The following is a 55,328-nucleotide window of genomic DNA, read 5'->3' on the forward strand; positions in this document are numbered from 1 at the left end:
CATTGGTCAGGGCTTCGGAGGTGAAGAAATAGGCGGCGGCGAGGACGGAGTCGTCGATAAGCGGAAGCGGGTGCGGCGCGCGGACCGTCACATGCGGACCGTACTGCGCGGCTGCTGTTTCGACTGCCTCGACCAGCCCGCGGTCGGTCAGCTCGCGCGGGTGGATGCCGCGCACGGTGCGGCGCAGGGCGTCGAGGCCGTTCTTGAGGTCGCGGGCGGCGGCGTCGAGAAGCGGCGAGTCTGTTTCAAGCTGTGCTTCGCCGAGCTTCATCGCCGCCGCCACGAAATATTGCTGCGCGCCGTCGTGGAGGTCGCGTTCGATGCGCAGCCGCTCGACTTCGTACGCCTCCGCGATCTTGCGCCGCGAGGCTGTCAGCTCGTGGATCGCCCGCGCGGCCTCGGCTTCGTGGTTCTTCTTCCGCCACATGATTGAGAGGGTAGCGGGGTAGTGCTGGCACTACCCGTATTCGGGAGCCCGCGCCATGGTGCCCGCGCGCGGCACGCGGTGAAATGGAACCATGCTTGAACTCAACGACATCACCAAATCATTCACCCAGCAGCGGGTCCTCGAAGGAATCAGCCTGAATATCGGCCCCGGCGAGTCCGTCGCCATCATGGGCCCGTCCGGCTCCGGCAAGTCGACGCTGCTCCACTGCATGTCGGGAGTGCTCGTCCCCGACCACGGCGAGGTCCGCTTCAACGGGCGCGACATCGCATCGCTTCACGACGCCGCCCGCTCCCAACTCCGCCTCGACCACTTCGGCTTCATCTTCCAGGACGGCCAGCTCATGCCCGAGTTGACCGCGAAGGAGAATGTGGCGCTGCCGCAGATCATGCGGGGTGAGTCCCGCTCGAAGGCCCACGCGGAGGCGACGGACATGCTCACCCGGCTCGGCCTCGGCGCCTTTGTGGACCGCTTCCCGGGCCAGCTCTCCGGCGGGCAGGGCCAACGCGTCGCCATCGCCCGCGCACTGGCGGGCCCGCCGTCCGTGGTCTTCGCCGACGAGCCCACCGCCGCACTCGACCAGGCCACCGGGCACGAGGTGATGCAGCAGATCACCGCCGTGGCCAAGAAATTCGGTGTGACGCTCGTCCTGGTCACCCACGACCCGAAGATCGCGCAGTGGTGCGACCGCCGGATCGAGATCCGCGACGGCCTCATCCACACCGAGGGCACCGCGAAGGGAGTCCCGGCATGAGCGCAGTGACCTTACTGAACGCCGCCCAGTCCTCCTCCAGCGAGGGCCGCGCGCAACGCCAGACTGGCGAACGCTGGGTCCGCGCCCTGTCGCTCGTGGCGTTCGCCGTGTCCACCTGGATCCTGTGCACGCTGGCCGCCGGCACGTGGATGTTCGCGCAGCGCCACTGGCACCCGCACGACCGCCTCATTGAAGTGCAGGAGAACGCAGGCGGACCTTTGTCCATGCCCTATATCTTCCTCGCCCTCTTCGCGTCATTGCTTGTGATTCCCACCCTGCTCGGCCTGCTCACCCAAGCCGCGCGTGCGAATCTCGGTGGCCGCGAAGAGCAGCTGGCCATCCTGCGCCTGATCGGCGCCACCCCCGGACAGGTGCGCGGCATGATGATTCTCGACGCCCTTCGCCAGGCCCTCGTCGGCCTTGGCATCGGCACCGTTTTGTACCTGGTCAGCGTGCCGGCATGGTCGCTGCTGTCGTTCCAGGAGAAGCGCATCGGCACCTGGGAAATGCTCACATGGTGGGTCGTGCCCGTCGCTTGGGTTGTTGTCCTCGCCCTTGCCGCCGCATCCGTGTGGCTGGCTCTGCGACGGGTCGCCGTCACCCCGCTGGGCGTGACCAAGAAGGTGCCGCCGAAGGGACAAAGCGTGATCACATTGGTCATTTCGCTTGTGGCCGCTATTTTCCTGTACCGCTACCTGAACACGCTGTCCATCGCACCGGAAGCCGATGCCACCGAGTTCTTCGTGATGCTCGTCGTTGTCGCCGGCGTGCTGATGGTCAATGCTCTCATCGCCGTCGGCGTGATCCAGTTGATCGCCCGCGTCAGTTACCTGCTCCCCGGTTCTGCCAACTACGTGGCCACCCGCCGCGTCGGCCGCGGGGTGAGGACCACTTGGAAGCGCGTCGCCGCGCTGTACTTCGTCGCGTTCATCGCGGGTGCTGGCAGCGGGTTCTCCGCTGTCCCGCAGATCGAGGATGATCCGGCCCTGAAGATGGTCACCGCCGACATTCCCTCCGGCGTGGCCATCACCGCTGTCTTCGGTGCCGTTCTGCTTATCGCATCCACGCTGCTTACCCAGGCGTTGGCTGTGGTGGAGCAAAAGCAGCTGACCAAGTCCCTCTACTTCATCGGCGCGCCCGCGAAGTTCCACACGTCCGTGGCCATCCGCGAGGTTGGAATCCCGATGGCTCTGGTGACCCTAATGGGCTTCGGCATGGGCAGCATGATGGGACTAGCGATGGTCATCGCATCTGTCGACGCACTCCTGCTGCAGCACGCCCTCTTCGCCGCGCTGATCGTGCTGGCGCTCGCCGGCTGCGTCGCCGCCGTCTCCGCCACCGGCAAGCTTCGCGAGCGGGTGCTTTCCGAGACCGGCCGGCTCAATGACTAGTGCTTCGCTACTGCGCATGGACTGATCTTCATGGACTAAACCGCATGGACTGTGTGAATTTTCGGCTGAATCAAAAGAGACTGCTCGGCCACACGGTTGATGCAGGTTAGTCCATGCGGGGGAGTTCATGGGGAGTCATGGCGCGATCACCGTATGATCCAGCGCCGTGACTTCGCGGGTAGAGGCTGCAGCCTTCTCATTCGTCCGTTCCGTGTGGTCCCTAAGCGTCTCGATCTAGCCGGGAAGCATCGGAACTACCTCGACGTCGAACTCGGACGGCGCGAGTCCAAACTGGTACGCCAGCGCCTCGACCACTTCATCTTCGGCGCGGTCCAATCGGCTCGTCTGCGAGACCACCCCGAGCTCTGTGCATTCCAGAACCCACACGCCGCTGGTGCCGCGCTCGGCGGTCACTGTGAACGTGTTCATCGCCACCATCCCTTTCCCAGCTCTGCGTCCTTTGCATTCTGATTAGCGCATGTTGATCCTAATTCAATTACGCGGCGAACGACTCAGTCCACTGACTATTGACGGAACTGCTTTAAGCCTGGACCAAGGGGCGGGTGCCGAGCTTTATTCGAGGAGCCGCGAATATTGGGGGCGGGCTTTCATGGAGTGGATGAGTAGCTCGTCACCGTCTGCTGCGACTACGACGACAGATTCTAGGAGCCGGGCATGGGTGTCGAAGCCAAGTCTCAACTCTCTCCACTGAGTCGTTTCATCGTCGAGTGGCTCGATCCATACGGGATTGGAAGCCGCCTGTATGCCATCAGATGTCGTGATGCCGTGTTTGGTGGCGGACTTCGCACATCTCATGCCGCGGTGAAAGCGTCTATCGCTTGGCGGATGAGTTCGGACCGGGTCACGTTCTTCTCAGTGGCGAGATCGTCGAGTGCTTTCAGTTCGTCGTCGGTGAGGCGGACAGCGACGACCTGCGCTGGAGTCGATCCGCGCCCCGGGCGCCCGCGGCCACGCTTCTTCAGGAGCTCTGGGTCGTAGCCGATCTCGGCTTCGGCGACCCAAGCGTCGATCTGCTCTTGGCTGGCGTTCACAGGCATGACAATACTGTATAACGAAAATATCTGCGCTGGCAATGCCCACTTGTGGGCTGACCCACGGTGGGGGTCACGGGCGCCTAGTAGGGTGAAACCGTGGCTTTGTACCGGAAGTATCGCCCAGCCTCGTTCGCCGAGATGATTGGGCAGGAGCAGGTGACGCGTCCGCTGTCCACAGCGCTGGACAACGGGCGGGTCAACCACGCTTATTTGTTCTCGGGGCCGAGGGGGACGGGCAAGACGTCGTCGGCACGCATTCTGGCGCGCTCGCTGAACTGTGTTCAGGGGCCGACGTCGACGCCGTGCGGGGTGTGCCCGTCGTGCGTCGCGCTCGCGCCGGGCGGGCCGGGCAACCTGGACGTCACTGAGATGGACGCCGCGTCGAACGGTGGCGTCGACGAGATGCGTGAGCTGCGCGAACGCGCGTATTTCGCGCCGGCGGAATCGCGGTACCGCGTGTTCATCATCGACGAGGCCCACATGATCACGGGCGCGGGCGCGAACGCCCTGCTGAAGATCGTCGAGGAGCCGCCGGAGCACCTCGTGTTCATTTTCGCGACGACGGAGCCGGAGAAAATCATCGGCACGATCCGCTCGCGCACCCACCACTACCCGTTCCGCCTGCTCACGCCGCAGGCGATGCGCCAGCTCGTCGAGCGCACGGTCGCGGCGGAAGGCGTCACGGTCGACGAGAACGTCTACCCGCTAGTCATCCGCGCCGGTGGCGGTTCCCCGCGCGACACGCTGTCCATCCTCGACCAGCTGCTCGCAGGAGCCGGCCCCGAAGGGTTGACGTACGAGCTCGCGTTGCCGCTTCTCGGGGTCACCGATCTTTCGCTTATCGACGCCACCGTGGACGCCCTTTCCTCCCGCGACGCCTCCGCCCTGTTCCAGGCCGTCGACGATGTGATTGAGGCCGGCCACGAGCCCCGCCGCTTCGCGATAGATCTGCTCGACCGCCTGCGCGATTTGATGATCATTCACGCCGTCCCGAACGCCTTCGGCCAGGGACTTGTGGATGCCCCCGCCGACCGCGCTGAGATTCTTACCTCCGAGGCCGACAAATTCCCCGGCAACCAGCTCGCGGCGCTTGCCGCCGAGGTCAACGAGCGCATCACCTCCCTGCGCGGCGCGACATCCCCCCGCCTGCTGCTCGAGATCATGATGGCGCACCTCCTCGGTGTTCTCACCGGGACACAGGCGCCTGCCGCCGTCGCCGGCTTGACGAAAATTCAGGACGCCTCCGCCGAGGCCTCCGGCATGGGCGACCAGCCCCGCGGTGCCGCCGCGGCGTTGGCTGCCGCTGCCGCCGTGCAGGCCACCGCCAACGTCACATCCCAGTCCACGCCCGCTCCGCGCGAGGCACCCAAGCCCGCCCGCGAGCAGCGTGAGCAGCGCGCGCCGCAGCCTGAACCGCAGCGTCAGAAGCCTGCGCCGCAGCGTGAGCAGGAGCCCGCAGAGCGGGCGCAACCCCAGCCGGCGCAACAACAGACAGCCCAGCAGCCACCCGCTGAGCAGCCCGCGGAACTCGCGCAGGAGCCAACACCGCAACCGGAACCGCCGGTTCAGGCCACGGCTGAACAAGAAAAGCCCGCAGTAGAGGCAACCCCGGCGGCGGAAACGGAGACTCCGGAACCTGCCAAGGAAGAGACCGGCCAGCCCGCCGAGGCTGCCGTTGACTCCGAGGAGCTCATGGAGCGGATCCGCAAGGAGTGGATCACGTTGCGGCAGTCGGTGGGTGAGCGCAACAAGGTCGCCGAAATCATGCTTACCGAGGCAAAGCCGCTCGGCATGGAGGGAAACACGCTGGTTGTCGGCCACAACACGGGTGCGCTGGCGAACAGCATCAACTCGAAGCACAACAACGACGACATCGCTGCGGTGTTGACGGAGAAGCTTGGCACCGAGGTCGCGGTGCGCTGTGTGGTGGGTACGGACCCAAAAGCCGCGGGCTTTGATGCCCCTGCTCGTGCGCCGCAGGCGTGGAGCCCGCCGCGCGCACAGGAACAAGCGACGGCATCGGAGCCCGAGCACAGCAGCCAGGGCCCTAAGTCCAGTGACACCACCGAGGAACCTCACGCCGCCGAAGGAGATGCCCCCGACGAGCCCACGCCGACGAGCGACGGCTCGGTGGGCGGCGAGAACGAGGCTGTGACTCCAGAACCGGAGGCAGCGCCAGTGCCGTACGACCCGTGGGGGTCCACACCAGCGAAGACCGTCAACTCGGAGGACAGCGGTGCTGAGACATCTGCTCCGTCCAAGGAACCAGCACCGCAGCCGGAAACGCCTGCGCCGGCGCCTGAAAGATCACCTTCCGGCCCAGCGGCGGCTGCGGCAGCGGCGGCCGCCGCGGCAGGTGCCGCCGGTGTCGTGAAAGGGGCGGCTCCCCGAGCTACGCCCGATCCGACGGCGGGGCCGGACACCGGTTTCGGGGAGTCGACGAGTTTCAGCAGCGGAGTGCCGTTGCCGCCGGAGCCGGAAGACGAACCGCCGATGGAGGAAGAGCCGGCGCCGTACACTCGCGAGGATGAAGAGCGCGACATGGTCGACCAGTCACAGGAAGCGGGCACATTCGACAGGAGGAGCCCGACAGAGGTGGCCATAGAGCTTCTCGCTGATGAACTAGGCGCACGGCCCCTGTAGGGGACTCGGTACACTAGTTCAAAGACGGAGCCGCAACGCGCCGGCTGCGTGAAAAGACATAGTTATAAGCGTCCAAGAAAGGTCAACGACCATGACTCAGCCTGATCAGAACGGTATGCCCGACATGCAGGAACTCATCCGCCAGGCGTCTGAGGTCCAGGCACAGATCCAGCAGGCGCAGGAAGAGATCCTCGCCGCGACTGTCGAGGGCTCCGCTGGAGGCGGTCTGGTGAACATCACCATGACCGGTGGCGCAGAGATCAAGGACCTGTCCATCAAGCCGGAGGCTGTGGACCCGAACGATGTTGAGACCCTCCAGGACCTCATCCTCGCCGCCTACCGCGATGCCCACACCAAGGCCGGCCAGCTGGCGCAGGAGAAAATCGGTCCGCTGACGCAGCAGGCCCCGGGCGAGGGCAATGACTTCACCCAGATGTTCGGCGGAAACTAAGCCGCTGTATGTTTGAAGGCCCTCTTCAGGACCTCATCGACGAGTTCTCCCGCCTTCCCGGAGTGGGACCGAAAAGTGCGCAGCGCATCGCGTTCCACCTGTTGAAAACAGACCCGGACGATATCGACCGTCTCCGCAGCGCCCTCGGTGCTGTGCGCGACGGCGTGACATTCTGCCGGATCTGCAACAACGTCTCCCGTGAAGAAGTGTGCCGCGTCTGCGCAGACAGCGGCCGCGATGCGGGATTGATTTGCGTCGTGGAGGATGCCAAAGACATCCAGGTCATCGAGCGCACAGGGGAGTACTCGGGGCGTTACCACGTTCTCGGCGGGGCACTGGACCCGCTGGCGAACGTGGGGCCGAAAGACCTGGCTATTTCCTCGCTTCTGCAGCGCATTGGCGGTGTGCTGCCGGACCGCGACGGTGAGGACGCCCCGGTTATTCACGAGGTCATTCTCGCGACCGACCCGGATACCGAGGGTGAGGCGACAGCGTCGTATCTGGCGCGTCTGCTGAAAGACTTCCCGGATCTGACCACGTCGCGCCTTGCGTCGGGCATGCCGCTTGGCGGCGACCTCGAATTCGTGGACGAGCTCACGCTGTCCCGCGCTCTGACGGGACGCCTGCAGCTCTAGCTTCAGCGCCAGTTCACCACACCGCAGCCCGCCCGACCTGCGGCAGAGGCAAGCACACCCGCTAGCGGCCCATGCGCTCGAGACGCAGGCGGTCGACCTCGGGAAGCTCGAGTGGCTCGAGTTCTTCGAGCGCGATGCCCATCGCCTCGGCGAGGATCAGGTCGGCGAGCTCGGGATTCCGGGCGAGTGCGGGGCCGTGCATGTAGGTGGCGATGACGCTGCCTTGCACGGCCCCTTCGCTACGGCTGCCCCCGCTGCCCTCGCCTTCCTCGCCGCCGTTGCCCTGGCCGTTCGTCACGGAGCCGAGCGGGGAGGCGTCGGCGCCGAGGATCGTGCCGCCCAAGTGGTTCTCAAACCCGGTCAGCGGCTGGGTGAGCGCGGACGTGATGCCGGACTGAGTCGGTGTCGAGACGACCTCGCCGATGGCGCGGGTGGGGAGGGGGGTAGTGGTGGCGTCGATAAGCTCTAAGCCCGCGACCTGCTTGCCGTGGGCGCGGAAGCTCTCGCCGAGGACCTGCAGGCCGGCACAGACGGCGAAAATGGGCCGTCCGTTCGCGGCGGCGCGCGACAGGCCCCCATCGGTGATGAGGTGCTCCGCGGCGAGAACCTGTGCGCTGTCTTCGCCTCCGCCGAGCGTGTACGCGGCGAAGTCGTCGGGCACAGCTTCGCCCAGCTTGATGGGCAGAATCTCGGCGTCGATGCCGCGCATGCGGGCGCGCCCGCGCAGGACGAGGGCGTTGCCGTCGTCGCCGTAGGTGCCCAGCACATCGGGGAGCACGAGGCCGATCGTCAACGAATCAGTCATGGGAAGCCTCCTTGGCCAGCGCCTTCTTCAGGTTGAGCAGGGCCGTGTAGTTCGCGAGCACCTCCACGCGTCCGGGCGGGCACGCGGCGATCGCGTCGAGGGGGTCGTGGATGAGCTCGTGCTCGATCTCCGCGTACAGAAGGCGAACGGCGAGGTCGGTGCCGCGCTCGCCGGACGCTTTCACCGCGATATCCTCGAATTCTTCGAAGCGGACGTCCCACAGCCAGGACAGGTCGGCGCCGTCGCCCTCCTGCCCGTTGACCGCGATGACCAGGCCGTTGGCGCTGCGGTCGACCATCGAGAGGGCCTCCTGCCAACCGGCGGGATTCTTCGCCAGCAGCAGGTGTACGTCGCGGCCGTTCCAGGAGTTCGTCGTGTAGCGGCCGGCGACATCATCAACGCTTTCAGCAGCCTTGATCGCAGCATGCTTATCGACGCCGAACGCCTCCACCGCCCCCGCGATCGCCTGCGCGGCGTTGCCCCGGTTCGCCCTGCCCGGCAGTGCGAGATCGAGCGGGTGCAGGGTGCCGTCGGGGTCGGTCAGTCCCTCGTCGGTGACGGTCCAGTCCGGGGTGGGGCGGCGGAATTCGCGGCCGTCGTCGAGCGGCTTTGTGGCGTACCAGTCGTCGTCGGTGCGGACGATGTAGCCGGCACCGCGCGGATTGGACACCGAATCGCCGGTCCAGCCCGGGCCGGCAGCCACCCACACGACATTGGGCGCGTCGAAGGCGACCGAGGTGACCAGCACGTCGTCGCAGTTCGCAATCACCGTCATCTCCGGGTGCGCCTCCACCGCGGAGCGGAGCTTGCGCTCGATGGAGTTGATCTCGCCGACGCGGTCCAGCTGGTCGCGGGTGAGGTTGAGCAGCACCAGCGCCGCTGGGTCGAGCTTGTCTGCGACAGCGGGGACGTGGAGCTCGTCGACCTCCAGCACTACGTGCGAGGCCTTTTCCCCGGCGAGCAGGGCGGAGATGATGCCGGCGTCCATGTTGTCGCCGCCTTCGTTGGTGGCCACGGTGTAGCGCGAGGCCACCGCGCCGGCGAGCATGCGCGTCGTGGTCGACTTGCCGTTCGTGCCGGTGACCAGCACTGCCGGGCGGCCGCCGCCGAGCTCCTCTAGGATGCCGGGGTCGATCGCGCCCGCGATGAGGCCGCCGATCATGCCGCCGGCGCCGCGGCCGGTCGCGCGCGAAGCCCTCGTGGCCAGTTTCGCCGCGGTAATGGCCGCTGTGCTGCGCAGACGCTTGAACGCGCCCGCCTTGCCCGCTCGGCCTTGTGAACCGGTTGTGCTCGAATTCATGGGCTAAACCCTAGTTGATTGCGAGCTTCAGGTGAGTCAGCGCGCTTTAGGATTGCCCAGCTTCCTCCGCGCGCGCCTGCCGGACCTCGCGCTCCGTCTCTACCGCTGCGAGGAAGTCCTCGTCGCTGACCAGCGGGATGCCCTTGCGGTGGGCATGCATCGCCTTGCCGCGCAGGTCGTCGGGGTCGCCGGTGGCGTTGGTGACCACCAACGAGGTTTCGCGGGTGAGCTTTTCGGCGTAGGTCATCTCCAGGTCCATGATGGCCTGGATCAGCTCGTCGTGCTCGGCGCGGATATCGTCGGAAACCACCACTTCCATGCCGGGACGCAGGCCGGATTTATGCGTGAACTGGCCGGGGTTGCCGTGCTGGGCGGATGCCTTTTCGGCGTCCACGCGCAGCTGCGTGCGCTGCAGCCCGAAACGGTCGGGGGCCAGTTCGTCAGTGGCGCGGGTGACCAGGGGGCCTGCTTCGGCGAGCGCCATGTACAGGCTGACCAGGGCCAGGGTGCGCCCGCGGGAGGTCTCCTCCTCCGGCTGGGCGGCGCGTTCGAGCGACGCCTGGGCAGGGGGAACAGCGACGCCGGACAGGGAGGCGACGGCTTCGAGGCGTTCGTCGATAAGCACTGCTCCTTGTTTGCGCGCGGACGCGAGCGTATCGACGATCCCCTCTGGCCTCGGCACATGCCCCACCCTCTGCCGACGGCGGCCGCCCCGGCGGTTGCGCGAACGGTTCGCACGCGCGGCCGCGTTCATCGCGCGGCGCGCCTCCGAGACGATGAATCCCCACACCAGCGGCGCGTCGTGGACGATAAGCGTGCGGTTGTCGATGAATTTGTCCAGCTTCTTCAAGTGCCGGGAGAATTTCGCGGCGCGCTCGAAATCGTTGCGCTTCACGCCGTGCGTGTGCATCGGGCCCGGGTCGCCGCCGACGTTGAACACCGCGTGGAACTCCTCGCCGACTACGCCGGCGGAGTCGAAAGCGACGCCGTCGAGCGTGACAAGGCGGCCGCTTGACGGGTGAATATTCGTCGTCTGCGCCGTGAACGCGGCGAACGGGAATTTCTCCGGCAGGGACAGTTCGTGCTGCTGGGTGTTACTGCCCTGCGTCGATGCAGGCGCGTTCGGGGTCGGGGTGTCGTTATTTACCATTGGAGCTCAAAAATCGGTCGTGGTTGGGGTGCGTTGTCGCCTCCACCGGGTTTGGGAGCGGGAACGGGCTGGTTGGCTTCCTCGCTACGGGATTCGTCCTGGGAGGTGGACGTCGTGGGCTCTTTCTGAGCGCCGCCGATGCCTCAGCGTCGAAAGCGCCGAGGATCTCGCCGTCCATGCGCGCGACGACATCGCCGGCCGGGTCGAAGCAGACCTCCACCACCGCAGGGGTCCCATCGGAGGAGGGGAAGGGGGTGGGGGAGGCGTCGATAAGCACTGTGCGTTGCGTGCCCACCGGAAGCCACACGCTGCTTGCATGCGGCGAAAGACCAGCGCGGCTGCCCGCAGCGTCGTGCTCGCTCATGCTGATCTCCTCTGGTTCAACGCACTATCCCCAGAGAAGATTAGTACTCGCCGCTGAAATCAATCCAGTGCGCGGTTCGCCGCGGACACCATCGCCTTGATCGACGCGCGCGTCGTCGAGCTCGCGACGCCCACGCCCCAGGCGGTGGTGCCGTTGACCTCGCTGTAAATGAAGCAGGCCGCGTCCGCGTCGCGCCCCGACGTGCGGGCCTGCTGGCGGTAGTCCTTCACCTCGTAGTTCAAGCCCAGCGAACGCAGAGCGTCCGCGAAAGCCGCGATCGGGCCGTTGCCCGCGCCCGTGATCTCGCGCTCGGTTCCCTCGAAGACGACCGTCGCCGCGACCTGCGCCTCGTCGTCGTCTGTCTCCGCGGCGTCGACGTGCAGGTTCGTCAGCTCGAGGTGGGTATCCAGGTCGAGGTACTCGCCGGAGAAGACATCCCACATATTCTTCGAATTGACCTCGCCGCCCTCCGAATCCGTTATCGCCTGGACGGTGGAGGAGAACTCCGCCTGCATCTCCTTCGGCAGGTTGATGCCGTGGTCCGTCTTCATGATGTAGGCGACGCCGCCCTTGCCCGACTGGGAGTTGACGCGGATGACTGCCTCGTAGTCGCGGCCCACGTCCTTCGGGTCGATCGGCAGGTAGGGGACCTCCCACACCGTTTCGCGCAGCTCCTCCCACGCGACGTCGGTGGAATTCGCGTCGGGGCGCACCTTCTGCGCCAGGGCGTCGAGGCCCTTGTTGATCGCGTCCTGGTGCGAACCGGAAAACGCGGTGAAGACGAGCTCGCCGCCGTACGGGTGGCGCTCCGGCACGCGCAGCTGGTTGCAGTACTCGACGGTCTCGCGGATGCCCGCAATATCCGAGAAATCGATCTGCGGGTCCACGCCCTGGGTGAGCATATTCAACCCGAGCGTGACCAGGTCCACGTTGCCGGTGCGCTCGCCGTTGCCGAACAGGCAGCCCTCGATGCGGTCCGCGCCAGCCAAATAGCCGAGCTCCGCAGCCGCAATGCCCTCGCCGCGGTCGTTGTGCGGGTGCAGCGACATGATGATGGAATCGCGTTTTTTGAAGTTGCGGTGCATCCACTCGATCGAATCGGCGTAGACATTCGGGGTGATCATCTCCACCGTGGCCGGCAGGTTGATGATCATCGGGTCCTCCGGAGTGGCTTCCATGATGTCCACGACCGCGTCGCACACGTCGACCGCGAAGTCCAGCTCCGTTCCGGTGAAGGATTCGGGCGAGTACTCCCAGCGCCAGTGCGTGTCCGGGTAGTCCTTCGCCACCGTCTTGATCAGCTCGGCAGCGTCGGTGGCCAGCTTCTTGATCGCCGCTCGGTCCTTGCGGAAGACCACCTCGCGCTGCAGCTTCGATGTCGAGTTGTAGAAGTGCACGATCACCCGCGGTGCTCCGGCGCACGCCTCGAAAGTGCGGCGGATCAGGTGCTCCCGCGCCTGCACCAGCACTTGGATGGTCACGTCCTCCGGGATCATGTCCTCTTCGATGATCTCGCGCACGAAATCGAAATCCGTCTGGGACGCCGACGGAAAGCCGACCTCGATCTCCTTGTAGCCCATTTCCACGAGCAGCTTGAACATGCGGCGCTTGCGCTCCGGGCTCATCGGGTCGACGAGTGCCTGGTTGCCGTCACGCAGGTCCACCGCGCACCACTGCGGGGCGACGGTGATCTTCTTGTCCGGCCACGTGCGGTCCGGCAGCGAGATGTCCTCTACCTCTTTAGCGAACGGCAGGTAGCGCTCGAACGGCATCGACGAGCCGCGCTGCATGTTCCACGCGGGCTGGTTCGGGTTGCGGGGGCCGTTCGGCGTGCGGGTTTCCGCGGGTGCGGCGATGTGTGCGTCGGAGGGGGTCATGGCTTCAAGTCCTTTTCTGCGGGGTCTTCAAAAGGGGGTGCACGGCCGGCATGCTGAACTCCGCGACGGGGCGCCAGCCGTGATGTGAGGCCTAGAACCCGCCGCGGCGCAGAAGTAGGGCAGCTCCCGGAAGAGCCCTGATCGCCGCGGTTGCCAATGACATGTTTCACATCCTAGCCATAGTGTGGCGGCGCGCAACCATCCGGTCAGAGGGATTTGCGCGACAAGAAGAAGGTGGCCACGAACATCGCCAGGACAGCCAGCGCCATCAGCACCCAGCCCCACACGGTGCTCACCGTGAATGTTTCGCCCAGCAGCGTCATGCCGAGCGAGTACGCGAGCAGCGGCTCGAAAATCTTCATCGCGGGCAGCGACTGCGACAAATTTCCGGCACTGAACGCGTACTGCTGCACGATTGTGCCGACTATAGCCGCGCCGAGCAGGGCGTACAGCGGCCACGTGGTCACCAGTTCGGGTACGCCGCCGCGCACGAACGCGTCAACCGTCGTCTTCGAGAACACCGCCAGGTAGCCGAAGATCGCGCCGCAGACCGCCCCCAGCAAAAACGCGCGCATGACGGATCTTTGCCGCCTCGCCGCTAGCACAGTCACGCCCATCACGACCACGCCCGCGCCCAGCGCGACAAGCCATTCGCTTATCGACGCCTCCCGCGCCCCCGGCTCCGGCCTGCCCAGCACCACCAGCACTCCCACCGCGACGGTGAGAATGGTGGCCCAGAACGTCTCGTCGATTTCCATTTTGCGCTGTTCCACGCGCGCCGACAGCACCAACGTCAGAAGCAGTGAAAGCACCAGGACCGGCTGCACCACCAACAGCGTTCCGAAGGCCAGCGCCACTGCCTGGAAGCCGTACGCCAGCCACGCCAGCGACAACGACAACCACCACGTCGGCCGCCTGATGGCCCCGATCGCCCCCGCCGAGCGCTGCCCGCCCGCTTCGTCCCGCTTCTCCCGCTTTTCCAGCTTTTCCTGCTGTTCAGCGTTGTAGCGCAGCACAATCTGGTGGCGCCACACGGTTCCGATCGCGATCGTCAGCGCAGAGGCGAACGCGAAGAAAACGGCGAGGGCATTGTTGTGCACCCGGTTCATCGTAGTAGCTGGGGTGCACCCCGTTCGGTGCCCCGGCCGCACCCGCACCGGCGTGTTAAAGCGAGTACATCTACGGTGAAGGTAGTGGTGAGAACGTGATCAAGAGAGGAAACCATGCACTCCATCAATGCTGAGCATTTTGTTTTGTCGATGTCTGCCGAACACGAGCCCAAGCTGGAGATCGGCAGCGGCGACGAAGTGACGGTGCAGACCATGGATTGCTTTTCGGGCACGATCGCGGATGAATCGCAGTTGTTCAGCTCGGTTGGCTGGGACAAAGTGAACCCGGCGACCGGCCCGATCGCCGTGTCCGGCGCGCGCCCCGGAGACACCCTCAAGGTCGAGGTGCTCAGCATCGAGGTGGGCGACCACGCCACCATGACCACGCACCCGGACTTCGGCGCCCTGCCCGGCACGGTTGAAGAGCGCACCCGCAAGATCCCGGTGCGCGACGGAAAGGCCTTCTTCAGCGACGAGATCGTGCTGCCTATCCGTCCGATGATCGGCGTGATCGGCACCGCCCCCGCCGGCGAAGACGTGCCCACCGGCGAGCCCCGTCAGCACGGCGGCAACATGGACACCAAAGAGATCGTGGCCGGCTCCACGCTCTACCTACCCGTCGAGGTCGACGGAGCGAACCTGAGTATGGGTGACGTCCACGCGGTGATGGGCGACGGCGAAGTCGCTGTCTGCGGCGCAGAAATTGCGGCGGAAGTGAGGGTCAAGGTCACTGTGCTTTCCGGGCGTCCGCTGCCGTTGCCGTTTCTGGTCTCTGGCGATTCCGTCTACGCCATCTCGTCGGAGGTCGAGCTCATCGACGCCGTCACCGAATCCACCCGCATGATGCGCGATTGGGTGGCTGCCGAGAGTAGCCTCGACCCGACTGATGCGCTCATGCTTCTCTCCTTGGCCGGCGACACACAGATCAGCCAGGTCGTCGACCCGCGCCTGACTGCCCGGTTCCGTCTACCGCTGAGCGTCCTGGAGCAGTGTGGCGTCGAGCTGCCGTAGAGCCCTCCCGCCGCAGCAGCGCGTGCCCCGGAATCCTGAGTTCCGCGCCGAATATAGTTCTATACAGAAGCGAGTCCGCTGACTTACGCTGTTAGGCGGTCCGCTCAGGCGGCTGATTCGGCGATTCTGGATGCTTCTGGCGCAGCCTGGGGCACGCCGTGCTGACAACCTCATAGAATTTTGCACGTACCTTAAGTTTTAGATTCATGGAAAGGCGGACCAGGGTGGCACTGATCGTCCAGAAATACGGGGGATCCTCGCTGGAGAGCGCCGAGCGCATTCGTGCCGTCGCCGAACGCGTGGTGGCCACACACAAGGCAGGCAACGATGTCGTGGTGGTCTGCTCCGCGATGGGCGACACCACTGACGAGTTGCTGGACCTGGCCGCGCAGGTCAACCCGACTCCGCCGCCGCGCGAGATGGATATGCTGCTCACCGCCGGCGAGCGCATCTCCAACTCCCTGGTGGCCATGGCGGTCGCAGGGCTCGGTGCGCCGGTGCAGTCCTTCACCGGTTCGCAGGCCGGAGTGATCACTACCGAGCGCTACGGCAACGCTCGCATTCTCGAGGTCACCCCGGGCCGCGTCCAGGACGCCATCGATGCTGGCAAGATCGCCATCGTCGCCGGTTTCCAGGGTGTGAACCGCGACACCCGCGACGTGACCACCCTGGGCCGCGGCGGATCCGACACTACCGCGGTGGCGCTCGCCGCCGCCCTCGGTGCCGACGAATGCGAGATCTACTCGGACGTCGACGGCATCTACAGCGCCGACCCGCGCATCGTCCCCGACGCGAAGAAGCTTGACAACCTCTGCTTCGAGGAGATGCTCGAGCTCGCCGCGTCCGGCTCGAAGATTCTGGTGCTGCGCAGCGTCGAATACGCCCGCGCATTCAATGTTCCCATGCGAGTACGCTCGTCTTACAGCAACGACACGGGCACGCTGGTGTCCGGAGCGATGGAGGATATCCCCGTGGAAGAAGCAGTCCTGGTCGGTGTCGCCACCGACGATTCCGAAGCAAAGATCACCGTGTTCGGCATCCCCGACGTCCCCGGCGAGGCCGCGAAGGTCTTCCGCGCGCTCGCCGACGCCGAGATCAACATCGACATGGTGCTGCAGAACACCTCCACGCAGGGCAATAACGTCACCGACATCACGTTCACCCTCCCGATCGCGGACGGCCCGCGCGGCATGGAGCTGCTCACCGACCTGGTCAAGAATGAGGGCTGGGAGGACGTCACCTACAACGACGAGATCGCCAAGGTCTCGCTCGTCGGAGCCGGAATGAAGTCTCACCCGGGAGTCACCGCCGAGTTCACGGAGGCGTTGCGCGACAAGGGCATCAACATCGGCATGATGAACACCTCCGAGATCCGCATTACCGCTGTGGTGAAGCGCGGCGATATGGAGGAAGCCGCCCGCGTCATCCACGACAAATTCGACCTCGGCGGCGACGAGCCCGCCGTCGTCTACGCCGGCACCGGCCGCTAAAACACGCCCGGAAAATCACGGGCGAGCCGAAGTGCACCAGAAGTAAAGGAGAGAGTTTTCATGACCACCGTCGCCGTCGTCGGAGCCACCGGCCAAGTCGGGCGCGTGATGCGCGAGATCCTGCAGGAGCGCAATTTCCCGGCAGACACGGTGCGCTTTTTCGCGTCGCCCCGCTCGGCGGGCAAGGAGCTCGAGTTCCGCGGCGAGAAGATCATCGTTGAGGACCTCACACAGGTCACGGCGGATTCCGTGAAGGACGTCGACATTGCGCTGTTCTCCGCGGGCGGTTCGACCTCGAAGGAATGGGCGCCGGTCTTCGCGGAGGCGGGCGCGACGGTCGTCGACAATTCTTCCGCGTGGCGCAAGGATCCGGACGTGCCGCTCATCGTCTCCGAGGTCAACCCCGGCGAGGCGAAGAATCCGCCGAAGGGGATCATCGCGAACCCGAATTGCACGACGATGGCGGTCATGCCCGTCGCCAAGGCGCTTGACGACGCAGCGTCGCTGCACACCATGCGCGTCGCCTCTTACCAGGCGGTGTCGGGGTCGGGTCTGGCGGGCGTCGATACGCTTGCCGCGCAAGTCGCTGAGATCGGCGACCGGAATGTCGAGCTGACTCACGACGGCTCACTGCTCAAACCGGACGAGCTCGGCCCGTACGTCGCCCCGATCGCGTTCAACGCGTTGCCGATGGCCGGCAACTTCGTGGACGACGGCACCTTCGAGACCGACGAAGAGCAGAAGCTGCGCAACGAATCCCGCAAGATCCTCGGCCTGCCCGGCCTCAAAGTCTCCGGCACCTGCGTCCGCGTGCCCGTTTTCACGGGCCACACGATGGTCGTCCACGCCGAATTCGAGCGTCCGATCACGCCCGAGGAAGCACAGAGTGCGCTTCACGCCGCCCCCGGCGTCACCGTCGTCGACGTCCCCACCCCGCTCATGGCTGCCGGCCAGGACGATTCCTTCGTCGGCCGCATCCGCCAGGACCAGACAGTCGACGATAACCGCGGCCTTATCTTTGTGGTGTCCGGCGACAACCTGCGCAAGGGCGCCGCGCTGAACACCATCCAGATCGCGGAGCTGCTCGTCTAACCTTCCGGTTCGCCAGTCCCGGACGCTGCCATCAGGTCGCGTCTCGCACGGGCCACCCGGGAGCGGATGGTGCCGACGCGCACGTTCGCGATCTTCGCCGCCTCCTCGTACGTGTACCCCAGCACCTGGGTGAGGATGAGGGCCTCGCGGCGCTCGGGCGCGAGTTCGTCGAGAAGCTGCCGCGCGTCCATCACCTCTGACCACGTGTTCGGATTGTCTTGGCTCGGCTGCTGCGCCGCCACGTCGTCGTATTCCGCCGCCGCCTTCCGCGGCCGCGCCATGTCGTGCCGCACCGAATCCACCCACGCCCGCCGCGCCAACGACAGCAACCACGTCCGCGCGCTCGACCGCGCCGCGAACCGGGGGAGTGCGCCCAGCACCCGCAGGTACGTCTCCTGCGTCAGGTCGTCCGCCTGCTCCCGGCCAGCCAAGTGCGCCAGCAGGCGCCACACGTCGTCGTGCGTTAAGCGGATGAATTCAGACAACGCTTGTTTGTCGCCGCGGCCGGCGCGCAAAGCCAGATCCGTGACATAAGCGTCGTCCCTTTTATTCACGAGTGCAGACGTTACCAGCCTAAAGGCCGGTGACCTGCGAACGATGGGCGGACAGCTACTCGAAACTGGCAGGGGGCTGCCGGATGATTCAAACAAAGTAATGAGTTAGGGCGTACTTGCTTGAAGGGCCTATCAGGCGTGCGTAGTGTCGGGTTCACCAGTGAATCAAACCTGATTTAACGAGGAGGGCCACCTACATGGCTGACAATAAACCTGCTGAAGAGATTGTGAAGAAGGGCGAGCGCGCCGCCGGTAACGGCAAGACCACCCGCCTGGGCGGCCAGCCGGTCGTGTCGGAGAACATCTCCGTCACCGCCGGCCCGCAGGGCCCGAACTTGCTGGACGATATCCACCTCGTGGAGAAGCTCGCTCACTTCAACCGCGAAAATGTCCCGGAGCGCATCCCGCACGCTAAGGGCCACGGTGCATTCGGTGAGCTGCACATCACCGAGGACGTTTCCAAGTACACCAAGGCCAAACTGTTCCAGCCGGGCACCGTCACCCCGATGGCCGTGCGTTTCTCCACAGTCGCAGGTGAGGCCGGCTCCCCGGACACCTGGCGCGACGTCCACGGCTTCGCCCTGCGTTTCTGGACCGAGGACGGCAACTACGACATCGTCGGCAACAACACCCCGACCTTCTTCCTGCGCGACCCCGTTAAGTTCCCGGACTTCATCCACTCCCAGAAGCGCCAGCCGGATTCCGGCCTGCGCAACGACGAGATGCAGTGGGACTTCTGGACCCGCACCCCTGAGTCCGCCCACCAGGTGACCTACCTCCTCGGCGACCGCGGTACCCCGAAGACCTCCCGCCACCAGGACGGCTTCGGTTCCCACACCTTCCAGTGGGTCAACGAAGAGGGCGACGCAGTCTGGATCAAGTACCACTTCAAGACCCGTCAGGGCTGGGAGTGCTTCACCGACGAAGAAGCAGGCAAGATGGCCGGCGACAACGCCGATCACCACCGCGAGGACCTGTTCGAGGCCATCGAGCGCGGCGACTACCCGATCTGGGACGTCAAGGTCCAGATCATGCCGTTCGAGGATGCGGAGAACTACCGCTTCAACCCCTTCGACCTCACCAAGATTTGGTCCCAGAAGGACTACCCGCTTGTCGACGTCGGCTACTTCGTCCTCAACCGCAACCCGAAGAACTTCCACGCTCAGATCGAGCAGCTGGCTCTTGACCCGTCCAACATCGTGCCGGGCGTCGGTCTGTCCCCGGACCGCATGCTGCAGGGCCGTGTCTTCGCATACGCTGACCAGCACCGCTACCGCATCGGACCGAACTACAAGGACCTGCCGGTTAACCAGCCGATCGTGCCGGTGAACACCTACGCAGAGCGTGGCCCGATGGCCTTCTTCTTCAACAACGAAGGCGAGCCGAACTACAGCCCGAACCGCACGGACAAGGGCGCGGGCTACCTTGACAACGGTGAGGATTCCTCCTCCAACCACACCTCTTACGGTCAGGCCCACGACCTGTACGTCAACCCGGACCCGCACGGCACCGACCTGGTCCGCGCCGCCTACGTCAAGCATGCCGAGGACGATGACTTCGGCCAGGCAGGCACGCTGTACCGCGAGGTCTTCGACGACGCAGAACGTGAGCGTTTCATCGACAACGTCACCAACAAAATGCTGCCGATCGAGGACAAGGACGTCGAGGAGCGCACCTTCGCCTACTGGGGCAAGGTCGACGCCGACCTTGAGCCGAAGCTCCGCGAGGTGCTGGCCAAGAAGCGCGAGGACGCTTCCAGGGACTTCGAGGAAGAGGTCTCCTTCAACGGCTAGAGGCTCACGCTGCTAGGCGCGGCTTCCCTCCGCCGAACCCCTGTTCACTGCTGCCGGATGTGTAGCAGTGAACAGGGGTTCGTTGTTTCTGCCGCCGAGGCTCCGAAGAATGCGCCCCGGTGATTGCCCCGGACCCAGCCTTCCACGCGACGAGGCCCCCGGATCGAGTCCGACCCGCGCTCGAACACTCCCCCTGAAACGCTAAATCCAGCTATCTGGACCCAGCTAACCGGCTTGATAACGGTGAATAGCTGGATCCAAATAGCTGGATCTGGTTTTTGGTGGGGTGGACGCGTTGGGCGTCGATAAGCGTTATTGCTTTTTCGCGCGCTCCTCGCGCAGCAATGCGGCGCGCGGATCGACGACGGTGACTCCGTGGATCGCGCGGCCCATGATGAACGAGCCGACGGAACCGACAATCCACACGCCGAGGATGGCGACGACGGCGCGGATGAAATCGCCCGCGTTGACACCGTCGGTGGACCAGTCCGTGATGAGCTTGGCCAGGATGAGGGCAGGGAAGGCGATGCACACCAGCGGGCCGAGCAAGTTGACGCGGGTGAGGGCGTTGGGGGCGCGCAGCTGCAGGATCAGCGTCGCCACCGACATGAAAACGGCGAGGAACACGAAAACCAGAACGATGATCTGCCAGATAGCCATTAGCGGCGCCCCCTCGAGATGATGCGTGACATCGACAGCGTTGGGATCGCGCCGCAGACGATTGCCGCGAGAATCGCGATCTCGTAGCCGATGAACGTGTCGTTGAACAGGGTCCAGATGAAGTAGAGGCAGACCATCGTGTAAAAGATGTAATCCGCCATGACAGCTCTGTCGAGCTCGTCTTTCGAACGCAGGATCGCTAGCAGCCCGGCGACCATGCACACGGCCATGATGCCGATGCATACGGTGAGGATCATTTCAAACATGGTTAGTTCCTCTCTTTCGTGGCGCGCTCTGCACGGCGCTTGCGGGCACGAGCGCGGGCACGGCGTTCGCGGCGGGCACGGTCGGCGGCGTCGATGGGGTCGGCGGCATCGGGGTTGAGGCGGCTGCGGAAGTCACGGTAGGGCTCCCACAGCACCTGCGCGGGGTCGATGGGCTGGTCCTTGACTCGGGGGGCGACGTGCTCCTCCATGTCGGCGAGCCCGGCGACGATGTCTTCGGGGTTCGAGCCGAAAGCGGCTTGGACGAGCATTACCTGCGGCTTGCCGGGAATATTGTCGCGGAAGCCGAAGGACAAGGTGGACGGGGTCGCGGTGACGGAGGTGGAGAACCAGAAAAGTTCCCAGTCGCCGTCGATACGCAGCGGGTAGTAGACGATGATTGGGTCGATGCCGGAATTCGGGCGCAGCGCGGCGAACGCGGTGCTGAAACCGACGACGATGATCTCTTTGACGATCCAGAAGAAGTATCGGATGCCGTGCAGGATGGTTCTCATTACTGGCCCCCTTGCAGGTTAGCGGTGTCGGGCACCCCGATGGGGTCGGGGCCGAGGACGGCGGAGGAGTAGGCGTCGACGTCGAGAAGCGCGTCGATGGACGCCGTCGTCGCGCCCCACAGCGGGCCGGCGGCGAGGAACATCGCAAGCGAGATGAGCATCAAGCTTGCCGACGGCGCCAGCAGCGCCCCACGCACGTTCAGATTCCTCGGGAACCGCTGCATCGGCTTGCCCCAGAAGACTTCCCGCCAGACGCGGAACATGGCCAGCATCGCGCCGAAGGACGCAATGATGATAGCGGCGATGACGACCCAGGCTCGCTCGTCGCCGCCGCGCGCCGCCGCGAAGACGAGGGTGAGCTTGCCCCACAGGCCGGAGAATGGCGGGAAGCCGATGACGGAGAACGCGCCGGCCGCGAAGACAGTGGCGGTGAGCGGGTCGCGCCGCGCGAGGCCGGAGAGCTTCGAGATCGTGCCGGTGCCGTAGGTCTCCTCGATCGCGCCGGAGTTGAGGGTAAGCGCGCCGATCGTGATCATGTGGTGCAGCGTGTACATCAGGCCGGCGGCGAGCGCGTACCGCGGGTCTTCCTGCGTGAACGCGAGCATGACCAGGATGAACGGCATACCGTTGACCATCTGGTAGCCGAGCACCTGGCGGATCGTGGATTCCGCGAGCCCGGCGTACGCGCCGACGAGCATGGAGACCACCATCACGGCGATGATCAGCCAGTTCCAGCGCGGGTCCATGTCGAAAATGACGACCCATATGCGGAACAGCATGTACACCGCGACCTTCGTGTGCAGGCCGGAGAACAGGCCCATGACAGCAGCGCTTGTCGACGTGTACGTCCGCGGCAGCCACGTATGCAGCGGGAACACAGCGGCCTTCGCGCACACGGCGATGACCACGATGCCCATGGCGACTGTGACGGGGCCATTGCCGGCCGCTGCTCCCTTCAGCGCACCGATATTGACTGCGCCGGTGGCCGCGTAGACGAAGCCGACGCCGATGAGTAGGAAGGTCGATGCAGAGAGATTCACCAGGACGAATAGGCGCGCCGACTGGAGACGGTGGCGCGTGCCGGTCATGGCGATCAGGCCGTAGGACGGCAGCAGCATGACCTCGATCATGACGAAGAAGTTGAACAAATCCGCCGTGAGCAGCGCGCCGGAGACACCGGTGAGCAGCACCAGGGACAGCGGGGTGAAGTACCGCGCGTGGGTCTCACCGGAGATGATGGCGAACCAGTTGGAGATCAGGGCCACCAGCATCGTGGTGATGAGCATGATCGCGGAGAACTGGTCGCCGCCGAGCGCGATGCCGGCGCCGCCGGGGTAGAGGCCGATGACGTGGCCGATCGTTCCGTGCTGGGCGGTGTGGCTGTACAGCCAGATGCCGCCGGCTAAGTTGATAGCCGGGATGATCAGCCCCAGCGCGCTGTTGAGGGCGCGCCACGGGGAGATCGCCGTGATCGCCGCGACGATGAGCGGCAGGGCGATGAAAACGGGGAGAAGTGCTTCAGGGGCCACTAGTTGCGCACCCCCTTATGGGCCTTGCGTCCGGCGGTGGTGAGGGCGTCGGGGCCGAGCTTGGCCTCCTGTTCGGCGTCGAGAATGTTGTCGATGGTGTCGTCGTCGCGCCCGAGTGCTGCCATGAGAAGCAGGATCGTCGTGGTGGCCATCGCGATCACGATGGCTGTGAGGACGAATGCCTGGGGGAGCGGGTCCGCCATCTGGTCCATCGGGGTCGTGGAGGGGAATGCTTCCCCGCGCCATGCCCCGTTGCCGGCGGCCAGCAGCATCAAGTTGCCTGCGTGGCCGAGCAGCGACATGCCGAAGACGATGCGAACCATGCCGCGCTGCATGATCAGGTACACCGCCCCCGCAATGAGGATTCCGACGGTAGCTGCGTAGATCATCGTGCGCCTCCGTTTTCCTTGTCGTTGGAGGGATTGCCGCGCGCACCGGAGATGATGGCGCGGGCGAGGTCCACCGGCTCGGATGCCGGGTTGATGGGCTGTGGGCGGGGGTCGACGGTCTGCTCGGAAGCGGCCGTGGTGGGGACATCTGGAAGAGGGTTCTCGTCGCTGCGGTGGTAGTCGAGCTGCTCGTGGTCCGCGCCGGGGCGCAGGTAGCCTCCCATGCCGTTAATAGCCATGGTGAGCATGCCGAGCACCGCGAGGTAGATTCCCGCGTCGAAAATAAGCGAGGTGGTCATGTGTTCCCCGGCGATCTCGCCGTGGATGGCGTAGAGGAACCCGCCCTCGATGAAGCCGATGAAGCCGGCTGTCAGCGCGACGATCACGCCGACGCCCGCGAGGTAGACCGGGGTCTTCTCGCCGACGGCGTTGTCGTCCGAGCCCTGCGACAGGTAGCTGAGAACGAATGCGGTGGCCATGACCAGCGCAGCGATGAAGCCGCCGCCCGGGACTGTGTGGCCGCGGAAGAAGATCAGCACGGACAGCACCACGAGGATCGGGACGATCAACTTCGTCACCTTGCGCAGCGGCAGGGTGTTCAGGCGGGACTGGCCGAACGGTGCGGGGCGAGTGCCCTCCTGGAAGTCGTGGCGCGGCACGGAGGTCGTCACGGCGGCGATGACCACGGCGGCCATGCCCAAAACGGAGAGCTCGCCCAAGGTATCGAAGCTACGGAACTCCACAAGAATCACCGCGACGATATTGTCGCCGCCGGTGAGCGGGCCCGTCTCGTTCAAGTACCACATGGCTAGCTCGGAACGGTCCTGCCGGCCGGTCAGGGCATAGACACCGGCAAAGGCCACGACACCCGCCACCACCGCGAAGATAGCCGACAAGGTCTTGCGGCGCTTCGACACATCCGGGAACAGACGCGGCTGGTAGCGCAGCACCATCATGATCACCACGACAGTGAGCGCTTCCACCGTGAACTGCGTCAGAGCCACGTCCGGAGCGCCGAGCAGCAGCATCTGCAGGCTCACACCGACACCGGTGGTGCCCAGCAGCAACGCCGCCGTCATGCGCTTGGTGGTTGCCATCATGCCCACCACCGACACGACGATGATGAGAAGTGGCAGGAGATCCCAGTAATTGGTGAGGCCCTCGGTGCGCGGCGCCGGGACGACACCGTCCACACCGGTGGTGAAAAGCATCGTGGCCAAGCCCAGCGCCACAATGACGCCGACCGGCCACTTCAGGTGGCGCGACGGGTCGTAGGAATTAGCCATGGCACCGGCAGCGCGCCCGATATCCGTCGAGCCGTTGACGATCATGCGTAGGATCTCGTTGCCGGTGTAGGGGAGAAGCATCTTGTTCTCCAGTGCCTTGTACACCGGCTTGCGCACAAAGATGAACGCGATGCCCGCGACCAAGACCAGCGCAGACACGATGAACGGCCATGTCACGCCATGCCAGAGAGCCAGGTGCGACTCAAACGAGGAGTCCCCGGTGATGGAGTGGACGGCGCGGGTGACGGGGGCGTCGATAAGCGGAAGCCCGAAGACGACCGGGACGGACAGAAGGCCCGGAATTGCTGCCGGCAGCCAGAGCGCGACGGGTGCTTCGTGGACGCCGCTCATGTCGCGCGTGCCGTCGATGAACGCGCCGAAGACGATCTTCGCGGAGTAGACGAAGGTCAAAAATGCCGCGAGGCCGGCGAGGACGAGCAGGGGGGCGCCGTACTGCGTCGAGTGGAACGCCTCCAGGATCGACTCCTTAGACACGAAGCCGAACAGTGGCGGGACGGCGGCCATCGATGCCGCCGCGACGACGACCGACGCGAAAGTGAACGGCATCTTGTCGTAAATCTTGCCCAGGCGGCGGATGTCGCGGGTGCCCGTCTCGTGGTCGATCACGCCGATGAGCATGAACAAAGACGACTTGAATAGCGCGTGCGCCAACGTGTGCACGAGAGCCGCCGCAAACGCCGCTGGCGTGCCGACGCCCACCGCCGCCACGATCCAGCCCAAGTGCGACACCGTCGAGTACGCCGTGAGGTGCTTCAGGTCCGTCTTAGTGATGGCGAACACCGCCGACATCAGCGCCGTGCCCAGGCCGAACGCGACCAGAATGACATTCCACGTCGGGTTTAAGCCGAAGATGGCGGAGAAACGCAGAAGCAGGTAGACGCCCGCCTTGACCACCGCGGCCGCGTGCAGGAACGCGGAGACCGGCGTCGCCGCCGCCATTGCCTCCGGCAGCCAGAAGTGGAACGGGAACTGCGCGGCTTTGGTGAAGCCGGAGAACGCGATCAGCACGGCCACCGTCGTGGTCAGCCGCGGGTTGTCGGCCCACACGTCGGAGGTGAGAATGCCGTCGAGCTGCGTCGTACCGGCGCTCACCGCCGCGACCGCGAGGCCCGCCAGCAGGGTCAGTCCGCCGAAGAACGTCAGCGCGAGCGTGCGGAAAGAGCCCGCCTCGCCCGAGGAGCCTGAGCGCGCGATGAGCAGGAATGATGCGATGGACACGAGCTCCCAGCCGATGAATAGCACGACGACGTCGCCCGCCGTCACGAGCAACAGCACGGACAGCGAGAACGCCGTCATGATCGTGTAGAAGCTCGTGTTGCCGTCGTTTTCCGGAAGGTACGCCGCGGAGTACAGCATCACCATGCCACCGATGCCGAGCGCGAGGAGCGCGAAGAACAGGCTCAGCCCGTCCGCGCGCATCCCGAGCTCCACGACGGTGCCCGGCCCGAGCAGATCATTCGCCCAGGTAGTAGAGAAAGCTGGTGTCGCGCCGTCCCGCGCGGCGTTCGCGAGAATACCGGCCGCGACGAAGAACACCGGCCCGATCACCCACCCCGCCCGGCGGTCAATTGCGCGCACCAACACGGGGGATAGCACCACGGTCGCGGCGACTAGCCCGAAGACCAAAAGAAGAGCCATGTGTGCTCCAGCCTGTGTAGCGGTTGGCAAACATTTCAAGGGTAACAGTAAAACAGCGTATAGCTCACCGCGGTGTGTCACATACACAACATTCGCCACAATCATTACATTGCTCGGTATGAAGTGGAACGCCATCACGCCTGTCGCCGCCCTTCTCGTTCTGGTCGCCGCAGCCTTCGCGCCCATGAACCCCGCCTCCACGTGGGTGCCGCGCGGCGCCGAGAGCGCCTCCGGCGCGCCCGCCGCCTACTCCGGCGCAGACAACTTCGTCGACGCCCGCCGCGCTGCCGGCGACGCCAGCGCCCAAGCCGGCTTCCTCACCCAGGGCACGTCGAAGCTGAAAGACGGCACCGAAGAGCTTCGCGACGGCTCCACCGAACTCGCCGACGGCGTCTCCGCCGCCAAAGACGGCGCCGACGAGCTCTCCCAAGGCATGACCGAAATCCAGGCGGGCACGGGCCAGCTTGCCGACGGCGCCACCCGCCTCGCAGACAACGTCGGTGGCGCCGTCGACCAAGTCGTCGGGTTCGACGCCATTCGCGGCCAAGTTCTCGCCGCCATCGACGACACGCTCGAAGGCACACGCGGTAGCAACGACCCCGAGGTCAAGGATCTGCGCAGCCAGCTCGAGGACCTCCGCACACAGGTCGACACCGCCGAGCTGCCCGAAGACTGGACCAGCCAGCTCACCGAGCTCAAAGACGGCTCCCGCGAGCTCGCCAACCAACTCTCCACGCCCGGCTACGCCTACCACGACGGCATCTACTCCGCTACCAACGGCGCCGCCGACCTCGCCGAAGGGCTCGGCGACATGAACGACCGCGTCGGGGAAGCAAAGGACGGCGTCAACAAGCTTGCCGACGGCGCCGCCAAGGTCGACGACATGGCCACCAACACCAAGGACCGCATCGGCGATGTGCAGCGCGCGCTCCCCGCTGCCGCGCCGGTCGCAGGTGCTGCGAGCGGCTCAGCAGGAGGGGCTGGGGGAGCGGGTGCCACCGGCGAAGCGTCGATAAGCTCGTCGCTTCCTCCTCTCGCCGCGATGCTCGTGAGCGCCCTCGCCGTGCTCGGCGGCCTCGCCGCGGCCCTCGCCGCATACGGCGTGACCCGCTCGCGGTGGAGCATTCTCGGCCTGGGCACGCTGCTCGCCGCCGGTGCCGGCACCATCCTGGTCACGATCCTCGGCACTGGCCTTACTCCTCTTGCCATCGCCCTCACTGGGCTCGCGCTCGCACTGGGTTCTCTCGCGTCTGCCGGGATCACGTGGATCCTCCGCGACGCCTTCGGCGAGCTCGGCGGCACCGCCGCCGCGGGCATCTTCGCCCTCGCGCAGACCGGTGTCGTCGGCTGGGTCTGGTCCCACGCCGCCACCGGCGACGTCGACGGCATCGTCCGAGCCTTGTCGTCCGCCATGCCCATGCATTGGAGCACGTCCGCCATCTCCGCCGCCGGCAACAACGGCTCAACCACTGCCATGTGGACCGGCATCGGGCTGTCTGTGCTGCTCGCTGTGCTTGGGATCGTGGCGATGCGGGCGAGCCGCCCCTCCGCCGTCTCCGCGCTTGACGAGGCCGACTCTGACTACGGCTCCGATGACGGCGACTACGGCGACGATCTCTACGTCGCCGACGGCGAAACCGTTTTCGACGACCGCGGCGACACTGCCGTCCTCGAGGCCGAGGACGTTATCGAACACAAGCGCTAAACCGCGCACCTCGCTGTCGCTGCCGTCATGTAGGCTCCTGCGCTGTTCCCCACAACCGGGAGGACACCCCGCATAACTGAACAAAGGAGTCGCGCATGACCACCATCACCGCCCGCCAGATCCTTGAGCGGGAAGGTCGACCGCTCACCGCCGACGTGCTCGGACCCGTCAGCGGTTACCGCCATTCGCCCAACTCTGTGCGCCGATGCTCGAAGTGCTACGACGAGATCATTCTTCACGGCCGGTTCGGCTGGCTCCACGCCGAATCGCTCGAGCACGACTGCCTCGACGCCGAGAACACGGCCACCTGCGCCCGCTAGCGGCGGCGCAAAGATCTGGGGCGAGAAACGGCCTTGTGCGCGGATGATTGTAACCGTGCACAAAACCAGCTCTGAGACCGCAAGGCCTCCAAGGTTTTAGCACATGTCCCTGCTGTACTCCACCGCGAAGTCCAACGACCCGAAGGACGCCCTCGGCGGCCAGCAGCACACCGGTGCCCAGGTCCGCGTCGCGGCCTCCGGCCCGGGGGCGGCGAACTTCACCGGCCAGATCGACGAGACCGACATCTTCTTCGGCGCGATGAACGCCGTGGGCGTCAACACTGATCAGCCTATCGACGGCAGCTCTTCGGGCTCCTCCGGCTCGTCTAGCTCCTCGAGCTCTTCGGCTAACTCGGCTGGTTCTTCCATTGGTGTGTTCTTCGGCGTTCTTGCCGCTCTGCTGGGTGTGGCTGCTCTTCTGAGTCCGCTGTTCCCGCAGGCACGCGAGATGTTTGAGAACTTCCGTAAGACCCTGCCGTTCTAACGCTGCGCGGGTAGCACTTCCGCTGATATGCGGCCCCGAGCCGCAGACCTGCTCCCCGCTGGTCGGACTGTGAACACAGATCCCGACTAGCGGGGAGCTTCTGTATTGCGGTGCCTGGGCAGAACGACAAAAGAAGCCGCTGAAATCCAGCGGCTTCTTCCTCAATTTGGTCGGGATAACAGGATTTGAACCTGCGACCTCTTCGTCCCGAACGAAGCGCGCTACCAAGCTGCGCCATATCCCGGTGCACTTAATGAGTACCCGGGATACTTTAGTCCACCACCCGGCAAGCTCCAAAACGCCTGTTGATCACGGCTGTTGCGGCCCTGATCTGCGCCTGATTCGAGCGGCGGACGGGGCGCTAGTCGTCCCGAGCATCCTCCCGAGCGGTGAGCGTCAGCAGCGCCGCGGACGGCCGGCAGAAAATACGCACGGGCGCGAATTTGGAGGTGCCCAGGCCGTTGGACACTTCGAGCCACATGGCGCGGTAGCGGTGGAGGCCGGAGGCGCGTTCACGGTCAATGTCGGCGTTGGTCACGAGGGCTCGTTCGCCGGGCAGGCAGATCTGCCCGCCGTGGGTGTGGCCGGCTAGAACCAGGCTGTAGCCGTCCACGTTGAAGCGGTCGAGGACGCGCCGGTAGGGGGCGTGGGTGACGCCCAAAGCGAGGTCGGCGTCGGGGTTGGGGGCGCCGGCGACGGAGTCGTAATCGTCGAGGTCGTGGTGGGCGTCGTCGGTGCCGGTGACGGCGAGCTTCAGCCCGTTCGCTTTGAACTCGAGCCGCTGGTGGGTGGCGTCGCGCCAGCCGCGCTCGATGAAGGCAGCGCGCATGTCTTTCCACGGCAGGTCGACATAGCTGGGTTCGCGTTTCTGATCGAGCAGGTACTTGAGCGGATTCACCATCCGAGGTGCCCAGTAGTCGTTGGTGCCGAACACGAAGACGCCGGGCCGCCCCAGCAGGGGCCCCAGGGCCGCGAGGACATCGGGGACGGCACGGGCGTCGGAAAGGTTATCACCGGTGTTGACCACGAGGTCGGGCTGCAGCGCGTCGAGGGCGGACACCCACGCAACCTTGGTTTTCTGCCCGGGGATCATGTGGAGGTCGGCGATGTGCAGGATGGTGAAAGGCTCAGAACCGGCGGGCAGGATGGGCAGTTCGTAGCGCTTGAGCCGGAACTTGGTGAGCTCGCTGACGCCGTACGCGAAAGTCGCGGCGCCGAGGGCGAGACCAGCGGCCGCAGCGAGGCCGACGCGCCGCAGCACGCGCCGGCCGAGGTCCGTGTTTGTCGTCATTGCTCCGAGGGTACCGCTTGCCGCGCTACGCTCGTGGGCATGAGTGACTTGAAGAATCAGATCCGCGCTGACCTGAAGGAAGCAATGAAGGCGAAGGAGAAGGAGCGCACCGGCACGATCCGTATGCTTCTCGCCGCGATCCAGACGGAGGAGACGGAGGGGACGAAGCATGAGCTGACGGACGAGGAGGTGCTGAAGGTCGTCGCGCGCGAGATCAAGAAGCGCCGCGAGTCCGCTGAGGTGTACGCGGAAAACGGCCGCCAGGAACTCGCGGACGCCGAGCTAGCGGAGGTCGCGGTCCTCGAGGGGTACCAGCCAGAGCAGCTTGACGACGCCGAACTTGCCGAGCTTATCGACGCCGCCATCTCCGAAACCGGTGCCACCTCCATGAAGGAAATGGGACAGGTCATGAAGCTCGCCACCGAGAAGGCTGCTGGCCGCGCCGACGGCAAGCGATTGTCCGCCGCAGTGAAGGAGCGCCTCGGCTAAACGGGGCCCTGGCCAAGCGCCACCTTTAGCTGAAGAGGTTCGCTAACTCGTCGGCGAGCTCTCCCAGATCGACTTCGTCGGAGGCGGGCTCTTCGTCCGCTGCGGATGCCGAGGTGGTGGGGGAGGAGGAAGGGGTGGGGGGACGCGTCGATAAGCGTGCTCTTGAGCCGTCCGACACGACGAGCGTGACTGTCGAACCCGGGCCCCCGTCCTCCGACGCGCGCGTGTCGACGACCTCGTCGCGCGGCGCATTCTTTTTCGACGTCGTCGTCTCGCGGACACGGAACCCGGCGTTTTCGAGCATCGCGCGAGCCTCGTCCTTATTCATCCCCACAGCGCGCTTGAGCAGCTCATTGCGCGCCTTCGGATCGAACAACGGACTCGGATCCGGAAGTCCCGCGTCCTGCGCACCCGGAATCCGGTTCGCCATCCGGAACCACGAATGCGCCGCCTCCTGGCCGCCGAACAGCGACCCGTTCGAACACTGACGAACAGGGCCCGTGCACAGCGGAGTCGTCTGCGTGCCGTCGTTGTAGATGTACGTGGCTGCCGCGACCTTCTTGTTGAACCCGAGGAACGCCGAGGACTGGTGCGACTCCGTCGTGCCTGTCTTTGCCGCGACCGCGCCGCGCCATCTCGTCGCATCCGCGGCCTTCTTCGCGGTGCCCGACACTGCGTCCTCCGCCATGCCCCCCGCGAGCCCGGCCGCGAGCTCCGGCTCCACTGCCTGCTCGCAATCCGGGCGGTCGATGGCCACCTCGTCGCCGTAACGGTCCACGACGCTCTTGATCGGGTTCGGCTCGCACCACATGCCGTCGGACGCGAGCGTGGCCGCCACGTTGGACAGCTCCAGCGGATTCACCGCCGTCGGGCCCAGCGTGAACGAGCCCAAGTTGTTCTGGCGGAAGTAGTCCGCGACCGAATTGTCTCCGTCGAATGTGCCCTGGTCCTCGTAGGAGCGCAGGCCGAGGCGCACCGCCATATCGACAGTCGGCTCCACGCCCACGCTCTCGATCAGCTTTACGAACGGCGTGTTCGGCGACTTCGCCAACGCCTCGCGCATCGTCATCTCGCCCGGGTACTTGCCGGCGTTTTCCACGCAGTACGCCCCCGCCGGGCAATTGCGCGCGCCGCCCTCGCCCATGCCGTAGACCACCGCGCGGTCCGGCACCTCGAGTTTCGACTCCAAGTTGTAGCCGTTTTCCAGTGCCGCGGCCGCCGTGAAGATCTTGAACACCGAGCCCGCGCCGTTGCCCACCATCGAGGATGTCTGCGGCAGCACCGTCTGGCTCTCGTCCTGGTCCAAGCCGTAGTCTCGCGAGGACGTCATCGCGAGGATGTCGTGGCTCTCCTGGCCCGGCTGGATGACGTTGATGACTTCCGCGACTCCCGGCTGGCCCTTGCTCACCGCGCTCGTCGCCGCTTCGTGGGCGATCTGCTGCACCTCGGGGTCGAGTGTCGTCGTGATGGTGTAGCCGCCGCGCTCGACCTCCTCCATACTCAGACCCTTTTCCGAGAGGTAGCGGAGAGCGTAATCGCACAAGAAGCCGGAGCCGCCTGCGGTGATGCAGCCGCGGGGCAAAAGCGACGGCTCGTCGAGAATGCCCAGCGGCTCGCCGGCGTAGTTGTCGGCGTCGGCCTGGCTCAGGTAGCCCGATCCCACCATCGCCTGCAGCACCGTGTTGCGTCGCTCCTTCGCGCCGTCCGGGTTCGTGTACGGATTCAGCATCTCCGACGACTGCAGCATGCCGACCAGCAGCGCCGATTGCGGCACCGTCAGCTCCGCCGCCGACGTGTCGAAATACGTGCGCGCCGCCGCCTCGATGCCGTAGGCGTGGTTGCCGAAAGACACCAGATTCAAATACCGCGCCAGAATCTCTTCTTTTGAGAGCTGCTTGTCCAGGTCTGAGGCCATGCGCATTTCGCGCAGTTTGCGCGGGATGGATTGCTCCACAGCAGCCGACTGCTCTTCGGTCGTGTCGGCGTTGACCAGCAGCAGGTAGTTTTTCACGTACTGCTGGTCGATCGTGGACGCGCCTTCCTCCACGCCGCCGGCGAGAAGATTCGTCACCATTGCGCGGGCGAAGCCTTGCATGTCGACGCCGTCGTGCTCGTAGAACCTGCGGTCCTCAATTGCGACCAGAGCGTCCTTCGCGGACTGGGCGATCTCGTCGGGCTCCACCTCGTAGCGGCGTTGCGCGTACACCCACGCCATCGGGTCGCCGTTGGTGTCGGTGATCGTCGTGACTCCTGGCGCGGTGCCGTCGGTGAGGTCGGCGAGATTGGACTGCATGGTGTCGTCGACACGCGTTACCGCAGCCCCGCCGATACCCGCCGCGGGGGCGAGGCACAGCGCGATGCCGAGGCCCGCTGCCAACAGGCCGACGAGCAGTTTTCCCAGGGAATTTAGCGCAGACACCTCTCATACACTACGGCCTAAATTCCGTCAGCGGAATCACCACCTACCCCCGCGTGTGTGATCTATTCGACAAAAAACGTTGCGCGTGAATACACTTACATAAGGACAGCATGGTGATAGCAGCCTTGCTGATAACGCATAGGTATAACGGCCGGAAGGAGACTGTGGTGACCACTACGATCAGCAACCGCGCACTGGAAAAAGCGAACGCATCCCTACGTCTCGGGCAGCAAGTACGCCAGCGCTCCACAGCCGATTCCGAGAGGTCTTTTGAACGTGGCGAGTGGGTGACCATGGCAGTCTGCCGGTCCGGCGACCCCGACGCCCTTTTCGTCCGCGGCGCCGAGCAGCGCAAAGCCGCAGCGATCTGCCGCCGCTGCCCTGTCCAAATGGAATGCCGCGCCGACGCCCTGGATAACAGGGTCGAATTCGGTGTGTGGGGCGGCCTGACGGAGCGCCAGCGTCGCGCCGTCCTGCGCAAGAACCCCCACGTCACCGACTGGGCGGAGCACCTTGCCGAGGGCCGCGAAATCATCGGGCTGTAGCGAGTCCTTCTGGCTTCGGCGGCCCGCCCCGCGCGGCCTGTAGGGTGGTGCACATGAAGAAATGGGAATACGCAACCGTTCCGCTGCTCACTCACGCGACGAAGCAGATCCTCGACACCTGGGGCGAGGACGGTTGGGAGCTCGTCGCCGTCACCCCCGGACCGAACCCCGAGAACGTTGTCGCCTACATGAAGCGGGAGCTGTAGTGGCCGCGGTCTCGACCAAGCCGAGCGAGCGTCTCGACGAGCTGGGCATCGAGTTGCCCGCCGTTGCAGCGCCCGTCGCCGCGTATGTTCCGGCGGCGCAAGTCGGCAACCAGGTCTGGACATCCGGCCAGCTTCCGTTCGTTAACGGCTCTCTGCCTGCGACCGGCAAAGTCGGGGCCGACGTCGACCCGGAAGACGCATATAACCTAGCCCGCACAGCGCTGCTGAACGCGCTGGCCGCGGTAGATGATCTCGTCGGGATCGACAGGGTCACTCGGGTAGTCAAGGTCGTGGGTTATGTGGCGTCGGAAGCGGGGTTCACGGGACAACCGGGCGTCGTCAATGGCGCTTCTGACATCGTCGGCGAAATCTTCGGCGAGGCGGGCGCGCACGTCCGCAGCGCAGTCGGCGTAGCGGTCCTGCCGCTCGATGCCCCGGTGGAAGTCGAGCTCATTGTCGAGGTCGCGGACGCGTAACCACCCAGCCGTCAAGTAACAATTCCTGGTTATTGACGGTAGGGTTGGGGGCATGCAGCATCCTGCCTACAGCCAACTGCGTCCTGTCACTCCCTCCGCCGCTGTCGTGCTGGCTCCGAACCCCAGCTACGCGGCGCTGGAAGGCACGAACTCCTGGGTCATCCGCGACCCGGAGGACGAATTCAGCATCGTCATTGATCCGGGCCCGGAGGATGAAGGCCACCTCAACGTTCTGCAGTCCGCCGCGGACAAGGTGGCGCTCGTGCTGTTGACGCACCGCCACCACGACCACGCCGACGGTGCGCAGCGCTTCCGCCAGCTCACCGGGGTGCCGGTGCGCGCGTTCGACGAGCGTTACTGCATCGGCGGCGAGCCGCTCGAGGACGGCGAGATCATCAGCGTCGACGGTGTCACGCCGCGCATCAAGGTGGTGCACACGCCGGGGCACACGGGTGATTCGGTGTCGTTCTACATCTACTCGGGGGACCCGGAATCAACGGAGCTGGAGGGCATTGTCACGGGCGACACGATCGCAGGTCGCCACACGACGATGATTTCGGAGACGGACGGCGACCTCGGCGCGTACCTGGAGTCGCTGGCGAAGCTAGAAGAGGAGGGTGCCGGCATCAAGCTGCTGCCGGGTCACGGCCCGGAGGGCGAGAACCTCGCGGAGTTCGCGCGTAAGTACATCGACCGCCGCAATTACCGCCTCGACCAGATCCGCGAGGTGCGCAAGGAGCGCGGCACGGATTTGAGCATCAACGAGCTCGTCGACGCGATGTATGACGACGTCGACCCCGTTCTCCGCGGCGCCGCCGAGCAGTCCACCCGCGTCGCTCTGCGGTACCTCGACGGCAAGAATTAAGCTTTTCCCGCTTATCGACGGTCGCCGTCACCCCAACGGGCCCCTTTCTCCAGGGCCCGTTGTCGTATCGATTTGTACTTCATGCATGGACCCGATCGGTGCCCAGCGGCCGTCTTTTTCTGTGCGCTTCGCCCTGCCGCGCTTGCGCGACTGCGGAATGCTGAAGCTGCCAGCGATTGAGATCGCCGCGGTATTTCTCCTCGCCACCGCTACTGCCATCGACATGACGGGCGCCGGTCTTCGAGGGGTTCCCTGGGCCCGCACTGTTGGTTAAGCAGAATCGCGCGCACCGATAGGGCCATTGGGCGTGCGTGATCACCGTGCGCCCTTCGGCCGTTTCACTATTTCCCGAACAATAGGTGCATTGCACCGTATTGGTGGGTGGTGTTCGGTACTGGTGTTCCGCGCGGGGAGACCCATGTCGGGGTGCCGTTGCGGATGTGTATTCGGCCCCGGTGGTGTCTGTGGGGGTCGTCGTCGTTGGTGCGGTTGTGGTACCTGCACAACACCGACAGGTTGTCCATGTTCGTCGGCCCGCCACGCGCCCACGGTGTGATGTGGTGGACCTCGCAATTATCCGCCGCATGCCGGCAATCCGGCACCGGACACGTCGTCAACGTCGCACGGGCCAGGTCGCGTTGCTTGGCGTTGGCGAACCGCTTCGCGTGGTACAGGTTCACTGCACCTGCCTGCGGGTGGAACAACGCCACCTCCAAATCCTTCGAGTAATAGTGAGTCAGATACTCCGCACCAGTCATGGTGGTGCCGTCCGACAACCCCAGGATCGTCTCATCCCCCTCGCCTGCGAGGATCCTGATGTGCTCGGAAAGCGGGACCTGGATCAACGGGCGCGGCACAGCCTGCGCGACCCCGGCACCGCCGCGCAGCAACTCCGCGAACGCCTCATACATCTGCGGGCCCTCAGGCCGGTTGGGGTCGAGCTTTACCCGCAGGGCGTGTTCCAGGTCGGCGATGTCGCGTTCGGCGCCGGTGGCGATGACCGTGCGTTTGCCTTTCCGCGTCCGGCCAAACCGGACCGTGGACTCCGGGGCGGGTTTATCGGCGTCCGGGTCGGGGATGATGTCTTTGGCGTGGCGCTGCAGCGTCTTGTAGTCGCCGCGCACCGACAACAACGCCAGGCGGAGCTTCCACGTCTCCCGGTCGGAAGAGACAGCTTTGAGGTGTTGTTCGATGAATACCAGTTGGTCCAACGATTTCGCTGTTTGCCGGGCAACGGTGACAGCGTTGGCTTGCTGGCGGGAAAACCGGGTTTTTCCGTAGTAGGTGTCGAAGACGCCTTTCCATTCGGCAACGCGGGTGGGGTTGGCGCCGGCGTCGATAAGCTGCTGGGCGTTGAAGCTGCCCAGCATGTCGATGGCGTTGCCTGCGCCCACGAGCGCCGCGAATTGGTTCATGCCACAAACGTTAAACCGCGCGCAACACCAGGTCCATCGAACAATGTCCACTACCGTCGACAACACCAAAACACGCAGGCCACACGGGGCGCGAACAACGGAAAATCAGGCCGAAACAGGGCTGATCCGGTCAAGACAGCGAAAATCCCGCCGCTCGCCGGTGAGAGGGGAGGGCGGGACGTCGATAAGCGCTAGCGTGCGCGGCGGGCGAGGTGCTCGGTGTTGACGATGACCACGGACTTGCCCTCGAGGCGGATCCAACCGCGCTGGGCGAAGGTGGCGAGGGCCTTGTTCACGGTCTCGCGGGAAGCGCCGACGAGCTGGGCGATCTCTTCCTGCGTGAGGTCGTGGTTGACGCGGAGGCCGGTGCCTTCCTGGATGCCGAAGCGGTTGGCGAGCTGCAGCAGGGTCTTGGCGACGCGGCCGGGGACGTCGGTGAAGATGAGGTCGGCGAGCGACGCGTTGGTGCGGCGCAGGCGGCGGGCGAGAACGCGCAGGAGCTGCTGGGAGATCTCCGGGTGGTCGTTGATCCAGGTGCGGAGCATCTCGGAGTCCATGGTGGCGGCTTCGACTTCGGTGACGCACACTGCGGAGGAGGTGCGGGGGCCCGGGTCGAAGATGGACAGTTCGCCGAACATGTCGGACGGCCCCATCACGGACAGGAGGTTCTCGCGGCCGTCGGGGGCGTGGCGGGCGAGCTTCACTTTGCCTTCGATGATGATGTAGAGGGTGTCGCCGGGTTCACCTTCGTCGAAGATAGTGGTGCCGCGCGGGAACGACTCCGTCTGCATTTGTGAGATCAGGTTGATCACTGCATCGGGGTCCACACCTTGGAAAATCCCGGCGCGGGACAGTGTTTCCTGCACGCTTTGCATCGGAGCTCCTTGTTGTTCGTGGTCCGTGTGGAGTTGGTCACCGCAGCCTCATCTCGCGGGCCATGTCACATTTGACCACACTATCATCTCGCCGGGACTGTTCGGCGCACGAATCCTAGAAGTAGTTGTTTATGCGTCGGTGTGCACGACGGCGACCTCGAGGCGTTCCATGCCGACGAGGAAGATGGCGAGGAACGCGGGCGCGAGTAGCGCGAGGAGAATGCTCAACATATCCGCCCAGTATAGTGAACGCCATGTCTGCTTCAGCCTCGAGGACACCGCAGCGTTTCCGCCGGCCGGGTTCGCATCCGGCGGCAAAGGGCACGGAGACGGAGTTGGGGCGCACGCGCCGCGCGCGGAGGATCAACCGGACGTTAGCGGCGATGTTCCCGGACGCGCACGCTGAGCTCGACTTTTCAACGCCGCTCGAGTTGCTGATGGCGACGATGCTCAGTGCGCAAACGACGGACGTGCGGGTCAACAGCGTCACGCCCGAGCTGTTTGAGCGCTTCACGACGGCCGCGGCCTACGCCGCGGCTGACCCCGCCGAGCTGGAGAGCATCATTAAGCCGGTCGGGTTCTACCGTGCTAAGGCGGGGCACCTGAAAGGGATCGGGGAGATGCTGGTGGCCGAGTTCGGCGGCGAGGTGCCGGTGGCGATCGAGGACCTGGTGACGTTGCCGGGCGTGGGCCGGAAGACGGCGCATGTGGTGCGGGGGAATGCATTCGGTTTGCCGGGGTTGACGGTGGACACGCACTTCCAGAGACTGGTGCACCGGCTGGGGCTGACGGACGAGAAGGATCCGGTGGCGATTGAGCGGGCGGTGGGGGAGATGATCGAGAAGCGGGAGTGGACGCTGTTCTCCCACCGGATCATCTTCTGCGGTCGCCGGGTGTGCCATGCGCGCAAGGCGGCGTGCGGGGCGTGCCCGTTGGCGTACGACTGCCCATCGTTCGGCCTGGCCGGCCCTATCGAGTGGGCTGACGCCGAGAAGCTGGTGACCGGTCCGGAACGCGAACACATCCTGTCCATGGTCGGGGAGGGCAGCCGGTGAAAAAACAGGTCTGGCTGAGCGTTGCGGTGCTGGCGGCGGTGACGGCGCTCGTCGTCGCGGCGGCGGTGTCGTTGCTGCGGCCGGCGGACTCCGGGGATTCAGTGAATCAGGCAGAGGAAGCGACTGAAGCTACTTCTGCGCAGCAAGTCCAGGCGCGCCCGGACTGCCCGGGTGGCATCATCGGAGGGGTGGACCTGCCGTGCCTGGGCGGAAATAGCAGTGGGGCGCCGACGCAGGAGGTCACTGTCGTCAATGTGTGGGCATGGTGGTGCGAACCGTGCCGGGATGAATTGCCGGCGCTGGAGGAATTCGCGAACGACCACCCCGAGTATTCGGTGGTGGGCGTCCACGCGGACACGAACGCGGCGAACGGGGCGGCGCTACTCAACGACCTGGGTGTGAACCTGCCGAGCTACCAGGACAGCGACAACGCTTTCGCGGGCCAGCTCGGTCTGCCGGGGGTCGTTCCGGTCACAGTGGTCTTCCGCGGGGAAGAGAAGGTGGGGGTTGTGGGGAAGGCTTTTTCGTCGTCAAGCGAAATTGCGCAGGCTGTTGAGGAGGTGCTGTAGATGGCGCGGTGGCTGGACGGGCTGGCGGGCGTGTTGTCGGCGCCGGGCAACGCGAAGCTGGTGAACACGATGCAGGGGCACATCCGGCTGGCGTCGCGGAAATCGCCGCGGTCGGCGGTGCTCATGTGCTTCACGGGCGATGCGGAGGCGGCGGAACTGCCCAGTGACGCGCGGATTCTGCTCACCCACCGCACCCCGACGTTGCGGAACCACTCGGGGCAGATGGCTTTTCCGGGCGGGCGCGTGGAGCCGGATGACCGCGGCCCCGTCGACGCCGCGTTGCGTGAAGCGCACGAGGAGACGGGCCTGGAGCCGTCGCGCGTGGAGACCTTGGCGGTGCTCGAATCCATCGCCGTCGGGCCGTCGGGACACCCGGTGAACCCGGTGCTCGCCTACGCGGAAGATCCCGGCGAGGTGTGGTGCGCCAGCCCAGAGGAGAACGACGACGTCTTCTTCGTCGACCTCGCCCACCTGATCGACCCGGCGAACCGTTTCCGCGTCGCGCGGCTGGGCTGGTCGGGGCCCGCTTTCGACGTGGGCGGTTACGTCGTGTGGGGGTTCACGGCGTCGCTGCTCGCGGTGATGATCCGCGAGGCGGGCTGGGAGGAGCCGTGGGAGCACAAGGACGCCGTCGAGCTGCGGAAGGCGCTGCGTGCCTCGCGTAACGGCGAGGGACACGGGTTTTAGCGTGCCCGGCGCGTAGGGTGACTCCCCATGACTGCTCTCATCGTCGACTTCGCGCTCGTCGTGCTCTTTGGCGCGGCGCTCGCGGGCGGTTGGCGGCAGGGGGCGTTTTCGTCGGCGTTCGCGGCGCTCGGCGTCGTGGCGGGCCTCGTCGTCGGGCTCGGCGCGGCGGGCCTTCTGGTGCGCGTGCCAGACGTGACGAGCATGCGCGTGCTGCTCCTTCTGGCCACCGTCGTGACGTTCGTCGGCGTGGGCAATATCGTCGGTGCGACGGTGGGCGCGGCAGTTCGCGACAGGTTGCGCTCGAAGTCGACGCAGGCGTGGGATTCGGCCGTGGGTTCGCTGTTGCAGCTGTTCATGGCGGTCGTGGTGGCGTGGGTCGTGGCGGTGCCCGTCGCGGCGAACGCCGGGGAGCCGCTAGGCAGCGCGGTCCGGGGCTCGCGCATTCTCGGCGCGGTCGACAGCGCTGTGCCGGAGTGGGGCAACAAGGGGCCGGAATACATCGCACGGCTTATCGACGTCACCGGCCTTCCCCCTTTGGTCTCCCCCTTCCAGGGAGGCGGCGCGGAGGTGGAGGCTCCGGACCCTGACAGCATCGACCCGGGGCTCGTGGAAGATGTGCGCCCCAGCGTCGTGCACGTGCTCGGCGACGCGGAGAGCTGCAGCCGGCATCTGTCGGGCTCGGGGTTCGTGTCGGCGCCGGATTACGTGGTCACCAACGCGCACGTCGTCGCCGGCACCGAGTCGGTGGAGCTGGACACGGTGCTGGGGCTCAAGCGGGCGACGGTGGTGCTGTACGACCCAGAAGTCGACATCGCAGTGCTGCACGTCCCCAACCTGGGGCTTGAGCCGCTGCCGACCGCGCCAGGCGCGGCGAAAAGCGGCGACGATGCCATGGTGTTGGGATTCCCCGCAGGCGGGCCGTTCGCGGTCTCACCGGTGCGGGTGCGAGAGCGCCTGAATATCTCCGGGCCGGATATCTATGCCGCGGGCCGCACCGAGCGCGAGGCGCTCACGTTGCGCGGCAGCATCCGCCAGGGAAATTCGGGCGGTCCGCTGCTCTCTCCGACGGGGGAGGTCCTGGGGGTCGTGTTCGGCACCGCGGTCGACGGCAACGAGACGGGCTACGCGCTCACGATCCGTCAGATGCAACAGGTCGTCGGGGAGTACGAGGGGCTGACGGAGCCCGTCGATACGCAGGCGTGCGTGGCCTAGGCGAAAAACGCGGCGAGCTTATCGACGAATCCCTGCGGATTCTCCACCTGCGGCACATTTTTCGCCTCCGGCACGGTGTCGACTGTGGGCGGGATAGCCAGGCGTTTTACCGCCCGGGCGTCGATCCGGTCCCAGACGGACTGGCGGGGGTGGAGGAGGAGAGTGGGGGCGTCGATAAGCGTGCGCGTTTGGCGTGAGGCGGTGAGCATGCGCGTGTTGCGGACGATGCCGCGCAGGGCGTTGTCGATGCGTGCGGCGCGGATGCGCAGGCGGAGCGCTTCGTCGAATTCCGGGGTGCCCGCAAAGCCCGGGGCTGTGTTGAGGACGAGTTCGCGGCGCCACACCCGCGGGACGAGTGGCGCGCATGCCTGGTGCAGCCAGATCGGAAGACGCCCCACAGCCACGCGGACCAGCATGAACATCAATTCCCACGGGCGGGCGCGCATGTGCGCGCGCATATCGCCCGGGTGCGCCGCCGAGACCGAGACCAGGCTGGCGGTGCGCTCCGGGTAGGCGCCCGCGAATACCCACGCCAGCGCGCCGCCCGTGTCGTGACCGACGATGTGCGCGCGGTCGTGGCCGAGCGCCGTGACCGACCCCGCAATATCGCCGACCGCGATGCGCGTCGGGTCGCCCGCCCGTGCCGGCGGCTTGTCCGACATCCCGTATCCGCGCATATCCACCGCCGCCACGTGGAAACCGTGCGCTGCGAGCGGCGCGATGACGTGCTGGAAGTCGACCCACGCGCCGAATGTGCCGTGGACGAGCACCACTAGCGGATTACTGGGGTCGCCCGCCACCGCCGCGTGCAGACGGATGCCGCGTGTGTGCAGCCAGACATGCTCGAATGGCCCGTCGAGGGCGATGGTCTTCGGCGAGACCGGCTGCTGGGTGCGTGGCTTAGAGCTCATAGGTCGTGAAAAAGCGCCCGGGGACATCTCGCCCTGGGCGCCTGTCATGCACGTTGCCGTGCGTGGTTACTAGTTGACCTTGGTGGAGCCGCCCGCGGTGCGCGGAACGGTGGAGCCGGTGCCGTAGGAGGTGTAGAGCTCCGAAGTGTCCTTCTCCAGGTTCTTCTGGGCCTGGCCCGGGACGAGGTTCTTCAGCTCGTTGACGGAGTTGATGGTCTTCTCCGGCTTGCCCATGGCCTTGAAGCGCTTCACGCCGATCAGGGCGAGGATGCCCGCGGTGATGATCATGATCAGGAAGACGATGCCGAAGCCCCACGCATCGTTGGTCCACAGGGCGATCAGCTTGGCCAGGAAGAAGAAAAAGAAGAAGGAGGAGAATGCGGCCACAACGCCTGCGACGCCGAGGAGGCCGGAGCCGACCGCGGCCTTCTTCGCCTCTCCGACAACTTCGGTCTTAGCCAGCTCGATCTCGCTACGGACCAGGCTGGAGACCTGCTCGGTCGCGTTGGACACCAGGGTTCCCAGGGAGTCGCTCCCCGGCTGGGTCACGTCCGTGTCGCGGAGCGGGATGGAATCGACCTTCGCCTTGTAGCTCGTCGACCCGCTGGTGTACAGACCCTTGTCGCTCATATCTGAAACCTTCCTCGGTGCGCAGGTTGCGCAGCTTCATCGTCAGTTGTACTGGATCTTATAGTAACGCACAGCACATTATGCGGAGGAGTCCCCGCGGCCGCGCTGCGCCAACCAGACGCCGAAGGCGGTCAGAGCGGTCACCGTGACCACGACACCAGCGCCGATGCCGATCTCTTTCGCGCCGGGCGGGTCGAAGAGCGGCTCGGGGTTTTTGAACGTGCGCGTGTCCCAGCCGTGTTCCGCTGCGTGCTTTTTCAAGCCGCGTTCAGGGTTGACGGCGACGGGGTGGCCCACGAGGGAGAGCATGGGGACGTCGGTAAGCGAATCCGAGTACGCGTAGCTCGCCGCAAGATCGTAATTCCGCTTTTCGACGAGCTCCCGTATCGCCTCCGCCTTTTGTTCCCCCTTGAGGTAGCGCGTGATCGCCCCGGTGAGCTTGCCCTCGACGACCTCGACCTCGGTGGCGACGACGCGGTCGATGCCCAGCTCGTCGGCAATCGGCTCCACCAGAAGCGATGCCGAGGCCGACAGGAGGACGATGTCGTGGCCCTGTTCGCGGTGCCAGTCGATCAGTTCGCGCGCCTCGCTATAGATGGCGGGGGTGACCACGGTGTTCATGGTGTCGGCGACGACGCGGCGCACATCTGCGACCGGCCACCCGGCGACCATGTCCGCGAGGCGGTCGCGCGTGGCGTCCATCCTGTTGCTCGACTGGCCGTTGAACATGTACGACGTCTTGGTGAGGAACAGCTCGAGCGCCTCGCTCCGCGAAATCATGCCGTTGTCCAAGAACCCGCGGCCGAATGCGAAGGCGGATGAGGTGGCGATGATGGTCTTGTCCAGGTCGAAAAACGCCGCCACGCGGCCAGATACTGACCTGCCCGCCACGTCGTCTCCGGTGCCTGAATCTGTCATGGGGATAGTTTACGCGCACGGTCAAGAGTCCGTTTTTCCCACGTCAGCTGGGCTGCCGAAGAAATATTCGACGATTGCCGCGTCGTCATTGTGTTTGGTTGTGCCCGTATGCCATAATTATCCGCGCACGGCCCCGATATACAGTGTGGCCGGCCCCGGCCCTAACCCCCCCTTGTGGCCGGGTGATGGCGGCCCGCGCACCCCCCCGATAGCGCGGGCCGCCCCTTAATTTTCCACACTCTTTTGGTGACGTGTCCCGCATATGGCGGGTTATCCACAGAAGCGCGGCGATCTTCTTGAGGGGGCCTTTCAGCTGGGCGATGGTGAAGCCATGACCAGCGAAACAGCACCCATCCTCATCGCCGTCGACGACGCACTCCTGCACCCCGAAGCCACCCACCTTGCGGCCGCGACAGGTCGCCCGATCATCGATTCGAGCGGGCCTGGCGACTTCGTCCGCCATTATTCGCGCGCATTCGCCGTGCTTATCGATGCCGCCCGCACCCCCGACCTCGAGTCCCTGCCCCCGCGCGGCGGCGTGTTCCTCCTGAGCGGTGACACCGGAACCCCTCCCGCCGACGCCTTCATTCTTCCCGCTCAGGCCGCTGACCTGCTCAAAGCGCTGGGGAAACTCGCACTCGAGTCGTCGGGCGGTGCGCGGGAGGGCGCGGCATCGCGGGTATCGCGGTCCCGGCCGAGCACGGGCAGTGTCGGTGCTGCCGGAGCAGTCGGGACTGTCGTGGCCTTCGTGGGGGCTGCCGGGGGCGCGGGGACGTCGACAATCGCGGCGGCGGTCGCGCGGGCGGCGGCCGCGGACACGCACCCGGTGGTGGTGGACGCGCACCGGTATTCCGGGGGGCTGGACCTGCTGCTCGGTGTGGAGGAGGAGGTCGGGGCACGGTGGGGCGAGATCGAGATCGGGGAGGGCACCGTGGACCGAGCGCAACTGCGGCAGGCGCTGCCACAGACGAAGGACGGGATCGCGGTGCTCACCGCCGCGCGGACAACGGTGCCGGCGGCAGCGGGCGCGCACGGGGGATTGCGAGCAGAGGTGGACCGCGTGACCACTGTGCTCGGCGCAGGCGGGTTCACGGTGGTGGACGCCCCGCCGGATGCGTTGCCGAACAGGTGCGACCACGCCTTCGTGGTGGTGCCGGCGGAAGTGAGGGCCGCGGCTGCCGCCGCCTTGATCAGCTCGGAGTGCCGGGCGGCGAATACCCCGGTCTCGCTTGTGCTCAGGCACCGCGGTTGGTCGGGTTTGAGTGCCGAAGAGGTCGAGCGGGTCGCCGGCGCGGACGTGATCGCGGAAGTCAAGCATCTGCCGCGGCTCGTGCGCGCCTGCGAGGTCGACGGGTTGCCGGCGCGTCTACCGCGCCCGCTGTCTACGGCGGCAGAGACCATCCTGGAGGCGGCTAATGGATAAAACGTCGATCATGGCGAAGGTTCAGCGCCGTCTCGCGGAGGACCCGAAACAGAACTCCCCGGCCGAGCTCGCCGCACTCGTCCGCGAGGAAGCAGTAGTGATCAGCGACCTCGACGTGCTCGAGATCATGCGCGCGCTGCGCGACGAGACGGTCGGCATCGGCCCGCTCGAGCAGGTCCTGGCCATCGACGGCATCACTGATATCTGCGTCAACGGCCCCGACGGGGTCTTCTTCGACCGCGGCCGCGGACTTGAACGTGCCAGCCTCACGCTCGGTGGGGAAGCCGACGTGCGGCGCCTGGCCACACGGCTGGCCAGCAGTTGTGGGTGCCGCCTCGACGACGCGCGTCCCTTCGCCGACGGCCACATTTCGCGTGACGACGGCACCGTTCTCCGCTTCCACGCTATCCTTTCCCCCACCGCCAACTGCGGGACCTGCATGTCCTTGCGCGTGCTCCGGAACAAGACGGCCACGTTGGACCAGATTCAGGCCTCTGGGGGAGTGGACGGGGAAAGGGCGGGGGTGCTGAAGGGGATCGTCGATAAGCGGAAGGCTTTTCTCGTTGTTGGCGGAACGGGGACGGGCAAGACGACGCTGCTCGCTGCGATGCTGGCGGAGGTCGCGGCGCACGAGCGGATCGTCGCGATCGAGGACACCGTCGAGCTCACCCCCGCGCACCCGCACGTGGTGAATCTGACGTCGCGTGGGGCGAATGCGGAGGGCGCGGGCGAGATCACCATTGCCGACCTGCTGCGGCAGTCGCTGCGCATGCGCCCCGACCGGATCGTGGTGGGGGAGATCCGCGGTGCCGAAGTCGTCGACCTGCTCGCCGCTCTGAACACCGGGCACGACGGCGGCGCGGGCACCGTGCACGCGAATTCGATCGAAGAAGTGCCCGCCCGTCTGGAGGCGCTCGCGGTGCTCGGCGGGCTAGGACGCGAGGCGCTGCATTCGCAGCTCGCTGCGGCCGTCGACGTCGTCGTGGTCATGCGCCGCGGACCCGACGGCCGCCGCCGCGTCCACCAGATCGGCGTGCTCGACGGCAACCCCGTGACCCCGCAGGTGGTGTGGGACGCCGACCACGGTCCTGGCGACGGTTACGACGAACTGCTGCGCGACCTGGGGGTGGCCTGATGACTCCGCTGCTGCTCGCCGCCGCGTTCGCCCTCGCCCCCGCGCACCCTGCGCGACGCATCGGGCACGGCGCCGCCACCCGCGCGCTGAACCTCGTGGCGCTGCTGCCGATGCTGTCCGCCGTGGTCGTGCCCGTCGTGCTCGCCACCGACCGGATGCTCGTCGTCCTCGCGGTATGCGTCGCCGGCGCGACCGCCGCGCACACCGTCGTGCGAGCCCGCCGCGCGAAATCCGACACCGCCCGCCTCGAAGCGACCGCGGCGTACCTCGGCCATCTCGTCGCCGCACTCCGCGCCGGTTCCACGGTCGCCGACGCGTGCGCGCGTGCCGTAGACCAGCTTCCCGACACCGCCCCCGCCGAGCTTTCTCGCGATCTCACGCGCGCCGCCGCCCACGCGCGCCGCGGCGGCAACGGCGCCACGGTTCTCGCGGACTCTCACCTCGACGAGCTCCGCGACGTCGCCTCCCTCTGGATGCTGTCGTCCCGCCTCGGCATCCCCATGGCGGAGCTGCTGGACAGCGCCCGCTCCCGCATCGACAATGACCTGCGCCACCGCCAAGCGACATCCGCCGCGCTCGCCGGGCCGCGCGCCACCGCCATCGTGCTCTCCGTGCTGCCCCTAGCCGGAATCTTTATGGGGCAGGCGATGGGGGCGCGGCCTCTCGCGCTGCTCACCGGCGGCGGGCTCGGCAGCCTCCTCCTGCTCGGCGGGACCGCACTGGTCTGCGCCGGGTTCTACACCTCCCAATTCATCATCGGGAGGGCTGCCGCATGATCAGCTTCGCCAGCGTCCTGTTGCTCGGCGCGGCCCTCGTGCTGCCGCCCGCCGCGCGACCGCACAGCCGCATCGCGACGCACGCCGCCGAGTCCGATTCGACCCCGAAGACCCCGCGCGACGGCCCTCCCGACAAGCACCGGATCGCCAGCGACATCGAGCTGTTCGCCGCGTGCTTCCGCGCCGGGTTGCCCGTCTCCGCCGCAGCGCAGGCGGTCGCCGACAGCTACGGCACGGAGCACGCAGGCGGGGAGCCGCTGCCTCCGCTCGCCCGTAAGTGGCGGCGGGTCGTGGCCTACCACGACCTCGGGGTCGAACCCGAGCGCGCGTGGTCCCCGCTGGACGGGGTGCCCGGGTGCGAAGAACTCGCATCCCTGGTCGCCCTGTCCCACGCGTCCGGCTCAGCTGTCGCCGACGGGTGCGACCGCGTCGTGGCCGCCCTCCGCGAGGAGGCCGCCACCGACGCGACCGCAGCCGCCGAACGCGCAGGGGTCCTCATCAGCATTCCGCTCGCCGCCTTCTTCCTCCCGGCCTTCTTCGTCCTCGGGCTCGCACCCGTGGTCATTGGCCTGGGATCGCAGATGTTCGGCGCGCAGTGAAAGGAGGGCGCAACCACAACACACCCGACCATCCGTCCGACTAACCAACCAACCCAAAACACACACATAAGGAGAACAACAATGACTGCAGCAATCACCAACACCACCGATTCCGTCAACGCATTCCTGACCCGCCTGTACGTCAAAACCGCCGCTCGCGCCGCCGCGCTGCGCAGGGACGACGGGATGAGCACCATCGAGTACGCCATGGGGAGCCTTGCCGCCGCCGCGCTCGCCGCGGTGCTCTACATGGTGATCAACGGCAACGGTGTCGTGGACGCGATCGAGGGGATCATCACCGACGCGCTGTCCAACACGCCGTCGTAAGGAACAGCATGTCACGACGCATTGCGCTTATCGACGACCGCGGCTCCGTCACCATCGAAGCCTCCCTCGCCCTGGCCGTCCTGGTCACGGTGGCGGCGGCGATCGTGGCGGGAATGGCGACACTGGGGGCATATATCTCGGCGGTGGACATCGCCGGTGCCGCCGCCCGGTCGCACGCGATCGGGGTGCCGTACGACCCACCCCGCGACGGTGTGACCGTGACCGTCACCGAGGAAGCGGGGGTCGTGCGGGTGACCGCGCAGGTTCCCGCGCCCGTGCGCGCGATGAGTGCCACCGCCGCGTTCCCGGTGGAGGCGCCGTGACAGCCGCACCGCGTTTCTGGCCCGTCCGGCGTGTCCGGCTGGGTCGGCCAGCCCGGCTCGCCCAGCTAGCCGGCTGCGGGTCCGACCGCGGCTACGCCACTATCGCTTCCGCAGGCATTATCGCGGCGGTGGTGGCGTTGGCCCTGGTCGTCGCGACTGCGGTGAGCAGAACTGCGGACACGCACCGCGCGCAGGTCGCCGCTGATCTCGCCGCGGTCGCCGGGGCGACTGCGCTGCACGCTGGCCAAGGATCTGGCAGCGGCGGCGGGGGCGGCGATGCGTGCGCCGTCGCGCGGGAGACCGCCCGACTCAACGGAGCGGAGCTCGCCGATTGCTCGATCACCGGCACAGACGTCACGGTCACGGCGGAAGTCGGCGGGGCAGAGGCGGCGGCGAAGGCGGGACCGATCTAGACAAAACCGGGGCCAGCCTAAGAAACCTACCGGGGAAGGAACTCGGCAGCCACGAATCATTGGCTATGAACGAGTGGTCATCGATTGTTGGTCATGAATCGAGAGGGTGCCTCCTCGTTTTGCGGTCCCGTCAGATTCCACCTTGTTCATGCGGACTAGTTGATGCTCACGCGGAGAACCCCGGGGCTTAGCCGGGTGACGCGCTGGCCTCCCCTTCACTGCGGGCGAGCTTTACTGGTCTTCGCTTGCTGTCATTGTCACCAGCGCGCCGAGAAGCTTCAGCGCTCCCGCCTTGTCCAGGGGCTGGTTGCCGTTGCCGCACTTCGGGGACTGCACGCACGACGGGCAGCCAGTTGCGCACCCGCAGGATTTCACGGCCTCGTAGGTGGCGAAAATCCACTGGTGGAAGCGGGCGAAGCCTTCGTCGGCGAAGCCAGCGCCGCCGGGGTGGCCGTCGTAGACGAAGACGGTCGGCTGCATTGTGTCGGGGTGCAGGGCGGTGGACACGCCGCCGATATCCCACCGGTCGCAGGTGGCCAGCAGGGGAAGTAGGCCGATGGCGGCGTGCTCGGCGGCGTGCAGCGTGCCGGGGATATCACCGGCAGCCACCCCGATCTTGTCCAGGACTAGCGGATCAATGGTGTACGCGACAGCGCGGGTGAGCAGTTTCTGCTCGGGGAGGTCGAGGGGGATGTGTTCGGAGGTGGTGCCATCGGCAAGCTTGACGACGTAGCCTGTGACGCGGTCCGTGACCTCGACGTCGACGCTGGCCACCCACAAACCGGGCGAGGGATTGTGGCGCGCGTGTGCCTCGCCGATGACGCGGATGTCGGTCGTCGAGCGCGCCATAGTGCTGTAATCGGGGACTTCGGGGTGGGCGAGCGCGACGTAGTTGTCCAGGTCGAGCTCGTCGATGATGAAGTATTCGCCCTGGTGGATGTACACGGCGCCGTCGTGGACCTGGGAAGCGGCGCGCGCGGAGTCGACGGTGCCCAAAAGGCGGCCGTCGGTGGCGTCGACGATCATGACCTGCTCGCCGGCACCGCCACGCAGCGACACCGCACCGTGGGCGGTCTCCGGAGACAGTTCGCCTTCAAGCTGAGGGACAGCGAACCAGCCGCGGGCACGCTTGCGCAGCAGGCCGCGGTCTTCCAGCTCAGCGACGACGTTCTGCGCGCCGAATGCCTCCACGTCTGCGTGCGTGAGCGGTTTCTCCACGGCAGCGCAGTAGACGTGGCCGCGCAGAATGTACGGGTTGGACGGGTTGAACACGCTGTTTTCCACCGGCTTGTCCAGCAGGGCCTCGGGGTGGTGGACGAGGTAGGTGTCCATGGGTTCGTCGCGGGCAACCATTACGACCAGCGACGACTGGCCGCGGCGTCCCGCTCGTCCGGCCTGCTGCTTGAAAGAGGCGACGGTTCCCGGAAAGCCCGCCATGACCACGGCGTCGAGCCCGCCGACGTCGATGCCGAGCTCCAGAGCATTCGTGGTGGCCATGCCGAGCAGGTCGCCGTTGTCCAGGGCGCGTTCGAGCGCCCGGCGGTCTTCGGCGAGGTAGCCGGCGCGGTAGGAAGCGATGCGGCGGGCGAAATCGGCGCGGCCCGCCGCGACGAGGTCTTCTGCCGCGCGCATGGCCACGGTCTCGCTGGCGCGCCGCGACCGCACGAATGTCAAGGTCCGCGCACCAGCGGCGACGAGGGACGCCATCATCGCACCCGCCTCAGTGGTGGCGGCGCGGCGGACGGGGGCGCCGTTCTCGCCCTCGGCGCCCTCGATGAAGCCGGGCTCCCAGAGCGCGTAGGTGCGCTCGCCCGTCGGCGCCCCGTCGTCGGTGACTGCGTCGACATCCCGCCCGCACAGCCGCGACGCGTGCGCACCCGGATCGGAGGCGGTCGCCGATGCGAAGATGAAGGTGGGGTGCGCTCCGTAGGCGCGGGCAAGGCGGTCGAGGCGGCGCAGCACCAGCGCCACATTCGCGCCGAACACCCCGCGGTAGGTGTGGCATTCGTCCACCACCACGAATTTCAGGTGACGGAAAAAGCGGGCCCACCGCACGTGCGAGGACAAGATGCCCGCGTGCAGCATGTCGGGGTTGGTGAATGCGAAGCGGGTGGTCTCCCGGATCGTCGACCGGGCCTCAGTGGGGGTGTCGCCGTCATAGGGGGCGGCGTTCACACCTTTCGGCCCGCTCAAACGGGGGTGGCCCTTGGTCAGGGAGCTCACAGTCAGCAGCTGGTCGGAGCCCAGCGCCTTCGTCGGGGTGATGTACAGCGCGCACGCCGTTGGGTCCGCGGCGAGCCTGCTCAGCACGGGCAGCTGGTAGCCGAGCGACTTACCCGATGACGTCCCTGTCGCCACCACCACATCGCGGCCCTCCCATGCCAGGTCCGCACATTGGCGCTGGTGGGAGTAGAGATCGGAGATGCCGGTGCCGATAAGCGTGCTTTTAAGGTCGGGATCGACCCACTCCGGCCACGGCGCGGTGCGCGAAGGCTGCGCCGGAACGGCCCGCACGTGGGTGAGGTTCGCGGCGGGAAGCGCACGCGTGAGGCCGTCGATAAGCTCGTCGGCGAAGCCCCCGAATCCGCTGTACGCCATGCGATCTCCTTGAAGCCGAAAACACGTCCGACGTAAAAGACTAAAGCATGGCAAAATAGCAGTGGTCGCAGATTTTGTGTGCGCCTTTCACGGGGTGCTCGCGAGTTTTGCAAGCACGACCGCGAACAACCGGCGGCACGCCGGAAAACACGAAAGGTTTTATCACAATGGCTACTGGAACAGTGAAGTGGTTCAACGCCGAAAAGGGCTTCGGCTTCATCGCCCCGGACGACGGGTCTGCAGACGTGTTCGTCCACTACTCAGAGATTCAGGGCAGTGGCTTCCGCACCCTCGAGGAGAACCAGCAGGTCGAATTTGAGATCGGCGAGGGCAGCAAGGGCCCGCAGGCACAGCAGGTCCGCGCGCTTTAAGCTTATCGACGACGAAGCTCACCCCGGCCCCGCGCCGGGGTTTCGTTATGCCGCGGCCCGCCCCCCGTTGTGTCGAGGTGGCCGCGCTAAATAGCGGACATGCCGCGGCGCACGTCGTTCCACTCCGCCACATTGGACTGCAGCTTTTGGATGCCCAGGCCCACCAATGAGCCCAAGGTCACGCCGACGAGCATGGCCAGAATCGGGTAGTCGGACATGATGGCGCCGCCGAGGTATCCGACGCCGACGCCGACGGTGACCCACAGCAGGACGCCGATGGTGTCGTAAATGAAGAACAGGAACCAGTTGTAGCGCACCGAGCCCAGCACGATCGTGGCCACCCAGCGCGCCCACGGCAAAAAGCGGGCGACGATGATGGTCACCCCCGCGCGCTTGTTCTGGTTCTCGCGCACCCACTCGATGGCCTTGCCGGCCCGGGACTCGGGGTCGAGCTGGTTGACCACCCGTATCAGGCGGCTGCCCAGCATGAAGCACAGGTTGTCGCCGATGATCGCGCCAATCGTCGCGGCCGCGAAAATCCACCGCACATCCGGCACACCCTGTGAACCGGAGAATGCGCCCGCCAAATTCAAGACAGTCTCGGACGGCAGCAGCGGGCACAGCGCATCCAAGGTGATGACCAGGCTCAGAAGCGGATAAAACAACGGGGTAGTCATGAGCTGCTCCAAGAACCCGACCAGCGAGTCGACTACGTCAGTCACAGCTTTCCGTCCTTCCTTTTCCGCCTCGGCGCATCCGGTGTGCCGGAGATGCGGCCTCTTGCGAAAGTGTAGTGGGGCGGGAGGGGTTGGGGGTGGGCGGTGTTAACGTCGATAAGCGAAAAGAGCTACCCCTGCGTTTACACGCAGCCGCGAAATTAGTGGTAGTTGTCTTTTAGAGAATCGTTGACGCGAATTATTTAAGGAGTCACGCGGCGTGGCTGAGCAGAACGGACAGGGCAAGACCCTGGTCATTGTGGAGTCGCAGACGAAGGCGAAGAAGATCCAGAAGTATCTGGGCGACGCCTATTTCGTCGAGGCGTCTGTGGGCCACATCCGCGATCTTCCCGGCCGCGCGGCGGACATTCCCGCGAAGTACAAGAAGGAACCGTGGGCGAAGCTCGGCGTCAACCCCGAGGCTGAGTTCGAACCGATTTACGTGGTCAGCCAGGACAAAAAGAAGAAGGTTACAGACCTGCGCGCGAAGCTGAAGCAGTCCGACAAGCTGCTGCTCGCGACAGACCCCGACCGCGAGGGCGAGGCGATCGCGTGGCACCTGCTCGAGGTGCTCAAGCCGAAGGTGCCGGTTGAGCGCATGGTGTTCAACGAGATCACCGAATCCGCGATCAAGGAAGCCGCGGAGAATACCCGCGAGCTGGACATGGACCTCGTCGATGCGCAGGAAACGCGTCGCATCCTCGACCGCCTCTACGGCTACGAGGTGTCGCCCGTGCTGTGGAAGAAGGTCATGCCGCGCCTGTCCGCCGGCCGCGTCCAGTCCGTGGCCACGCGCGTCATCGTCGAGCGCGAGCGCGAGCGCATGGCGTTCATCCCCGCGGAATACTGGGACCTCACCGCAAAGCTCGCCCGCGATTCCGAGACCTTCGACGCCAAGCTCACGCTTATCGACGGCTCCCGCATCGCCCAAGGCAAAGACTTCGACGACCGCGGAAAACTCAAAAACGACGAGCTCGTGGTGGTCGACGAGCAGGACGCCCGCGCCCTTGCCGACGCTCTGACCGGCCAAGACATGACGGTGACTAATGTGGTGTCCAAGCCGTACACCCGCCGGCCGTACCCGCCCTTTATGACCTCGACGCTGCAGCAGGCAGCCGGCGCGAAGCTGCACTTCACGTCCGCCCGCACCATGCGTATTGCGCAGCGCCTGTACGAAAACGGCCACATCACCTACATGCGTACGGACTCGACCTCGTTGTCCAAGCAGGGCGTTGCTGCAGCACGAGCTGCAGCAACGGAACTATATGGTGCCAACTACGTCGCCGACCAGCCGCGCCGCTACGACCGCAAGGTGAAGAACTCCCAGGAGGCGCACGAGGCTATTCGCCCCGCCGGCGAGCGCTTCGCCACCCCCGGCGAGCTCGCCCGTTCCCTCGACGCCGAGGAATTCAAGCTCTACGAACTCATCTGGCAGCGCACCGTGGCCTCCCAGATGGAGGACGCCCGCGGCACGTCCGTCACCGCGACCATCTCTGGCACCGCGACGACTGGCGAGAACGTCGAGCTGTCGGCCTCCGGCCGCACCATCACGTTCCCGGGCTGGCTGCGCGCCTACTCGGACACCCAGGACAAGAACGAGAAATACCTGCCGCAGCTGTCCGAGGGCGATGCCCTTGCCGCCCGCGACGTCACCGCCGACGGCCACTCCACCAACCCGCCAGCCCGCTACACCGAGGCCAGCTTGGTGAAGAAGATGGAAGAACTGGGCATCGGACGCCCGTCGACGTACGCGTCGATCATCAAGACCATCCAGGACCGCGGCTACGTCGCCCCGCGCGGCAACGCGCTCGTGCCCACCTGGGTCGCATTCTCCGTCGTCGGGCTCATGGAGCAGAACTTCGACGCCCTCGTCGACTACGAATTCACGTCGTCGATGGAGGACGAGCTCGACGAGATCGCCCGCGGCACAGAGAACCGCACCCAGTGGCTCACAGGCTTCTACTTCGGCGACGCCGACGCCGACGAGTCCACCGCCGAGGCCATCGCGCGCCGCGGCGGGTTGAAGTCGATCATCGAGAACAACCTTGAGGCCATCGACGCCCGCCGCGTGAACTCCCTCGAGCTCTTCCGCGACGACGAGGACCGCCCGGTCTACGTCCGCGTCGGCCGCTACGGCCCGTACCTGGAGCGCCAGGTCGGCGTGACCGATGAGGGCGAGCCCGAGTACCAGCGCGCCAACCTGCCCGAGTCCACCACCCCGGACGAGGTGACCAAGGAGATGGCGGAGAAGCTCTTTGCCACTCCGCCGACCGGTCGAGAGCTCGGCGCTAACCCGAAGACCGGCCGCACCGTCGTGGCCAAGGAGGGCCGCTACGGCCCGTACGTCACCGAGCTCGTGCGCGACGACGAGCGCGCCACCGCCGAGGCCCGCGCCGAGGAGATCATCGCCACCGAGCGCGCCGAAGAGGACGCCCAGCGCAAGGCTGAGGGCAAGCGCGCCAAGAACTGGGAGACTAAGACCGCGGCCAACCAGAAGACGAAGCGGATCGAGCAGCTTGTCGACGAGCAACTCAAGCCCGCCACCGCCTCTCTCTTCTCCTCAATGGAGCCCTCCTCGGTGACCCTGGACGAGGCCCTGCAGCTTCTTTCCCTGCCGCGCGAGGTCGGTGAAGACCCCGCCGACGGCGAGATGATCACCGCCCAGAACGGCCGCTACGGCCCGTACTTGAAGAAGGGTTCCGACTCCCGTTCCCTGGCGAATGAGGAGCAGATCTTCTCCATCACGCTCGACGAGGCCCGCCGCATTTACGCCGAACCGAAGCGCCGCGGCCGCGCCGCCGCGAAGCCGCCGCTGAAGATGCTCGGCGATAACGATGTCTCCGGCAAGCCCATGACCGTCAAGGACGGCCGCTTCGGCCCGTACGTCACCGACGGCGAGACCAACGCGTCCCTCCAGCGCGGTGACACCCCGGAGACGATGACCGACCAGCGCGCAAACGAGCTGCTCTCAGCCCGCCGCGCCCGTGAAGCCGAGGAAGGCACCGGCGCCGCGAAGAAGACCACCAAGAAGCGGACGACCAAGAAATCTGCGAAGAAGTCGGCTAAGGAGACGGCGAAGAAAACTGCCAAAAAGTCAGCCAAGAAGACGGCCAAGAAGCCGCCGCAGACCACCAAGCGCGTGGTCAAGGCCGGCTCCCGCCGCAAGTAGGCCCGCTCCCTCGGGTTGGCCGGCGGGGTCGTTCGCGCCACCCTTTTACAGGGCCACTAGATGCGTATGAATTTCGGATCCCAGGCGCAACACTCGTAACATTTCACCTGGGGTTTTGTAATGGGGCTGCAAACGCATCTAGTGGCGGCTGGCGGGCGCAGGGCGCGGATTCAGTATTTGTCCGCC

General features: G+C 66.0%; 57 protein-coding genes and 1 tRNA gene (2 of these 58 cut by a window edge). 31 read left to right on the top strand and 27 right to left on the bottom strand.

Annotated features, from left to right (window positions below; translation table 11 throughout):
* Nucleotides 1–427, bottom strand: partial view of a sensor histidine kinase gene (locus CAPP_RS00585; RefSeq protein WP_076598165.1) — the 5' portion only. It extends 251 nt beyond the left edge of the window; 427 of the gene's 678 nt are visible here — the first part of the coding sequence; it begins with the start codon at nt 425–427; the stop codon falls past the left edge of the window.
* Nucleotides 428–518: 91 nt separating this feature from the next.
* On the opposite strand from CAPP_RS00585, the gene CAPP_RS00590 reads away from it, so the two are divergent.
* Entirely contained in the window at nt 519–1,199 is a 681-nt protein-coding gene (locus CAPP_RS00590) for an ABC transporter ATP-binding protein (RefSeq protein ID WP_076598164.1), read from the top strand.
* Complete coding sequence (locus CAPP_RS00595) at nt 1,196–2,590, top strand: FtsX-like permease family protein (RefSeq protein WP_076598163.1); 1,395 nt, start codon at nt 1,196–1,198, stop codon at nt 2,588–2,590. The genes CAPP_RS00590 and CAPP_RS00595 overlap by 4 nt, the downstream gene beginning before the upstream one ends.
* A 234-nt stretch (nt 2,591–2,824) precedes the next feature.
* Here the strand turns inward: CAPP_RS00595 and CAPP_RS00600 are convergent, their stop codons facing one another.
* Nucleotides 2,825–3,019, bottom strand: a complete 195-nt coding sequence (locus CAPP_RS00600; RefSeq protein ID WP_234958672.1) for a hypothetical protein — start codon at nt 3,017–3,019, stop codon at nt 2,825–2,827.
* Nucleotides 3,020–3,402: 383 nt separating this feature from the next.
* Nucleotides 3,403–3,648, bottom strand: coding sequence for a ribbon-helix-helix domain-containing protein (locus CAPP_RS00610; RefSeq protein ID WP_076598160.1), 246 nt, complete (start codon nt 3,646–3,648; stop codon nt 3,403–3,405).
* A gap of 93 nt (nt 3,649–3,741) precedes the next feature.
* On the opposite strand from CAPP_RS00610, the gene CAPP_RS00615 reads away from it, so the two are divergent.
* The 3 genes from CAPP_RS00615 (at nt 3,742) to recR (ending at nt 7,374) form a co-directional block, all read left to right on the top strand.
* Nucleotides 3,742–6,288: a DNA polymerase III subunit gamma and tau gene (locus tag CAPP_RS00615; protein WP_076598159.1), complete on the top strand. Its 2,547-nt coding sequence runs from the start codon at nt 3,742–3,744 to the stop codon at nt 6,286–6,288.
* A 91-nt stretch (nt 6,289–6,379) separates the two neighbouring features.
* A complete protein-coding gene (locus CAPP_RS00620; RefSeq protein ID WP_076598158.1) occupies nt 6,380–6,739 on the top strand; it encodes a YbaB/EbfC family nucleoid-associated protein in 360 nt (119 codons plus the stop codon).
* 8 nt (nt 6,740–6,747) lie between these two features.
* Nucleotides 6,748–7,374: a recombination mediator RecR gene (gene recR / locus CAPP_RS00625; protein ID WP_076598157.1), complete on the top strand. Its 627-nt coding sequence runs from the start codon at nt 6,748–6,750 to the stop codon at nt 7,372–7,374.
* A 61-nt stretch (nt 7,375–7,435) separates the two neighbouring features.
* On the opposite strand, the gene CAPP_RS00630 is transcribed toward recR, so the two are convergent.
* From CAPP_RS00630 to CAPP_RS00655, 6 genes are all read right to left on the bottom strand, one after another.
* Nucleotides 7,436–8,179, bottom strand: coding sequence for a type 1 glutamine amidotransferase (locus CAPP_RS00630; protein WP_076598156.1), 744 nt, complete (start codon nt 8,177–8,179; stop codon nt 7,436–7,438).
* Complete coding sequence (locus CAPP_RS00635; protein ID WP_076598155.1) at nt 8,172–9,479, bottom strand: Mur ligase family protein; 1,308 nt, start codon at nt 9,477–9,479, stop codon at nt 8,172–8,174. The genes CAPP_RS00630 and CAPP_RS00635 overlap by 8 nt, the downstream gene beginning before the upstream one ends.
* A 46-nt stretch (nt 9,480–9,525) precedes the next feature.
* Nucleotides 9,526–10,629 carry a DNA polymerase III subunit epsilon gene (locus CAPP_RS00640; RefSeq protein ID WP_084560437.1) on the bottom strand — a complete coding sequence of 368 codons (1,104 nt, stop codon included), beginning with the start codon at nt 10,627–10,629 and terminating at the stop codon, nt 9,526–9,528.
* Nucleotides 10,619–10,993: a hypothetical protein gene (locus tag CAPP_RS00645; RefSeq protein ID WP_143313805.1), complete on the bottom strand. Its 375-nt coding sequence runs from the start codon at nt 10,991–10,993 to the stop codon at nt 10,619–10,621. Before CAPP_RS00645 ends, CAPP_RS00640 begins: the two co-directional genes overlap by 11 nt.
* Before the next feature lie 59 nt (nt 10,994–11,052).
* On the bottom strand, nt 11,053–12,870 hold the full coding sequence (leuA, locus tag CAPP_RS00650) for a 2-isopropylmalate synthase (protein WP_076598154.1): 1,818 nt from the start codon (nt 12,868–12,870) through the stop codon (nt 11,053–11,055).
* Nucleotides 12,871–13,076: 206 nt separating this feature from the next.
* Nucleotides 13,077–13,970: a DMT family transporter gene (locus CAPP_RS00655; RefSeq protein WP_200803243.1), complete on the bottom strand. Its 894-nt coding sequence runs from the start codon at nt 13,968–13,970 to the stop codon at nt 13,077–13,079.
* A gap of 123 nt (nt 13,971–14,093) precedes the next feature.
* On the opposite strand from CAPP_RS00655, the gene CAPP_RS00660 reads away from it, so the two are divergent.
* The 3 genes from CAPP_RS00660 (at nt 14,094) to CAPP_RS00670 (ending at nt 17,572) form a co-directional block, all read left to right on the top strand.
* On the top strand, nt 14,094–14,990 hold the full coding sequence (locus tag CAPP_RS00660) for an acetamidase/formamidase family protein (RefSeq protein WP_076598152.1): 897 nt from the start codon (nt 14,094–14,096) through the stop codon (nt 14,988–14,990).
* A 224-nt stretch (nt 14,991–15,214) separates the two neighbouring features.
* A complete protein-coding gene (locus CAPP_RS00665; RefSeq protein WP_076598151.1) occupies nt 15,215–16,480 on the top strand; it encodes an aspartate kinase in 1,266 nt (421 codons plus the stop codon).
* A gap of 60 nt (nt 16,481–16,540) precedes the next feature.
* On the top strand, nt 16,541–17,572 hold the full coding sequence (locus CAPP_RS00670; protein WP_076598150.1) for an aspartate-semialdehyde dehydrogenase: 1,032 nt from the start codon (nt 16,541–16,543) through the stop codon (nt 17,570–17,572).
* Here CAPP_RS00670 and CAPP_RS00675 read toward each other — a convergent pair.
* On the bottom strand, nt 17,569–18,126 hold the full coding sequence (locus CAPP_RS00675) for an RNA polymerase sigma factor (protein WP_076598149.1): 558 nt from the start codon (nt 18,124–18,126) through the stop codon (nt 17,569–17,571). The two genes, CAPP_RS00670 and CAPP_RS00675, sit on opposite strands and share 4 nt — an antisense overlap.
* 197 nt (nt 18,127–18,323) lie before the next feature.
* On the opposite strand from CAPP_RS00675, the gene CAPP_RS00680 reads away from it, so the two are divergent.
* Nucleotides 18,324–19,919, top strand: coding sequence for a catalase (locus CAPP_RS00680; protein ID WP_076598148.1), 1,596 nt, complete (start codon nt 18,324–18,326; stop codon nt 19,917–19,919).
* A gap of 312 nt (nt 19,920–20,231) precedes the next feature.
* Here CAPP_RS00680 and CAPP_RS00685 read toward each other — a convergent pair whose 3' ends face one another.
* The 6 genes from CAPP_RS00685 to CAPP_RS00710 are packed head-to-tail and all read right to left on the bottom strand — an operon-like array spanning nt 20,232 to nt 26,220.
* Nucleotides 20,232–20,579 carry a Na+/H+ antiporter subunit G gene (locus CAPP_RS00685; RefSeq protein WP_076598147.1) on the bottom strand — a complete coding sequence of 116 codons (348 nt, stop codon included), beginning with the start codon at nt 20,577–20,579 and terminating at the stop codon, nt 20,232–20,234.
* The gene (locus tag CAPP_RS00690) at nt 20,579–20,845 is read right to left on the bottom strand and encodes a cation:proton antiporter (protein WP_076598146.1); all 267 of its coding nucleotides are present in this window, start codon (nt 20,843–20,845) and stop codon (nt 20,579–20,581) included. Before CAPP_RS00690 ends, CAPP_RS00685 begins: the two co-directional genes overlap by 1 nt.
* Before the next feature lie 2 nt (nt 20,846–20,847).
* The gene (locus tag CAPP_RS00695; RefSeq protein ID WP_076598145.1) at nt 20,848–21,357 is read right to left on the bottom strand and encodes a monovalent cation/H+ antiporter subunit E; all 510 of its coding nucleotides are present in this window, start codon (nt 21,355–21,357) and stop codon (nt 20,848–20,850) included.
* Nucleotides 21,357–22,886: a monovalent cation/H+ antiporter subunit D family protein gene (locus CAPP_RS00700; RefSeq protein ID WP_076598144.1), complete on the bottom strand. Its 1,530-nt coding sequence runs from the start codon at nt 22,884–22,886 to the stop codon at nt 21,357–21,359. Before CAPP_RS00700 ends, CAPP_RS00695 begins: the two co-directional genes overlap by 1 nt.
* Nucleotides 22,886–23,275, bottom strand: coding sequence for a cation:proton antiporter subunit C (locus tag CAPP_RS00705; protein WP_076598143.1), 390 nt, complete (start codon nt 23,273–23,275; stop codon nt 22,886–22,888). Before CAPP_RS00705 ends, CAPP_RS00700 begins: the two co-directional genes overlap by 1 nt.
* Nucleotides 23,272–26,220 (bottom strand): DUF4040 family protein, encoded by a 2,949-nt coding sequence (locus CAPP_RS00710; protein ID WP_076598142.1) that lies wholly within the window; start codon nt 26,218–26,220, stop codon nt 23,272–23,274. The genes CAPP_RS00705 and CAPP_RS00710 overlap by 4 nt, the downstream gene beginning before the upstream one ends.
* A 118-nt stretch (nt 26,221–26,338) precedes the next feature.
* Here CAPP_RS00710 and CAPP_RS00715 point away from each other — a divergent pair, with 118 nt between their 5' ends.
* The 3 genes from CAPP_RS00715 to CAPP_RS00725 all read left to right on the top strand — a co-directional run bounded on the left by CAPP_RS00715 (nt 26,339) and on the right by CAPP_RS00725 (nt 28,729).
* Nucleotides 26,339–27,925, top strand: coding sequence for a hypothetical protein (locus CAPP_RS00715; RefSeq protein WP_076598345.1), 1,587 nt, complete (start codon nt 26,339–26,341; stop codon nt 27,923–27,925).
* A 95-nt stretch (nt 27,926–28,020) separates the two neighbouring features.
* Nucleotides 28,021–28,245, top strand: a complete 225-nt coding sequence (locus CAPP_RS00720) for a hypothetical protein (protein ID WP_076598141.1) — start codon at nt 28,021–28,023, stop codon at nt 28,243–28,245.
* Nucleotides 28,246–28,348: 103 nt separating this feature from the next.
* Nucleotides 28,349–28,729 (top strand): hypothetical protein, encoded by a 381-nt coding sequence (locus CAPP_RS00725; RefSeq protein WP_200803242.1) that lies wholly within the window; start codon nt 28,349–28,351, stop codon nt 28,727–28,729.
* A gap of 167 nt (nt 28,730–28,896) precedes the next feature.
* Here CAPP_RS00725 and CAPP_RS00730 read toward each other — a convergent pair.
* Both CAPP_RS00730 and CAPP_RS00735 read right to left on the bottom strand, forming a co-directional pair.
* Nucleotides 28,897–28,973 (bottom strand) — tRNA-Pro (locus CAPP_RS00730).
* 117 nt (nt 28,974–29,090) lie between these two features.
* A complete protein-coding gene (locus CAPP_RS00735; RefSeq protein WP_076598140.1) occupies nt 29,091–30,020 on the bottom strand; it encodes a metallophosphoesterase in 930 nt (309 codons plus the stop codon).
* A 39-nt stretch (nt 30,021–30,059) separates the two neighbouring features.
* Between CAPP_RS00735 and CAPP_RS00740 the strand changes: the two genes are divergently transcribed.
* Nucleotides 30,060–30,509, top strand: coding sequence for a GatB/YqeY domain-containing protein (locus CAPP_RS00740; protein WP_076598139.1), 450 nt, complete (start codon nt 30,060–30,062; stop codon nt 30,507–30,509).
* Between the two features lie 25 nt (nt 30,510–30,534).
* Here CAPP_RS00740 and CAPP_RS00745 read toward each other — a convergent pair whose 3' ends face one another.
* The gene (locus tag CAPP_RS00745) at nt 30,535–32,928 is read right to left on the bottom strand and encodes a penicillin-binding protein (RefSeq protein ID WP_076598138.1); all 2,394 of its coding nucleotides are present in this window, start codon (nt 32,926–32,928) and stop codon (nt 30,535–30,537) included.
* Between the two features lie 167 nt (nt 32,929–33,095).
* On the opposite strand from CAPP_RS00745, the gene CAPP_RS00750 reads away from it, so the two are divergent.
* The 5 genes from CAPP_RS00750 (at nt 33,096) to CAPP_RS00770 (ending at nt 35,294) form a co-directional block, all read left to right on the top strand.
* Nucleotides 33,096–33,473, top strand: coding sequence for a WhiB family transcriptional regulator (locus CAPP_RS00750; protein ID WP_290172945.1), 378 nt, complete (start codon nt 33,096–33,098; stop codon nt 33,471–33,473).
* A 53-nt stretch (nt 33,474–33,526) separates the two neighbouring features.
* Complete coding sequence (gene sp36, locus CAPP_RS00755; protein WP_087117007.1) at nt 33,527–33,679, top strand: Sp36 family protein; 153 nt, start codon at nt 33,527–33,529, stop codon at nt 33,677–33,679.
* Entirely contained in the window at nt 33,679–34,155 is a 477-nt protein-coding gene (locus CAPP_RS00760) for a RidA family protein (RefSeq protein WP_076598137.1), read from the top strand. The genes sp36 and CAPP_RS00760 overlap by 1 nt, the downstream gene beginning before the upstream one ends.
* A 52-nt stretch (nt 34,156–34,207) precedes the next feature.
* Nucleotides 34,208–35,020: an MBL fold metallo-hydrolase gene (locus tag CAPP_RS00765; RefSeq protein WP_076598136.1), complete on the top strand. Its 813-nt coding sequence runs from the start codon at nt 34,208–34,210 to the stop codon at nt 35,018–35,020.
* Nucleotides 35,021–35,105: 85 nt separating this feature from the next.
* A complete protein-coding gene (locus CAPP_RS00770) occupies nt 35,106–35,294 on the top strand; it encodes a hypothetical protein (protein ID WP_076598135.1) in 189 nt (62 codons plus the stop codon).
* Nucleotides 35,295–35,361: 67 nt separating this feature from the next.
* On the opposite strand, the gene CAPP_RS00775 is transcribed toward CAPP_RS00770, so the two are convergent.
* Both CAPP_RS00775 and glxR read right to left on the bottom strand, forming a co-directional pair.
* Nucleotides 35,362–36,435 carry an HNH endonuclease signature motif containing protein gene (locus tag CAPP_RS00775; RefSeq protein ID WP_076598134.1) on the bottom strand — a complete coding sequence of 358 codons (1,074 nt, stop codon included), beginning with the start codon at nt 36,433–36,435 and terminating at the stop codon, nt 35,362–35,364.
* A gap of 191 nt (nt 36,436–36,626) precedes the next feature.
* Nucleotides 36,627–37,310 carry a CRP-like cAMP-activated global transcriptional regulator GlxR gene (gene glxR, locus CAPP_RS00780; protein ID WP_076598133.1) on the bottom strand — a complete coding sequence of 228 codons (684 nt, stop codon included), beginning with the start codon at nt 37,308–37,310 and terminating at the stop codon, nt 36,627–36,629.
* 254 nt (nt 37,311–37,564) lie between these two features.
* On the opposite strand from glxR, the gene nth reads away from it, so the two are divergent.
* From nth to CAPP_RS00800, 4 genes are read left to right on the top strand one after another with little or no spacing between them, the layout of a single operon-like run.
* On the top strand, nt 37,565–38,365 hold the full coding sequence (gene nth, locus CAPP_RS00785) for an endonuclease III (RefSeq protein WP_076598343.1): 801 nt from the start codon (nt 37,565–37,567) through the stop codon (nt 38,363–38,365).
* On the top strand, nt 38,362–38,934 hold the full coding sequence (locus tag CAPP_RS00790) for a TlpA family protein disulfide reductase (protein ID WP_076598132.1): 573 nt from the start codon (nt 38,362–38,364) through the stop codon (nt 38,932–38,934). Before nth ends, CAPP_RS00790 begins: the two co-directional genes overlap by 4 nt.
* Nucleotides 38,935–39,621: an NUDIX hydrolase gene (locus CAPP_RS00795; RefSeq protein ID WP_076598131.1), complete on the top strand. Its 687-nt coding sequence runs from the start codon at nt 38,935–38,937 to the stop codon at nt 39,619–39,621.
* 27 nt (nt 39,622–39,648) lie between these two features.
* A complete protein-coding gene (locus CAPP_RS00800; RefSeq protein WP_076598130.1) occupies nt 39,649–40,833 on the top strand; it encodes a MarP family serine protease in 1,185 nt (394 codons plus the stop codon).
* Here CAPP_RS00800 and CAPP_RS00805 read toward each other — a convergent pair.
* From CAPP_RS00805 to CAPP_RS00815, 3 genes are all read right to left on the bottom strand, one after another.
* Nucleotides 40,830–41,744 carry an alpha/beta fold hydrolase gene (locus tag CAPP_RS00805; RefSeq protein WP_076598129.1) on the bottom strand — a complete coding sequence of 305 codons (915 nt, stop codon included), beginning with the start codon at nt 41,742–41,744 and terminating at the stop codon, nt 40,830–40,832. The two genes, CAPP_RS00800 and CAPP_RS00805, sit on opposite strands and share 4 nt — an antisense overlap.
* 69 nt (nt 41,745–41,813) lie before the next feature.
* Nucleotides 41,814–42,374: a phage holin family protein gene (locus tag CAPP_RS00810; RefSeq protein WP_076598128.1), complete on the bottom strand. Its 561-nt coding sequence runs from the start codon at nt 42,372–42,374 to the stop codon at nt 41,814–41,816.
* 78 nt (nt 42,375–42,452) lie between these two features.
* Nucleotides 42,453–43,292, bottom strand: coding sequence for an HAD family hydrolase (locus CAPP_RS00815; RefSeq protein ID WP_076598127.1), 840 nt, complete (start codon nt 43,290–43,292; stop codon nt 42,453–42,455).
* 331 nt (nt 43,293–43,623) lie between these two features.
* On the opposite strand from CAPP_RS00815, the gene CAPP_RS00820 reads away from it, so the two are divergent.
* The 7 genes from CAPP_RS00820 to CAPP_RS00850 all read left to right on the top strand — a co-directional run bounded on the left by CAPP_RS00820 (nt 43,624) and on the right by CAPP_RS00850 (nt 48,288).
* The gene (locus CAPP_RS00820) at nt 43,624–44,715 is read left to right on the top strand and encodes a CpaE-like family protein (RefSeq protein ID WP_076598342.1); all 1,092 of its coding nucleotides are present in this window, start codon (nt 43,624–43,626) and stop codon (nt 44,713–44,715) included.
* The gene (locus CAPP_RS00825) at nt 44,708–45,850 is read left to right on the top strand and encodes a TadA family conjugal transfer-associated ATPase (protein ID WP_076598126.1); all 1,143 of its coding nucleotides are present in this window, start codon (nt 44,708–44,710) and stop codon (nt 45,848–45,850) included. The genes CAPP_RS00820 and CAPP_RS00825 overlap by 8 nt, the downstream gene beginning before the upstream one ends.
* Nucleotides 45,850–46,626, top strand: a complete 777-nt coding sequence (locus CAPP_RS00830) for a type II secretion system F family protein (protein WP_084560436.1) — start codon at nt 45,850–45,852, stop codon at nt 46,624–46,626. The genes CAPP_RS00825 and CAPP_RS00830 overlap by 1 nt, the downstream gene beginning before the upstream one ends.
* Entirely contained in the window at nt 46,623–47,225 is a 603-nt protein-coding gene (locus tag CAPP_RS00835) for a type II secretion system F family protein (RefSeq protein ID WP_076598125.1), read from the top strand. Before CAPP_RS00830 ends, CAPP_RS00835 begins: the two co-directional genes overlap by 4 nt.
* Nucleotides 47,226–47,306: 81 nt before the next feature.
* A complete protein-coding gene (locus tag CAPP_RS00840) occupies nt 47,307–47,552 on the top strand; it encodes a DUF4244 domain-containing protein (protein WP_268753086.1) in 246 nt (81 codons plus the stop codon).
* A gap of 8 nt (nt 47,553–47,560) precedes the next feature.
* Nucleotides 47,561–47,875 (top strand): hypothetical protein, encoded by a 315-nt coding sequence (locus tag CAPP_RS00845; protein WP_076598124.1) that lies wholly within the window; start codon nt 47,561–47,563, stop codon nt 47,873–47,875.
* Nucleotides 47,876–47,913: 38 nt separating this feature from the next.
* Entirely contained in the window at nt 47,914–48,288 is a 375-nt protein-coding gene (locus CAPP_RS00850) for an Rv3654c family TadE-like protein (RefSeq protein ID WP_076598339.1), read from the top strand.
* Nucleotides 48,289–48,519: 231 nt separating this feature from the next.
* On the opposite strand, the gene CAPP_RS00855 is transcribed toward CAPP_RS00850, so the two are convergent.
* The gene (locus CAPP_RS00855) at nt 48,520–50,886 is read right to left on the bottom strand and encodes a DEAD/DEAH box helicase (RefSeq protein WP_076598123.1); all 2,367 of its coding nucleotides are present in this window, start codon (nt 50,884–50,886) and stop codon (nt 48,520–48,522) included.
* A gap of 167 nt (nt 50,887–51,053) precedes the next feature.
* Here CAPP_RS00855 and CAPP_RS00860 point away from each other — a divergent pair, with 167 nt between their 5' ends.
* Nucleotides 51,054–51,257 carry a cold-shock protein gene (locus CAPP_RS00860; RefSeq protein WP_076598122.1) on the top strand — a complete coding sequence of 68 codons (204 nt, stop codon included), beginning with the start codon at nt 51,054–51,056 and terminating at the stop codon, nt 51,255–51,257.
* An 86-nt stretch (nt 51,258–51,343) separates the two neighbouring features.
* On the opposite strand, the gene CAPP_RS00865 is transcribed toward CAPP_RS00860, so the two are convergent.
* Nucleotides 51,344–51,934 (bottom strand): DedA family protein, encoded by a 591-nt coding sequence (locus tag CAPP_RS00865; RefSeq protein WP_076598338.1) that lies wholly within the window; start codon nt 51,932–51,934, stop codon nt 51,344–51,346.
* 259 nt (nt 51,935–52,193) lie between these two features.
* Between CAPP_RS00865 and topA the strand changes: the two genes are divergently transcribed.
* Nucleotides 52,194–55,142, top strand: coding sequence for a type I DNA topoisomerase (topA, locus tag CAPP_RS00870; protein ID WP_076598121.1), 2,949 nt, complete (start codon nt 52,194–52,196; stop codon nt 55,140–55,142).
* Between the two features lie 170 nt (nt 55,143–55,312).
* Here the strand turns inward: topA and CAPP_RS00875 are convergent, their stop codons facing one another.
* Nucleotides 55,313–55,328, bottom strand: partial view of an adenylate/guanylate cyclase domain-containing protein gene (locus CAPP_RS00875; RefSeq protein ID WP_076598120.1) — the end only. Its footprint extends 1,511 nt past the window's final position; 16 of the gene's 1,527 nt are visible here — the last part of the coding sequence; its start codon lies beyond the right edge, outside the window; the stop codon is at nt 55,313–55,315.

Origin of the sequence: Corynebacterium appendicis CIP 107643, from assembly GCF_030408415.1 — a bacterium.
GTDB classification, from domain to species: Bacteria; Actinomycetota; Actinomycetes; order Mycobacteriales; family Mycobacteriaceae; genus Corynebacterium; species Corynebacterium appendicis.

Excerpts from the sequence above, each read along its gene's own strand:
- CAPP_RS00590 (WP_076598164.1), top strand. The coding sequence starts at position 519 with ATGCTTGAACTCAACGACATCACCAAATCATTCACCCAGCAGCGGGTC.
- CAPP_RS00595 (WP_076598163.1), top strand. The coding sequence starts at position 1,196 with ATGAGCGCAGTGACCTTACTGAACGCCGCCCAGTCCTCCTCCAGCGAG.
- CAPP_RS00600 (WP_234958672.1), bottom strand. The coding sequence starts at position 3,019 with ATGAACACGTTCACAGTGACCGCCGAGCGCGGCACCAGCGGCGTGTGG.
- CAPP_RS00610 (WP_076598160.1), bottom strand. The coding sequence starts at position 3,648 with ATGCCTGTGAACGCCAGCCAAGAGCAGATCGACGCTTGGGTCGCCGAA.
- CAPP_RS00620 (WP_076598158.1), top strand. The coding sequence starts at position 6,380 with ATGACTCAGCCTGATCAGAACGGTATGCCCGACATGCAGGAACTCATC.
- recR (WP_076598157.1), top strand. The coding sequence starts at position 6,748 with ATGTTTGAAGGCCCTCTTCAGGACCTCATCGACGAGTTCTCCCGCCTT.
- CAPP_RS00630 (WP_076598156.1), bottom strand. The coding sequence starts at position 8,179 with ATGACTGATTCGTTGACGATCGGCCTCGTGCTCCCCGATGTGCTGGGC.
- CAPP_RS00635 (WP_076598155.1), bottom strand. The coding sequence starts at position 9,479 with ATGAATTCGAGCACAACCGGTTCACAAGGCCGAGCGGGCAAGGCGGGC.
- CAPP_RS00640 (WP_084560437.1), bottom strand. The coding sequence starts at position 10,629 with ATGGTAAATAACGACACCCCGACCCCGAACGCGCCTGCATCGACGCAG.
- CAPP_RS00645 (WP_143313805.1), bottom strand. The coding sequence starts at position 10,993 with ATGAGCGAGCACGACGCTGCGGGCAGCCGCGCTGGTCTTTCGCCGCAT.
- leuA (WP_076598154.1), bottom strand. The coding sequence starts at position 12,870 with ATGACCCCCTCCGACGCACACATCGCCGCACCCGCGGAAACCCGCACG.
- CAPP_RS00660 (WP_076598152.1), top strand. The coding sequence starts at position 14,094 with ATGCACTCCATCAATGCTGAGCATTTTGTTTTGTCGATGTCTGCCGAA.
- CAPP_RS00670 (WP_076598150.1), top strand. The coding sequence starts at position 16,541 with ATGACCACCGTCGCCGTCGTCGGAGCCACCGGCCAAGTCGGGCGCGTG.
- CAPP_RS00680 (WP_076598148.1), top strand. The coding sequence starts at position 18,324 with ATGGCTGACAATAAACCTGCTGAAGAGATTGTGAAGAAGGGCGAGCGC.
- CAPP_RS00685 (WP_076598147.1), bottom strand. The coding sequence starts at position 20,579 with ATGGCTATCTGGCAGATCATCGTTCTGGTTTTCGTGTTCCTCGCCGTT.
- CAPP_RS00690 (WP_076598146.1), bottom strand. The coding sequence starts at position 20,845 with ATGTTTGAAATGATCCTCACCGTATGCATCGGCATCATGGCCGTGTGC.
- CAPP_RS00695 (WP_076598145.1), bottom strand. The coding sequence starts at position 21,357 with ATGAGAACCATCCTGCACGGCATCCGATACTTCTTCTGGATCGTCAAA.
- CAPP_RS00705 (WP_076598143.1), bottom strand. The coding sequence starts at position 23,275 with ATGATCTACGCAGCTACCGTCGGAATCCTCATTGCGGGGGCGGTGTAC.
- CAPP_RS00710 (WP_076598142.1), bottom strand. The coding sequence starts at position 26,220 with ATGGCTCTTCTTTTGGTCTTCGGGCTAGTCGCCGCGACCGTGGTGCTA.
- CAPP_RS00715 (WP_076598345.1), top strand. The coding sequence starts at position 26,339 with ATGAAGTGGAACGCCATCACGCCTGTCGCCGCCCTTCTCGTTCTGGTC.
- CAPP_RS00720 (WP_076598141.1), top strand. The coding sequence starts at position 28,021 with ATGACCACCATCACCGCCCGCCAGATCCTTGAGCGGGAAGGTCGACCG.
- CAPP_RS00725 (WP_200803242.1), top strand. The coding sequence starts at position 28,349 with ATGTCCCTGCTGTACTCCACCGCGAAGTCCAACGACCCGAAGGACGCC.
- CAPP_RS00735 (WP_076598140.1), bottom strand. The coding sequence starts at position 30,020 with ATGACGACAAACACGGACCTCGGCCGGCGCGTGCTGCGGCGCGTCGGC.
- CAPP_RS00740 (WP_076598139.1), top strand. The coding sequence starts at position 30,060 with ATGAGTGACTTGAAGAATCAGATCCGCGCTGACCTGAAGGAAGCAATG.
- sp36 (WP_087117007.1), top strand. The coding sequence starts at position 33,527 with ATGAAGAAATGGGAATACGCAACCGTTCCGCTGCTCACTCACGCGACG.
- CAPP_RS00765 (WP_076598136.1), top strand. The coding sequence starts at position 34,208 with ATGCAGCATCCTGCCTACAGCCAACTGCGTCCTGTCACTCCCTCCGCC.
- CAPP_RS00770 (WP_076598135.1), top strand. The coding sequence starts at position 35,106 with ATGGACCCGATCGGTGCCCAGCGGCCGTCTTTTTCTGTGCGCTTCGCC.
- CAPP_RS00775 (WP_076598134.1), bottom strand. The coding sequence starts at position 36,435 with ATGAACCAATTCGCGGCGCTCGTGGGCGCAGGCAACGCCATCGACATG.
- glxR (WP_076598133.1), bottom strand. The coding sequence starts at position 37,310 with ATGCAAAGCGTGCAGGAAACACTGTCCCGCGCCGGGATTTTCCAAGGT.
- nth (WP_076598343.1), top strand. The coding sequence starts at position 37,565 with ATGTCTGCTTCAGCCTCGAGGACACCGCAGCGTTTCCGCCGGCCGGGT.
- CAPP_RS00795 (WP_076598131.1), top strand. The coding sequence starts at position 38,935 with ATGGCGCGGTGGCTGGACGGGCTGGCGGGCGTGTTGTCGGCGCCGGGC.
- CAPP_RS00800 (WP_076598130.1), top strand. The coding sequence starts at position 39,649 with ATGACTGCTCTCATCGTCGACTTCGCGCTCGTCGTGCTCTTTGGCGCG.
- CAPP_RS00805 (WP_076598129.1), bottom strand. The coding sequence starts at position 41,744 with ATGAGCTCTAAGCCACGCACCCAGCAGCCGGTCTCGCCGAAGACCATC.
- CAPP_RS00810 (WP_076598128.1), bottom strand. The coding sequence starts at position 42,374 with ATGAGCGACAAGGGTCTGTACACCAGCGGGTCGACGAGCTACAAGGCG.
- CAPP_RS00815 (WP_076598127.1), bottom strand. The coding sequence starts at position 43,292 with ATGACAGATTCAGGCACCGGAGACGACGTGGCGGGCAGGTCAGTATCT.
- CAPP_RS00820 (WP_076598342.1), top strand. The coding sequence starts at position 43,624 with ATGACCAGCGAAACAGCACCCATCCTCATCGCCGTCGACGACGCACTC.
- CAPP_RS00825 (WP_076598126.1), top strand. The coding sequence starts at position 44,708 with ATGGATAAAACGTCGATCATGGCGAAGGTTCAGCGCCGTCTCGCGGAG.
- CAPP_RS00830 (WP_084560436.1), top strand. The coding sequence starts at position 45,850 with ATGACTCCGCTGCTGCTCGCCGCCGCGTTCGCCCTCGCCCCCGCGCAC.
- CAPP_RS00835 (WP_076598125.1), top strand. The coding sequence starts at position 46,623 with ATGATCAGCTTCGCCAGCGTCCTGTTGCTCGGCGCGGCCCTCGTGCTG.
- CAPP_RS00840 (WP_268753086.1), top strand. The coding sequence starts at position 47,307 with ATGACTGCAGCAATCACCAACACCACCGATTCCGTCAACGCATTCCTG.
- CAPP_RS00845 (WP_076598124.1), top strand. The coding sequence starts at position 47,561 with ATGTCACGACGCATTGCGCTTATCGACGACCGCGGCTCCGTCACCATC.
- CAPP_RS00855 (WP_076598123.1), bottom strand. The coding sequence starts at position 50,886 with ATGGCGTACAGCGGATTCGGGGGCTTCGCCGACGAGCTTATCGACGGC.
- CAPP_RS00860 (WP_076598122.1), top strand. The coding sequence starts at position 51,054 with ATGGCTACTGGAACAGTGAAGTGGTTCAACGCCGAAAAGGGCTTCGGC.
- CAPP_RS00865 (WP_076598338.1), bottom strand. The coding sequence starts at position 51,934 with ATGACTACCCCGTTGTTTTATCCGCTTCTGAGCCTGGTCATCACCTTG.